Below are 56478 nucleotides of genomic sequence, written 5' to 3'. Positions count from 1 at the left end.
ATCGCGTTAAAGGGTGAAATGGTGCCGCAGAAGGGACTCGAACCCCCGACCCACGCATTACGAATGCGTTGCTCTACCATCTGAGCTACTGCGGCAACCGATCTGGCGGCCAAGGCTTTGCCCCTTACCTGTCGAACAGGGTCGGGACGCGGGCACAGGCCGCCCATATGCGGCGCCTCTTAGCACCATCGCCGGCGGGTGTGTAGCCCTAATTTGCGACTTTGCGCTCTTCCGGTCCCGGGGCCTCCTGGGCATCGGGCGCGGTGGAGGGAGGGGCGTCAGGCGGGGCCACGGCTTCCCCCTCGATATCGGCCGCGGGACGTGCGGCGGGCGCGCCCACGATGATCGGCAGCATTTCGGTCTGCGTGGCGCTGGGGCCGGCGCCCTCCGGCGGCTCGGACCAGTTCAGCGTGTCGAAACCGCCGCAATTCTCGCAGATCGGCACCCACTGCGCATAGATGTTGTGGCAACTGTCGCAGGTCCATTGCGGCCCCCTCGGCGCGGTGAGGGCCTTGGTCAGCCAGCCCCGGACGATCGCGTCCTCGGCACCTTCGCCACGCTCGATGGCGGCCATGATGGTCAGCACGCGCGCCGTCGGATGCGTTTCCACCAGCCGCCCGACAGCCCGGCGTGCGGCCGGGAAATCCTCGGCCGCGATGTTGAGCTCGGCAAGCAGCAGGCGGGTTTCCTCATGCTCCGGGCGCAGGGCGGTCAGGGTGGAGAACCGCTTGAGGCGCGCGGCCGGGGTCTCTTCCGGCTCGATCTCGGCGAAGGCCGCTGCCAGATCGGGATGGGGGCGCGCCTCCCATGCCTTGCGCAGGACGCGGGCGGCGTATTTCTTGTTGCCCTCGGCGATGAAGCTGCGGGCCGTCATCGTGGCGGCAGGGATCAGATCGGGGGAAAGCTTGTTGGCCGCAATCGCCGCCTCGCGCGCCTCGATGCTGTTGCCTTCGGCAAAGACCTCCCGCGCCTCTTGCAGGGCAAGGACCGCGTCGCGGCGGCGATAGACGTCCTTGGGCAGTGCACCGGCCTTTGCCTTGGCCCCCAGCGTTTCGCGGGCGCCCTTCCAGTCACCCTGTTCCGCCTGCAGCTTCAGCAGCAGGTCCTGCGTTTCCAGATGCCGGGGCTTGAGCGCAAAGGCCTTGCGGGCCAGTTGCAACGCGGTGGCAGTATCCCCTTGGGCCAGCCGCTGCTTGACGATCCCGCGAATGGCGACAAAGCGCGTCCGGTCGTCCTTGAGCAGGTTCTTGTAGGCCTCTTCGGCCCGGCGGCTGTCGCCGATCATCTCGGCGGCCTGCGCTGTCACAAGCTGCGTCAGCTCCGGCCTGCCCAAATAGCGTTCCGCCCGCTCGGCCTTGCGCAGCGCCGCGCGCCCCTCGCCGCCCGCCAGCGCGATCAGCCCGTCCGACAGGGCCTCAAAACCCTTCCGTTCCCGGCTGCGGTCGAAATAGCGCGACAGCGCCGTTTCATCCCCGTTCAGAAAGCGCAGCGTCGCCACCAGCAGCCCGACCAGGCGGAGCAGCACCCATAGCGCGAGCATCAGCAGCAGAGCGAGGATCACCGCCTGCAACGGGCCGAGCGTGATTTCGGTATTGGCAACGGCGATGCGCAACCCGTCCTGCGTTTCGGTCAGAACCGAGGCGCCATAGCCAAGCCCCGCGACCAGCGCGATGAAGAGCACGATTTTGACCAGAGACCAGAGCATGGCGACGTCCTCAGTTGTCGTTGATCGTGCGGGAAAGGTCGGCAAGGGCGCGCTCGGCGGCCAGCCGCCCCTCGGCCTGCGTCACCCAGCCGGCCATCGCATCGCGTCCGGCCGGTGGCAGGGTCTCGACCTCGGCCAGCGCCGCCGCGAGATCACCCGCGACAAGCGCGGCCTCGGCCCGCGAGAGGATCGCGTCGGGATCGTCGCCTTCCCGCGGGCTGAGGCTGCGCATTGCGACCTGTCCCCGCAGAAATCCCGCGAAACGGTCCAGGGGCGCGTCCCCCGCGGCCTCGGGCAGGGCCGCGGCAAGCGCGCCCCGGGCCGAGGAAACGAAGCTTTCGCGCAGGGCTGCAAGGGTCGGCACACCCTGCGCCGCGCTGGCCGCCAGCGGCTCGGGCAGCGCATCCGCGGGACCGATATCCCGAAGGGCGTCCTCATAGGCGGTGCCGGCATCGAACGCCGCCTGCACCCGCGCAAGGGCGGCGCGCCGCGCCGTCACCTCGGCAAGCCGGGCGGCCTCGGCCGCAGCCGCTTCCGCCTCGGCGCGGGCGGCCTCCTGCGCCTCCAGCGCGCTGTCATCGGTCTGAACTTCGGCGATCAGGGCGCGCAGGGCCGAAAGCTCTGCCTCAACTGCAGACAGATCGGCAGGCGCCGGATCGGGCCGCGTCTCAAGCTCGGACATGCGCTGTTCCAGCGCCGCGAACTGATCGAGCAAGGCCTGCTGCCCGTCCGCCAGCGGCGAAAGATCGACCGTCGCCTCCGGCGGCGCGGCAAGCTGCGCCTCCAAGGCGCCAAGCCGGTCAGCCTGTGCGTTGATCGCCGCAAGGATTGCATCGTCATCCGCACCCTGACCCTGCTGCAACAGGAAAAACGCAGCGGCAAAGCCCGCAGCGGCGCTGATCGCCCCGCCGAGGAGCAGCGGCAGGAACACGCCACCGCGTCGCCGCTCTTCCCGTGCGGGGGCAGGCGCAGGCGTCTCGGGTTTTTCCGGCACGGCTTCGGGTTCGGCGGGTTCCGAGAGATCGGGCGCGGGAATCTCCAGCGCCGGCGTCTCGGGCTCTGGAACCGGTGGGGCGGAAAGATCGGGCGGGGCGTCAGCCCCTGCTGGCATATCGGTGGAAACCGGCTCCGGGGCCGCATCGGGTTCATTCACGGAAGGCCGATCCGCCCGCGCGGTGCCGGCCACCTCCTGATCAGCCACGGCCGGATCGGTCGGCAAAGGTTCCGCGCCGGGCGTTTCCGGGATTTGGGGCGCTTCGGGGACGCTGGGCTCCCGCTCGGGGGTGTCTGCCTGTCCCGGCTCTGCCGCATTGGTCCCTGCCGCGCCGCCGCGCTTGCCCTTGCCGGAGCTTGCCACCCGCTGTCCTCCTGCTCACTTGTCCTGCCCATACTTAGCCCGGCTGGGCGCCCGTCTCAAGGCGCGCCCCCGGCGGAAAGCGCGCTTTGACAGGCCACGCGCATTGCAGCGGCATCTGGCGCCTCGGAAACGATCACCGGCCCGGGCCGCAGGCTGCGCCATTCCGCCGCCGTCGCCGCCGAGATCGCGACCGGCAGCAGCCGCGCCTGCACATCCCCCAGCTGCGCCGCCAGGAGCCCGGCCGAACGCGGCGAGAACAAGGGCACCACGACACGCCCCGGCTCGGCAAGCAGCCTCCGCGCCTCGGGCGTCAGGGGCTGGGCGATCTGGTCATAGACCACCCGTTCCGCCACATTCAGCCCGGCCGCCTGAAGCCTCGCCGCGACATCGCCCCGCGTGTGCGCGCCACGCAGATGCAGGAACGGCCCGTCGCCCGCCTCTTGCAGGATCAGCGCGACCAGGGACCCGGCGTCACCCCCGGCTGACCGCGCTTCATAACCTGCCGCGCGCGCGGCCGCAGCGGTGCGGTCGCCGACACACCAGGCGCGGCGCCCCGCGCCCGCCCCGGCAATCGCATTTTCCGAGGTAAAGATGATATCGGCAATATCCGGGGGCAAAGGCCCTGCCTCGCGCAGTTCCACCCGGATGACAGGCGATATCACGACACGCTCGCATTCGAGACCAGCGGCGAAACGGCGCGACTGGCATTCGGGTCTTGTGAGCAAGAGCGCGGAAGCGGCCATGGACCTGTCGGGATTGTCTGCCACGACCCGCAGTGTTACCTGCATGGCAATCGTATCGCAACCGGCAGCACATCGGGACCGCATGAAAGACAGCCTGACCGTTCTGGGCATTGAAAGCAGCTGTGACGACACGGCGGCTGCGGTCGTGCGCGCCCATGGGGAACGCGGCGCGATCCTGTCCTCGCTCGTCGCGGGGCAGGCCGACCTTCACGCGGCCTTCGGCGGCGTCGTTCCCGAAATCGCGGCGCGCGCCCATGTCGAAAAGATCGACAGCTGCGTCGAGGCGGCACTGGACAAGGCGGGGATGACGCTTGGCGCTATCGACGCGATCGGGGTCACGGCCGGGCCGGGTCTGATCGGCGGGGTCCTTGCGGGCGTGATGTGCGCCCGGGGCATCGCCGCGGCGACCGGGCTTCCGCTGATCGGGGTCAACCATCTGGCGGGCCACGCCCTGACGCCGCGCCTGACCCATGGGCTGGCCTTTCCCTATCTGATGCTGCTTGTGTCCGGTGGCCATTGCCAGTTCCTGATGGTCGAGGCCGCGGACCGCTTTCAACGGCTGGGCGGGACCATCGACGACGCCCCCGGCGAGGCGTTCGACAAGGTGGCCAAGCTGTTGGGCCTTCCGCAACCGGGCGGCCCCGCCGTCGAGGCCGAGGCACGCAGCGGCGATGCCTCCCGCTTCGGCTTTCCGCGCCCGCTGCTGGACCGGCCCGGCTGCGATCTTTCGTTTTCAGGGCTCAAGACTGCGGTGTTGCGGGCGCGCGACGCACTGGTCGAACAGCAGGGCGGGCTGACGCGGCAGGACCGCGCCGACCTTTGCGCCGGGTTCCAGGAGGCCGTGGCGGATGTGCTCGCGCAGAAATCGCGGCGCGCGCTCGACATCTACATGGCGCGGTCCCCCGCCAGCCCCGCCTTTGCGGTCGCAGGGGGAGTCGCCGCCAACCAGACCATCCGGGAACGACTGATCGAGGCAGCCGGTGGCGTCACCTTTGTTGCGCCGCCGCTATCGCTTTGCACCGACAACGCCGCCATGATCGCCTGGGCCGCCGCAGAACGGCTGACGGCGGGCGAGGCCCCCGCCCCCTTTGTCGCGCGCCCCAGATGGCCGCTGGACGAACGGAGCCCGGCGCTTCTTGGCTCGGGGCGCAAGGGGGCCAAGGCATGACCGGGGTCGCGGTGCTGGGGGCGGGCGCGTTCGGAACCGCGCTGGCGGTGGCGCTGTCCGGGCAAGGGCAGGTCACGCTTTGGGCGCGGGATCTGCGCGGGATGCGGGACAGCCGGGAAAACCCCCGTCTGCCCGGCGTTACACTGCCCGAGAACGTGATCCTGACCGACCGCTTGCAGGATATCGGGGCGCCGGTCGTCCTTCTTGCCGTGCCGATGCAGCAACTGTCGGGGTTCCTGCGCGGGGCGGCGCCGCAGCTTGACGGCCGCGCCCTGGTCGCCTGTGCCAAGGGCGTGGATCTGGCCAGTGGGCAAGGTGCATCTGCCCTGATCGAACAAGCCTGCCCCGCAGCGACCGCTGCTATTCTGACTGGCCCAAGTTTTGCAGCCGATATCGCGCGCGGCCTGCCCACGGCGCTGACGCTCGCCTGCGCGGATGGCGCAAGGGGCGAAAGTCTGCAGGAAGACCTCTCCACCCCTGTCCTGCGGCTTTACCGGACCACCGATGTCACCGGCGCCGAACTGGGGGGCGCGCTGAAGAACGTGATCGCCATCGCCGCCGGCATGTCCATCGGCGCGGGCTTTGGCGACAGCGCCCGCGCCGCCCTGATGACGCGCGGCTATGCCGAGATGGTGCGCCTTGCCGTGGCGCTGGGGGCGCGGGCCGAAACGCTTGCCGGACTCGCCGGGCTGGGCGATCTGGTCCTGACCTGCACCTCGGACCTTTCGCGCAATTTCCGCTTTGGGCGCAGCCTGGGGTCCGGGGGCCCGCCCGACGCCACCGCTACGGTCGAAGGCGTCGCCACGGCGCGCGCGGTTTCTGCACTTGCCGCGGCACGTTCTATTGACATGCCGGTCACGGCGATGGTTGCTGCCGTCATCGACCAGCGGCTGACCGTGCCCGATGCGATGGCCGCGCTGCTGTCCCGCCCGCTCAAGGAAGAATGACATGCCGCTCTTTGCCCTGATCTGCACCGACAAACCCGATCATCTGGAAACCCGCCTTGCCACGCGCGAGGCGCATCTCGCCTATATCGAGAAAACGGGCGTCGTCCGGCAGGCCGGACCCTTTCTGGATGCAGAGGGCGCGATGAACGGATCGCTTGTCGTGATCGAGGTGGACGACCTGAGCGCCGCGCAGGACTGGGCGGCGGGCGATCCCTATGCGCTGGCAGGCCTCTTTGCACAGGTGGACATCCGGCCCTGGAAAAAGGTGATCTGATGGCCTTTTGGCTCTTCAAGTCGGAACCCGACGCCTGGAGCTGGGACCAGCAGGTCGCCAGGGGCGCGGCGGGTGAGGAATGGTCGGGCGTGCGCAACTATCAGGCCCGCAACAACATGCGGGCAATGAAGCTGGGCGACCGGGGCTTTTTCTATCATTCGAACATCGGCAAGGAGATCGTGGGAATCGTCGAGGTCTGCGCTGAAAGCGCCCCCGACAGCACAACCGACGATCCGCGCTGGGACTGCGTGCATATCCGCGCCCTGTCGCCGTTGAAACGCCCCGTGACGCTGGAAGACTGCAAGGCGCATGCCGATCTTCAGGACATGGTGCTGGTCAAGACGTCACGCCTGTCGGTGCAGCCAGTGAGCGAGGCGGAATGGCGCATCATCTGCGAGCTGGGCGGCGTCACGCCCTGAACCGGCGGGGCAACCGCGGCGGCCGGGGTGGATCGCCCGCCGCCCATTTCGCAGTTCAAGGCCCGCCCTGCGCGGGCAGGCCCTGCCCGCCGTCAATAGCGGTAATGGTCGGACTTGTACGGCCCCTGGACCGGGACGCCGATGTAGTCGGCCTGATCCGGGCGCAGTTCGGTCAGCTTGACGCCGATCTTGGCCAGATGCAGGCGCGCCACCTTTTCGTCCAGATGCTTGGGCAGGATATAGACGCCCGGCCGATATTCGTCGCCCTTGGTCCAAAGCTCGATCTGCGCCAGAACCTGGTTGGTGAACGATGCCGACATCACGAAACTCGGATGCCCGGTCGCATTGCCGAGGTTCAGAAGCCGCCCCTCGGACAGAAGGATGATCCGCGCGCCCGAGGGCATCTCGATCATGTCCACCTGATCCTTGATGTTCGTCCATTTGTGGTTGCGCAGAGCGGCCACCTGAATTTCATTGTCGAAATGGCCGATATTCCCGACGATGGCCATGTCCTTCATCTCGCGCATATGCTCGATCCGGATCACGTCCTTGTTGCCGGTGGTCGTGATGAAGATGTCGGCGCTGGCCGCCACATCCTCCAGCGTCACGACCTCGTAACCGTCCATCGCCGCCTGGAGCGCGCAGATCGGGTCCACCTCGGTCACCTTGACACGGGCGCCCGCCCCGCGCAGCGAGGCCGCCGAGCCCTTGCCCACGTCGCCATAGCCGCAGACCACCGCGACCTTGCCCGCCATCATCGTGTCGGTCGCACGGCGGATGCCGTCCACCAGCGATTCCTTGCAGCCATATTTGTTGTCGAATTTCGACTTGGTGACGCTGTCGTTCACGTTGATCGCCGGGAAGGGCAGCAACCCCTTCTTGTGCAAGTCGTAAAGCCGGTGCACCCCGGTCGTCGTTTCCTCGGACACACCCCGGATCGCATCGCGCTGCGCGGTGAACCAGCCGGGCGATTCCGCCAGACGCTTGCGGATCTGGGCAAAGAGCGCCTCTTCCTCCTCGGATCCGGGCTTCTCGATCAGCGCGGTTTCCCCTGCCTCGACCCGCGCACCCATCAGGATGTAAAGCGTCGCATCCCCGCCATCGTCGAGGATCATGTTGGCCGTGCCTTCGCCGAACTGGAAGATCCGATCCGTATAGGCCCAGTATTCGGCAAGCGTTTCGCCCTTGATCGCAAAGACCGGCACGCCCGCCTGCGCAATCGCCGCGGCCGCATGGTCCTGCGTCGAAAAGATGTTGCAAGAGGCCCAGCGAACATCGGCGCCAAGTGCGACGAGCGTCTCGATCAGAACGCCGGTCTGGATCGTCATGTGAAGGCTGCCTGCGATCCGAGCGCCACGCAGCGGCTTGTCGGTTCCGAATTCGTCGCGCAGCGCCATGAGGCCCGGCATCTCGGTCTCGGCGATCGTCAGCTCCTTGCGGCCGTAATCCGCCAGCGCGATGTCCCTGATGATGTAGTCGGCCATGTCCGCTCCTTGACCTGCAATCGACGCCGGGTGATAGCATCCCCCTTGCCCAGCGGCAACAAAGGCTGTGACGGCAATCCGCCCGGGGCCCGACGGAGATAGTATGAGAATCCTTTCCGAAACGTTTCCGGCCCGGCACGATCGCGCCGTGATGCTGTGTTGCGACGACCGCTTCTTTCCCTTCGCGCTGTTCGTCGCCCGCCAGATCGCGCTTTTGCCCAAGTCGCAGGGGTTCGACATCTGCATCGTGACGCTCGACGATCTGGAAATGCCCGCCGCCTTTGCCGATCTGGGCATCCGTCTGTGCCGGGTGGATACCGAGGGGATCTTTGCCGAACAGGATATCGCCGGCCGCCGTGGGGAATACTGCTATCTTCGGCTGATCCTTCCGCCGCTGTTTCAGGGCGATTACCGCCGCATCACCTATATGGACTGCGACATGCTTGCCGAGTCGGGTGATTATGCCCGCCTGATGGAGATCGACCTGAAAGGCCATCCGGTCGCCGCGGTTCGCGATCAGAAGCAGTGGCGCAAGCTGAACGGCCTTATGCGCGAATTCCGCGTGATGGGCTGGGCGCCGGCACCTTACTTCAACTCCGGTTTTCTGGTGATCGACACCCAAAGCTATGTCGAGGCGGACGTGCTGCGGCGTTGCGTTGATTTCGGCGCCGAAAACGGTGCGCGCCTTCATGCGCACGACCAGTCCGTCCTGAACTGCGTCCTTTACAAGGACTGGGCCGAACTCAGCCCCGTCTGGAACTGGCAATGGCCCCTGCGTCGGCCCTATCTGGAACAGAGCGTCGGGCCGCATGTTGTCCACTTCATCTCTGACCAGAAGCCATGGAGCGATCGCAAGGGCGCATTGCCGGCGCGATACCACAAGATCTACCGGGACTTCATGGAGGCCTATTTTCCCGAAAGGGCGGGTTTCGACGTTGCCGAACCGCGTTATCTCAGCGATCCGGTCAAGGCGGCACTGCTGCATCTGAAGCACATTGCGACGAACTGGCAGTTGCGCCCCTACCTGAACCGCTTCCCAGACCCTTATCACGTCGTGACATGACCGGGGCTCCGCGTGCCTGGCAAAGGATGCTATCGGGGCGGCGGCTCGATCTGCTCGACCCCACGCCGGTGGATATCGAGATCGAGGACATCGCGCACGGGCTCGCCTTTGTCGCGCGCTGGAACGGGCAGACCCGGGGCGACTGGCCTTATTCCGTAGCCGAACACTCGCTGCTGGTCGAAGAGATCTTTGGGCGTGCCTGGCCCGCCTTGCCGGTCCGGTGGCGGTTGGCGGCGCTGCTGCATGACGCGCCGGAATATGTGATTGGCGACATGATCTCGCCGGTCAAGGCGGCCATAGGGCCCGGCTATGGCGATCTCGATGCGCGGCTGACCGGCGCGATCCATATCCGGTTCGGGCTTCCGGCGCAGTTGCCGGCCGAGATCAAGAAAAGGATCAAGCGCGCCGACCGTCTTTCGGCCTGGCTGGAGGCGGTGCAGCTTGCCGGGTTTTCCGTGGCCGAGGCCAACCGCTTTTTCGGCCGCCCCGACCCCGCGCTGACCGACGGCCTGACCCTGCATCTGCGCCCGCCCGCCGAGGTGCGCGCAGCCTATGTGGCGCGCCACCGGGCCTTGATCGGCGCCTGCTGATCAGCGCGGGCTGCGTTTGGCAAGGATGCGTTGCAAGGTGCGGCGATGCATGCTCAGGCGGCGGGCGGTCTCGCTCACGTTGCGGTCGCACATCTCGTAGACGCGCTGGATATGTTCCCAGCGCACCCGGTCGGCGGACATCGGGTTTTCGGGTGGGGAGGGCAGCGCATCCGCCCCTTTGGACAAGAGCGCGTTCATCACGTCATCCGCGTCGGCGGGCTTCGACAGGTAATCCGTCGCGCCGATCTTGACCGCCGCAACCGCCGTCGCGATCGCACCATAGCCGGTCAGAACGACGATCCGGCTGTCCGGACGCTTTTCCCGCAGCGCCTCGACCACGTCGAGCCCGTTGCCGTCCTCGAGCCGCAGGTCGACCACGGCATAGGCCGGGGGGCGTTCTGCCACCGCCGCCTTGCCAGCCGCGACCGATCCGGCCATTTCCGGCACGAAGCCCCGCTTTTCCATCGCCTTCGCGAGGCGACGCAGAAACGGCTCGTCATCATCGACGAGAAGGAGCGAGCGATCCGCGCCCAGCGCGGCGCCCTGATCATCGGACATCTTCTTCCCCCAAGATCGTTTCGCGAAGTTCTAGGGGCGCACGGCCCCCAGGTCAAATGCGCAAGGCCGCGTCAGCCTGCCGCGCGCAGGAAACAGGCGGTGGTGTCGGCCATTTCCTCGGCACTCGTCTCGCGCCGGAAGAACTCGACAAAGCCGTGTTCGGGCAGGACAAGATAGGTGAAGGTCGAATGATCGACCAGATAGAACCGGTCGCCCGGCTCGGCCTCATGCACGCGGAAATAGGCGCGATAGGCATCGGCCGCGGCCTTGACCTGTTCGCGGCTGCCGCCGAGCGCCCGCATCCGTTCATGGAAGAACCCGGCATATTCGCCCAGAACCTCGGGCGTGTCGCGGTCCGGGTCCACGGTCACGAAAACCGGCTGAACCTCATGGCCCTGATCCTCCAGCAGATCGACCGCCTCGGCGTTGCGCGCGGAATCGAGCGGGCAGACATCCGGGCAGAACGTGTAGCCGAAATAGAGCAGGGTCGGCTCGGTGATCACATCGGCATCGGTGACGGTCTGGCCCTGTTCATCGACCAGTTCGAACGGCCCGCCGATCGCCGCCGTCCCACCGGCCACATTGGTCGCGCGGCATTGGGCAAAGGCCTCTTCCGGGCTGCGCGTCAGAACGGCAAATCCCAGAGCACCGAGTACCGCCGCCACCGCTGCCGCTGCCAGACCTGCATAAAGCCTTGTCATGCGCTTCCCCCGCTCAGGCTTGAAACTGCGTGGCATTGATTCATCATCGCGCAGGCAGGGACAACCCCCTGTCCACCGGCTGCGACACCACGGCACGCAAAGGAAACGCCCCGCATGATCCCGCCCGCCCCCCGCCAGATCCTCGAAAGCCGCGGCCAGCGCGTGCGCCTGCGTACCCTGATCGTGTTGCGCTGGCTTGCGGTCGGCGGGCAGCTTGCGGCGCTGATCGCGGGCATGACGGTCTACGGGCTGGACATCGACATCGGTCTCAGCGTGGTGGCGGTCGCGGCATCGGTCGTCTTCAACCTGATCGCGATGTTCGTCTTTCCGCCGAACAAGCGCCTTTCGGAGAGCGAGGTCGCGCTCACGCTGCTCTTCGATCTCTCGCAGCTTTCCTTCCTGCTCTATCTCACCGGGGGGTTGCACAATCCCTTTGCGCTGCTGATCCTCGCGCCGGTGACGATCTCGGCGACCGCCCTGTCGCTGCGCAGCACGCTGCTGCTCGGCAGCGCCGCGATCGGCTTTGTCACGCTGCTCGGGTTTTTCTATGTCCCGCTTCACCTCGTCACCGGCGAGGTATTGCGCGTCCCCGCGATATTCGAGTTCGGCTCCTGGCTTGCGATCATCATCGGGGTCGTGTTCCTCGGCCTCTATGCCGGCCGCGTCTCGACCGAGATGCAGGCGATGGCCGACGCCCTTCTGGCCACGCAGATGGCGCTGGCGCGGGAACAGAAGCTGACCGATCTCACCGGCGTGGTTGCGGCCGCGGCGCATGAGCTTGGCACCCCGCTCGCCACCATCAAGCTGGTGAGTTCGGAACTGGTGGACGAACTCGACGACCCGGAACATCAGGCGGATGCGCAGCTGATCCGCGAACAGGCCGACCGCTGCCGCGATATCCTGCGCTCGATGGGCCGTGCGGGCAAGGACGACCGGCACATGCATCAGGTCCCCCTCTCGGCGCTGCTGCAAGAGGCCGCGGAACCCCATGCCCAGCGCGGCAAGCAGATCCATTTCGACTTTGCCGGCCTTCTTCATGACGGGCGCGAACCGCTGGTCCTGCGGCGTCCCGAAATGGTCCATGGCCTGCGCAACCTGATCCAGAACGCCGTGGATTTCGCGCGCGGCAACGTTTGGATCGACGCCGAATGCAACGGCCCCATGGTCCTTGTGCGGATCACCGATGACGGCGACGGTTTCCCGCCGCAATTGCTGGGCCGGATCGGCGACCCCTTTGTCCGGCGCCGCGGCAGCGAGCGCGATACCCTGCGCCCCGGGTATGAGGGGATGGGCCTTGGCCTTTTCATCGCCAAGACGCTGCTGGAACGGTCGGGGGCCGAACTTACCTTCGCCAACGGCAGCGATCCGTTTCTGGAAGTGGTCGAGCGACCGGAACGCGGCGGTGCGGTCGTCCATGTCGCCTGGCCGGCGGAGCGGATCGTACTCTCGGACCCCGGCGCGCTGGGCGAGAATGAACGTTTCTGATGTTCTGCCGGCGACCATGGATCGAGTGCAGTTAACGCGACATTAACCTCGACTGCGCCAGTCTCCCCTTACGCATCAGGGGCGAATCGCATGGTCAACGAAGTCTGGTCTTTTGTTCCGGCGCTTTTGGTCAGTGCGGGCCTGTTGGTGGCGCTGGCCTGGATGCTCTTTCGCCACAGCCTGTCGAACGAACCGGGTGGCGGCCTTTTCGACGCAGGGTCGGGCGATATCGTCTTTCTGTTCGAGGGGAAGCGGCTGGTCGATGCCACGGCCCGGGCGCGGGCGCTCCTCGCCGCCTCCGGCACCGAAGGCGGCGACTGGCCGGCCCTGCTGTCGTGGCTTTCGCAGTATTTCCCCGATGCCGCCGCCCTGCTTGCCCGGGCAGAGGAGACAGGGAGCGCCGCCGCTGTTTCCCAAGGCAGCCGCCAGCTGGAACTGGAGGCATGTCTGCAGGACGGCCTGACGCGCATCACCCTCCTTGAACCTGGGGTGGACGGTCAGGTCGTGACGCTCGACGCAGGCAGCTACCGCGCCACGCGGGATGAACTCGCCACCCTGCGCGCCACCGTCGAACATGCGCCGGTGCTGTCCTGGCGCGAAGGCCCCGACGGGGCCGTCATCTGGGCGAACCGGGCGTATCTCGATGCGGTGCTTGCCAACGGGTACGAACTCGGCTGGCCGCTGCCGGCGCTTTTCGACAAGTCCCGGCTGCGCGCGGAACCGCGGCGCCTGCAACCCAACGCGGCCAACGAGGCCCGCAAAAGCTGGTATGAATGTCAGGCCGTGCCCCTGCCGGACGGGCGGCTCTGTTTCGGCGTCCCCTCCGATGCGACCGTCCGCGCCGAGGGGCAGATGCAAAGCTTCATGCAGACGCTGGTCAAGACCTTTGCACATCTGCCCGTGGGGCTCGCGATCTTTGACCCGCAGCGGCGGCTGCATCTGTTCAACCCCGCCCTGACCGACCTGACCGGCCTCGAATTCGAGTTTCTGGCCGCCCGCCCGACACTTGCCGCCTTTCTCGACCAGTTGCGCGACCGCCGGATGCTGCCCGAGCCGCGGGACTATCGCAGCTGGCGCCAGCAGTTCACCGAACTCGAACACGGGCGCGACGGCCATTATGAGGAAACCTGGACGCTGCCCACGGGCCAGACCTATCGCGTTTCCGGCCGTCCCCATTCCGATGGCGCCGTCGCCCTGCTGGTCGAGGATATCACAGCCGAAATAACGCTTACGCGCCGGTTCCGCGCTGAACTTGAGACGGGTCAGGCCGTGCTCGACGCGATGGATGAGGCCGTGATCGTCTTTTCCGGCTCCGGCGTCGCCACGATGGCCAACCGCGCCTATGCCGCGCTTTGGGGCGTCGACCCGATGAGCGCGCTGAGCGAGATCACGCTTCAGGATTCTGTCCGACAGTGGCAGGCGACGGATCGCGGCACTGACTGGATGGCGCTTTCGGCCATGGCCTCGGCGCGCGAACCGGCAAGCCGGCGGATCGTCAGCGACCTTGGACAGATCGTCGTGCGGACAATCCCGCTGGCGGGCGGATCACTGATGATCGGGTTCCGCCGAGAGGCCACGCCAGCCCCGGTCACAGCGCCCGTCATACCGCCCGTGACAGGGCCCGTGACAGAGCAAGCCGTCTGAGCGAGCCCGCCAGACGCCCGCCGGGCACTGCCGCCGCAAAGCCGCTTGCGCATGGATGGCCGCGCGGTAAAAGTCGCCCGATGACGATGGGCGATATCAGTCTGACACTCGATCTGCCGGACGCCGAGGCCACGGACGCGGTCGCGCACCGGGTCGCGCCGGGCCTGCGCGCCGGTGACGTCCTGCTGCTGGAGGGCCCGGTCGGTGCCGGCAAGAGCCACTTTGCGCGCGCCCTGATCCGCGCGCGGCTCGGGGATGAGACCGAGGTCCCCTCGCCCACCTTCACGCTGGTCCAGACCTATCCGGGCACGCCGGACATCTGGCATACGGACCTTTATCGCCTGTCCCATCCCGATGAGGCACTTGAACTCGGTCTGGCCGAGGCCTTCGAGACCGCGATCTGTCTTGTGGAATGGCCGGAGCGGCTTGGGGCGCTTACGCCCGAACAGGCGATCCGGCTGCGGTTCGAACATGCGGGCGACGGGCGGCGTCTCTGTCTCTCCGGCCCTGCCGACCGCCTCTTGCACCTTTTCCCGGAGATCCCGACTTGACCAGCCGCGCCCAGCTCTCATCCCGGTTCATCGAGGCCGCCGGATGGGACGATGCCCGCCGCACGATCCTTGCCGGCGACGCCTCGCCCCGCCGCTATGACCGGCTGGAACGGACCGGGGACTCGGCGGTGCTGATGGATGCCGATCCGGCCACCGGCGAGGACGTGCGGCCCTTCATAGAAATCGCGAGGCATCTTTCGGCGCTCGGCCTCTCGGCCCCCCGCATCTTCGCGGCCGATACCGGGCATGGCTTCCTGCTGCTGGAGGATCTCGGCGACGATCTTTACGCAAGGCTCCTGCAACGCATCCCCGCGCTGGAGCCGGAGATCTATGCCGCCGCCGTGGATGTGCTTGCCGAATTGCAGCGCCATCCCGCGCCAGAGGGACTGGACGCATACGACGCCCCCGCAATGGCCGATCTAGCCGCGCTTGCACTCGACTGGTATCTGCCCGCCGCGACCGGGCAGAAAGTCGATCGGACCGGTTTCGTGGGGCTGACACAGGAGCTGCTGGCGCGCTGCGCCCCCGCCTACGACGGGCTCATCCTGCGGGATTACCACGCGGAGAACCTGCTGTGGCTGCCCGAACGACAGGGGCTGGCGCGGGTCGGCCTGCTGGATTTCCAGAACGCGATGCGCGGCCATCCCGCCTACGATCTCGTGTCGCTGACCGAAGATGCGCGCCGCGACGTGCCCCGACCGCTGGCGGAGGCGATGCAGGCCCGGATGGCAAAAGCCCTGGGCGCTGATCCCGAAAGCTTCGGCATCGCCTGCGCGGCGCTTGCGGCACAACGCAACCTGCGCATTCTGGGGGTCTTTGCCCGGCTCTGGCTGCGGGACGGAAAGCCGCAGTACATTCCGCTTCTGCCCCGGGTCTGGAACCATCTGATGCACGACCTGTCGCATCCCGAACTGGCATCGCTGCGCGAGGAGGTCATGCGCCTTCTGCCGCCCCCCGAGCCTGAGGTCCTGGAAAGGATACGCGCGTGCCGGACGCCGTGATGATCTTTGCGGCGGGCTTCGGGACCCGGATGGGGGACCTGACCCGCAGCCGGCCGAAGCCGCTGATCCCGGTGGCGGGCGTTCCGCTGATTGACCGGGCGCTTGAGATCGCGGCGGATATCCCGCGCCGCGTGGTCAACGCGCATTACCTGCACGACCAGATCACGACCCATCTGGCGGGCCGCGATGTCGCCCTCTCGGTCGAATGGCCCGAGATACTGGAGACCGGCGGCGGCCTGCGCCACGCGCTGCCACTGCTGCGGGCGGGGCCGGTCTTTACGCTCAACTCTGACGCGGTATGGCGCGGGCCGAACCCGCTTGACTGCCTTCGCGAAGCATGGCGGCCCGGGATGCAGGCGCTCTTGTTGCTGGTCCGGCCGGAAAACGCGCGGGGCTACACCCGTGGCGGTGATTTCGGGCTGAAGGGCGACGGCCGGCTGACACGCGGCGGGCCCTTCATCTATACCGGCGCGCAGATCATCCGCACCGAGGGGCTTTCGGAGATTCCGGACAAGGCGTTCTCGCTCAACCTCCTCTGGGACAGGATGGCGGGAGAGGGCGGGCTGTTCGGGCTCGCCTATGACGGGCTCTGGTGCGATGTGGGCCATCCGGAGGGCATCCATGAGGCCGAGCGGATGCTGCGATGACTGAAACCCCGAAGGCCCCCCGCCGCGACGGGCCGCTCTTTGCGCTGCCGCCCGGGGCCGATTTCCCCCGCGCGCTGGTCCGGGGCCTTTGCGCCCGCATGGCCGGCCGGCCGCCGGAAGACATGGCGCGGGTGGAGCTTTACCTCAACACCCGCCGGATGCAGCGCCGGGTGCGAGAACTTTTCGCGGCAGAAGGCGCGCGCCTTTTGCCCCGCATCCGGCTTGTGACCGATCTGGGGCGGGAGCTTGCGATGGCCGACCTGCCGCCCCCTGTTCCGCCGCTCCGACGGCGGCTGGAACTTGCCCGGCTCGTCTCGGCCCTGCTGGACCGGCAGCCCGATCTGGCGCCGCGCGCGGCGATCTACGATCTGGCGGACAGTCTTGCCACCCTGATGGACGAGATGCAGGGCGAAGGCGTCCCGCCCGAACGGATCGAGGCGCTGGATCTTGCCGATCATTCCCGACATTGGGAAAGAAGCCTCGCCTTCCTGCGCATCGTTGCCCGCTACTTCGGCCCCGAAGAGCCGCCCGATGCCGAGGCGCGTCAGCGGATGGTGGTCGAACGGCTGGCCGATCGCTGGGCAAAGGCGCCGCCCGATCATCCCGTCATCATCGCCGGCTCGACCGGATCGCGTGGAACGACGCTGCGCCTGATGCAGGCCGTGGCCGATCTGCCCCAGGGGATCATCGTGCTGCCCGGCTTTGATTTCGACATGCCGATGGCGGTCTGGGACAGCCTCGCCGATGCGCTGAGCGCCGAGGATCACCCCCAGTACCGGTTTTACCGGCTGATGCAGGTGCTGGGGCTTGGCCCCGCGGAGGTGCACCTTTGGGATGTGGCTCCGGCCCCCTCGGCGGCGCGGAACCGGCTCGTGTCGCTTGCCCTGCGCCCCGCGCCTGTCACGGACCAGTGGATGGTCGAGGGGCCGCAGCTTGCGGATATCGCCGCCGCGACCGCCGGCATGACGCTGGTCGAGGCGCCATCCCCCCGCGCCGAGGCGATGGCGATCGCACTGCGCCTGCGGCAGGCCGCGGCCCAGGGGCAGCGCGCGGCCCTGATCACCCCCGACCGGACGCTGACGCGGCAGGTGACCGCAGCCCTTGGCCGCTGGGGCATCGTGCCGGATGACAGCGCGGGCCGGCCGCTTGCGCTCTCGGCGCCGGGGCGGTTCCTGCGGCATGTGGCGGCGCTGTTCGGGGAACGCCTGACGGCCGAGACCTTGCTGACGCTGCTCAAACACCCGATCACCCATTCGGGTGCGGGGCGCGGCCCGCATCTGCTGTGGACGCGCGATCTGGAACTTCACCTGCGGCGCAAGGGTCCGGCCTTTCCCACCGGGGCGGCGATCCTCGACTGGGCGTCCGCGCGGGGCGATGACGATCTGATCCGCTGGGCAGGCTGGCTTGCGGCCCTGCTGGAGGGGCTCGAGACCATCGGCGAGCGCCCCTTGTCGGATCACGTCGCACAACACCTGCATCTCGCCGAGGCCCTGGCCGGGGGGCCAGAAGGCGGGACAGGCGAGCTTTGGCTGAAAGAGGCGGGCCAGACCGCCCGTCGCGTGGTCGACGACCTTCTTCGTGAGGCCCCGTGGGGCGGCATCTTTGCGACGGTGGATTACCGCGATCTCTTTGCCGCCGTCCTTCAGGGGGCCGAGGTGCGCGAAAGCCCGCAGGTCCATCCCGGCATCATGATCCTCGGCACGCTGGAGGCCCGGGTCCAGAGCGCGGATCTGGTGATCCTTGGCGGGTTGAACGACGGGGTCTGGCCCCCGGCGCCGACGCCCGACCCATGGCTGAACCGGCAGATGCGGCACGATGCCGGGCTTTTGCTGCCGGAACGGCGCATCGGCCTTTCGGCCCATGACTTCCAGCAATCGGTCGCCGCGCCCGAGGTGATCCTGACCCGCGCGATCCGCGATTCCGAGGCCGAGACGGTGCCGTCCCGCTGGCTCAACCGGTTGACGAACCTGATGGGCGGCCTGCGGGGCGAGGGCGCCACGGCCCTTGCCGCGATGCGGGCACGGGGGGGCGCGCTGCTGCGCCTGTCCTCCGCATGGGAAGGAGATTATCAGCCCGTTCCCCCGGCCCCGCGCCCCGCGCCGCGCCCCCCCGTTGCCGCCCGCCCAAGGGAACTGGCGGTGACGGCGATTTCGAAACTGATCCGCGATCCTTACGCGGTCTATGCGCGCTATGTCCTGCGGCTCCAACCGTTGCCACCCCTCCGCCCCGGCCCGGACGCGCTGTTGCGCGGATCGGTCCTGCACCGCGTCTTTGAAGAGTTCGTGCAGCGGGGCAAGGGCGACAGGGCGCAGTTGATGACCTTGGCGCAAGAGGTTCTGACGCGCGACGTTCCCTGGCCCGCGGCAAGGCGCCTGTGGCTTGCGCGGCTGGACCGGGTCGCGGACTGGTTTCTGGCGCAAGAGGCCGCGCGGCCCGGCCAGCCCGTCCTGATCGAGGAACGGGGCGGCCTGACCCTTGACCGCTTCGGGTTCCGCCTGACCGCCAAACCCGACCGGATCGACGAACTTCCCGACGGCAGCCTGCACATCATGGATTACAAAAGCGGTACGCCGCCCACGCAAAAACAGCAGGAGTTGTTCGACAAGCAGCTGTTGCTCGAGGCGATGATGGCCGAGCGCGGGGCGTTCCGGAACCTTGGCCCCCGGCCGGTGCAGGCGATCAGCTATATCGGCATTGGATCCGCCCCCAGGGAAGAACGCACCGACATCACCGAAGCCATGAACATCGAGACGTGGGAGGAGCTGCATCGCCTGATCGGGGCCTATACCGAGCCGCAGCAGGGCTATGCCTCTCGTCGGGCGGTGTTCGAGGAAAGATTTCCGGGCGATTACGACCACCTTGCCCGCTATGGCGAGTGGGAGATGACCGATGCCCCCTGGCCCGAGGATGTGGGATGATCCGTGACGACGCGAGCCTGCGGCAGGTTCAGGCCGCCGATCCGGGCGGGTCGACCTGGCTGTCGGCCAATGCGGGGTCGGGCAAGACGCGCGTTCTGACGGACAGGGTTGCGCGGCTTTTGCTGCGCGGGGTTCAGCCGCAGCGCATCCTCTGCCTCACCTATACCAAGGCCGCGGCAAGCGAGATGCAGAACCGCCTGTTCCGCCGCCTGGGCGAATGGGCGATGCTGGACGACCTGGCCCTGCGCGCGGCCCTTACGGAACTCGGCGCGGGCGAGGGGATCGACCAGAACCCGGATCAGGAGATGCTGCGCCAGGCGCGGCGGCTCTTTGCCCGCGCGATCGAGACGCCGGGCGGCCTCAAGATCCAGACGATCCATTCGTTTTGCGCATCCCTGCTGCGCCGCTTTCCGCTGGAGGCCGGCGTCACGCCGCAATTCACCGAGATGGACGACCGCGCCGCCGCCCTGCTGCGCGCCGAGATCGTCGAGGATCTGGCCGATCGCGCGCCGGAAACCATTGACGCAATCGCCTCATGGTTCACGGGCAAGGATCTTTCCGCCCTGACCGCCGAAATTGCCGGCCGCCGCGACGCGCTGGCCCATCCGCTGGATGCGGGGGCGGCGCGGGCGCTTTTCGACCTTCCGCCCGACTACGACCATGACCGTCTTGAGGCCGAGGTGTTTCTGGGCAATGAGGCCACGCTGCTGGGGCAACTTGTTCAGGCGCTGCGGGCCGGCGGCCCGAACGACAGCAAGGACGCGGGCCGTCTGGCCTCGGTACTCGACGCGCCGCCGCTCGCGCAGCTTCCGGTGTTCGAAAACGTGTTCCTGTTCGGCGCCAAGGCTGCCCAGCCCTTTTGCGCAAAGATCGGCAAGTTCCCGACCAAGGCCACCCGAGAGGCGCTTGGCCCCGCCATGGACCGGATCGAGGATTTCATGCGCCGGGTCGAGACCGCGCGCCCGCGCCGCATCGCGCTCCATGCCGCAGGAAAGACCCATGCGCTGCACCGCTTTGCCGCGGCCTTCCTGCCGGAATATGCCGCGCGCAAGGCCCGGCGGGGGTGGCTCGACTTCGACGACCTGATCCTGCGGGCCGTCGCGCTGCTGACCGATCCTTCCGTTGCGCAATGGGTGCTGTTCCGGCTGGATGGTGGCGTCGATCATATCCTCGTGGATGAGGCGCAGGACACGAGCCCGACCCAGTGGCAGGTGATCGAGCTTCTGGCGCAGGAATTCACCGCAGGCCAGGGCGCGCGCGGCGACGGCCGGACGATCTTTGTGGTGGGCGACAAGAAACAGTCGATCTATTCGTTCCAGGGGGCCGATCTGCGTGCCTTCGACCGGATGCGCGGCCATTTCGGCGCGCGCCTTGCGGCGGTCGATGTGCCGCTTTCGGCGCTGACGCTCGAACATTCGTTCCGGTCCTCGCCGGCAGTTCTGCGGCTGGTGGACATGACCCTTGGACCCCGGGCCGACAGCGGGCTGGGCGGTGAGGTCAACCACATCCCCTTCTGGCCCGACATGCCCGGTCGCGTCGATCTGTGGCCCGTCGTCCCCGCCGCCGACAAGCCGGAGGACAGCGACTGGTTCGATCCGGTCGATATCCTGCCGGCCGAACATCACTATGCCCGGCTTGCGCGTCAGATCGCCCGCGAAATCCGCCGCCTGATCGACGCCGGCACCCGCATTCCCGCCCATGGCGGAACGCGTCCGATGACCGAGGGCGACGTGCTGATCCTTGTGCAGCGGCGCTCGGAACTCTTTCACCAGATCATCCGCGCCTGCAAGGCCGAGGGGCTGGCGATTGCGGGGGCCGACCGGCTCAAGCTGGGCGGAGAGCTTGCGGTGCGCGATCTTTCCGCGCTTCTGGCCTTTCTCTCCACCTCCGAGGATGAACTGTCGCTGGCCGCCGCGCTGCGCTCGCCGCTCTTTGGCTGGACCGAGGCGCAGCTTTACGATCTGGCACAGGGGCGCAAGGGATGGCTGTGGGAGGCACTGCGCCAGCGCGCGGCCGAGTTTCCGGACACGATGGCGATCCTGACCGACCTGCGGGACCAGTCCGACTTTCTGCGGCCCTACGACCTCCTGGAACGGGTGCTGACCCGCCATGACGGCCGCCGCCGCCTTCTGGCCCGTCTGGGGCCCGAGGCCGAGGACGGGATCGACGCGCTTTTGTCGCAGGCGCTGGCCTATGAACGGATGGATGTGCCCAGCCTGACCGGTTTTCTCACCTGGCTCGCGACCGAAGAGGTCGAGATCAAGCGCCAGATGGACAGTGCCGGAAACCGCATCCGGGTGATGACCGTGCACGGCGCCAAGGGGCTGGAGGCCCCGGTCGTTATCCTGCCCGACACAGCCGAGCGTCGCCCGCGGCAAGGGGGTGAGCTTTTGTCGCTGGCGGATGGCGCGATCGCCTGGCGCGTCGCGGCCGATGCCTGTCCACCGGCCCTTGCCGAGGCGCGCGAACGGCAGCGTATGGCCGAGGCGGAGGAAAACCTGCGCCTGCTTTATGTCGCCATGACGCGGGCGCAAAGCTGGCTCATCGTCTGCGCCGCGGGCGAGGTCAAGGAAGGCGGCGATTGCTGGTACGCGACCATCGCCGCCGGCATGGGCGCTGCGGGCGCCGCGACGCTGCCGATGCCCGATCCGGCGGATGGTTTCATGCGCAGGCTGGCCCATGGCGACTGGCCGGCCGGGGCCGAGGCGCGCACGGCCCCGCAGGACAGCGCCGCCGCCCTGCCCGACTGGCTGCGCGCGCCGCTGCCCGCCTTGGCCGAGCCACCGGGGCCGATATCCCCGTCCGACCTCGGGGGCGCCAAGGCGCTGGCCGGCATCGCGGGCAGCAGCGAGGAAGAGGCAAAGCGCCGGGGCCGTCAGCTGCACCTGCTGCTCGAACATCTGCCGCTTCATGCGCCGGCCCGCTGGCCCGACCTTGCGCGAGAGTTGCTGGCAGCCGGCGAGGACGGCGTGGCCGAGGCCGAAATCGCACCCCTTCTGGCCGAGGCGCAGGCCGTTCTTGCCAATCCGGAGCTTTCGTTCCTGCGCGGCGCCGGCGCCCTGGCCGAGGTGGACATCACCGCCGAGATCGAGGGGCGGCGCATGTTGGGCACCATCGACTGCCTGATCGTCGAGCCGCATCGCGTGCTTGCGGTCGATTACAAATCCAATGCAACCGTGCCGCAGGCCGCAGCGGACGTGCCCGAAGGCATCCTGCGCCAGATGGGGGCCTATGCTGCTGCTCTGGAACAGATTTATCCGGACCGGAGGGTGGAAACCGCGATCCTGTGGACGCGGACGGCGCGGCTGATGCCCCTGGAACCCGATCAGGTTGCGGCAGCCTTCTCACGGGCCACCACATCTTGACGCCCCGCTGCGGCGTTCTTAGGTTCACGGGCAACCGCCGCTACCCCCCGAAAAGGAGATCACCATGGCTACCGTCGCCGTAACCGACGCCACCTTCGATGCCGAAGTCCGGCAATCCGACATTCCCGTCGTCGTGGACTTCTGGGCAGAGTGGTGCGGTCCGTGCAAACAGATCGGTCCCGCGCTTGAGGAACTGTCGGAAGAATATGCCGGCCGCGTCAAGATCGTGAAGGTCAACGTGGACGAGAACCCGAACGCTCCGGCCCAGATGGGCGTGCGGGGTATTCCGGCGCTCTTCCTCTTCCGCGATGGCGAGGTCGTGTCGAACAAGGTGGGCGCTGCACCCAAGGCCGCGCTGGCAAGCTGGATCGCCCAGTCGGTCTGATCCGGCGTTTCCAACGCACGGAAAAGGGGCGCGCTGCGCCCCTTTTTCATGCCCGCCGCTTGGCATGCCCTCAGGCGCGGCCGACCGACTGGCGCTGTTCCCCCAGCCCCTCGATCCCGAGCGTCACGACCTCTCCGCCACGCAGGAAACGGGGCGGGGTCCGGCCCATGCCCACGCCGGGGGGCGTGCCGGTGGTGATCACGTCGCCGGGCTGGAGGCTCATGAACTGGCTGACATAGGACACGATGGTTGGCAGGTCGAAGATCATCGTGGCGGTGCTGCCGTCCTGCATCCGCTCGCCATCCACCTCCAGCCACAGGCGCAGCGCGCGGGGATCGGCGATTTCATCCCGCGTCACGAGCCATGGGCCGATCGGCCCGAACGTGTCGCAGCCCTTGCCCTTGTCCCAGGTGCCGCCCCGCTCGTTCTGGAATTCGCGCTCGGACAGGTCATGGACGACGCAGTAGCCGGCGATGTGGTCCATCGCATCCGCCGCCTCGATATAGACGCCCGCCTTGCCGATGACGATGCCCAGCTCCACCTCCCAGTCGGTCTTGGCTGACCCGCGGGGGATCAGGATCTGGTCGTTGGGGCCGCAGATCGCGCTGGTGGCCTTCATGAAGATTACGGGTTCGGTCGGTATCGGCATCCCCGCCTCGGCCGCATGATCGGCATAGTTCAACCCGATGCAGATGAACTTGCCCACCGCGCCCACGCAGGGGCCGATCCGCCCCTCGGGCAGGACGGGCAGCTTTTCGGGGTCGAGTGCTGCGATCCGCACAAGCGCCGCGTCGGAAAGCGCCTCGCCCGCGATATCGGCGACATGCCCCACCAGACTGCGGTAACGGCCATCCGGGCCGAGCAGCGCGGGCACCTCTGCCCCCGGGGCGCCGATACGTGCCAGTTTCATATGGTCTCCTTTCTCGAATAATCACCCTGCACTATTCGCTGGCGCGGGCAAGAAACTCCATCAGCGCGGCCCGGTCGCCCGCGTCGGTGATCCGCTGATCCGGCATCCGGCTGCCGGGCGTATAGGCGTCCGGGCCATGTTCGAACAGTTCGGACACGGTTTCCGGCGTCCAGACGATGTCCATCCCGCGCAGGGCCGGCGAGAACTCATAACCCGGCAGCGTCGCGATCCGGCGCCCGAAGATGCGGTGCAGCGTCGGACCGGCGCGGTTGCCGTCATCGGGACCAAGACTGTGACAGACCGCGCAGGCGCGCCAGACCTCTGCCCCGCGGCTGCCATCGGCGGTCAGTTGTGCAACGCGCGGATCATCGGGGGCCGCGACGGACAGCGGATCGCCGGTTGTGGCATCCCAGCGCCGGACGATCCCGTCCCCACCGCCGGTAAACAGTTCCCCGCCCGCCAACGCGAGCGACCAGACCGGCCCCTGCCCCGGCGCGATGGACAGGGGCGGGTCCTGGCCCTCGGCGTCCAGCACCCAGACCGTACCCTCGATCGCCGCGACGGCCAGCCGCCCTTCGGCGGCCGCGACCGCGATCAGGGGGCGATCTGCAAGAAAACGTTCGCGCAGCACGCCGTCCAGCGGCGACACGAGGCGCAGCGCCCCGTCGGCAAAGACCACCGCCGCGACATCGCCCGCCATTGCCAGATCGTTCGGCTGGGCCGGCAGGCCGATACTCGCCGCAGGCGCGCCGCCATCCCAGACCACAAGACGCAGATCGGCACCGACCGAGACAAGACGCCCGTCCGGCAGCCGGGCAAGCCCGGTCACCTGCCCGTCATGCCCCCCTTGCTGACGCGGCGCATCGTCCCCGTCCATTACGAAAATCCGACCGTCCCATCCGGCCGAGGCGACACTTTCCGCCGCCACCGAAAGCGCCGCCACCGGCGCCTCATGCAGCGTCTCGACCCGTTCCGGCGCGCCGTCGGCGCCCCAGACCACCACACGCCCGTCCTGCCCGCCCGAGACAAGACGACCGTCCGGCAGAAAGGCAACGGCGGTGACGTTCCCTTCGTGCAGGCGCAGGGCGCGGCGTGCGGTCCCGGACCCGATGTCCCACAGCAACACCCGCGTGTCGAAACTGCCCGAAAGCGCCTTTCCCCCCTCTACGACCAGCGCCGAAACCGGGCCGCCGTGCCCGCGCAGATCCTGCGCAAAGGCGGCCGTTCCCGTCCCGCCGGGCAACACCACGGACACGGCCACAAGCAGCAGTGCGGTGAAGGCCATGCGCATCCCTTGATCCCCCTTTTGACGCGATACCCTAGGCCGCCGACCCTTGGCTGGCAACAGCGCCGCTCTGGACTTTGCCCATCCGACCGGTGCAGGTTGGGGGCCACAAAAGGACCGCCCATGCCAAGCTTGACCGACACCGATTACCTGATCGGGCCCGACCCGACGAACCCGCGCCTGACCCGCGCGCTGGTCGGGCATGACCAGTCGGGCGCCGAGGTCGATCTGAACGTGGTCGAGGAACGGCCGCTGACGATCTTTCTCAATTCCCAGGAAATCGTCACGGCGATGACCATCGGGGACTATCCCGAATATCTCGCGCTCGGGTTCCTGCGGAACCAGGGGATGCTTGGCCCCGACGAAACCGTGACGGGCGTCGATTACGACGAGGAACTGGAAACCGTGGTCGTCCGCACCGCCAGCCAGACGACCTATGAGGAAAAGCTGCGCAAGAAGACCCGGACCTCGGGCTGTGCGGTAGGCACTGTTTTTGGCGACATGATGGAGGGGCTGGAGGGCGTCGTTCTGCCTCAGGCGCCCGTGCGGACCTCATGGCTTTACGAACTGGCGCACCGGATCAACCGCACGCCGAGCCTCTATCTGGAGGCAGGGGCGATCCACGGGACGGTGCTGTGCAAGGGGCCGCGCCCGCTGATCTACATGGAGGATGTCGGCCGCCATAACGCCGTCGACAAGATCGCGGGCTGGATGCTGTCCGAAAAGATCGAGGCTGCCGACAAGATCCTTTACACGACCGGACGGCTTACATCGGAGATGGTGATCAAGACTGCGATGATGGGCATTCCCGTGCTCGCCAGCCGGTCGGGTTTTACCGCCTGGGGGGTGGAGATCGCGCGGCAGCTTGGCCTGACGCTGATCGGACGGATGCGGGGGCGGCGCTTTGTCTGCCTGTCCGGAGAGGCGCGCCTGATCCGCGATGCCGATCCGCTGGCAATCCCCGAGGATGAGGCCCGCAACCGTCGCAAGGGGGCGTCGGATGACTGAGCTGCCCCATATCGCAGGCGTGATCCTTGCTGGCGGGCGCGCAACCCGCATGGGGGGCGGGGACAAGGGGCTGCGCGCCCTGGGCGACCGGCGCCTGATCGACCATGTGATAGACCGTCTGGCCCCCCAGGTCGCGCGCGTGGCGCTTAACGCGAACGGCGATCCGGTGCGGTTTGCCGATCTGGGCCTGCCGGTTCTGGCGGACAGCCTGCCCGACCATCCGGGGCCCTTGGCGGGCGTGCTTGCCGGGCTCGACTGGGCGGCGGCCGCGGGCTATGCGGCCATCGTCACCGCCGCAGCGGACACACCCTTTTTCCCTAGGGACCTCGTTGCACGGCTGACAGCGGCGGCTGGCCCCTCGGGCCTCGCGCTCGCGGCCACACCGGATGAGACGGGGCGGCTGCGCCGGCATCCGACCTTCGGTCTCTGGCCCACCGCGCTGCGCGACGATCTGCGGGCCGCGCTGGCGGACGGGCTGCGCAAGATCGTTCTCTGGACCGATCGGCACGGCGCGGGAACGGCGTGTTTTCCGGTCGGTCCGCACGATCCCTTCTTCAACGTGAACACGCCCGAGGATATGGCGCTGGCGGAGCAGATTCTGCGAAAGACTTTGCGGGACGGGATATGAAGCTTTACGGTATCGTGGGCTGGAAGAACACCGGCAAGACCGGCCTTGTCGAGCGTCTGGTGACAGAGATCGTCGGGCGCGGCCTTACGGTCTCGACGATCAAGCACGCCCATCACAACGTCGATATCGACCAGCCGGGGCGGGACAGCTACCGCCACCGGGCCGCGGGCGCGCAAGAGGTCCTGCTGGCGTCGGGGCGGCGATGGGCGCTGATGCACGAATTGCGCGATGCGCCCGAACCGCCCCTTGCTGCGCTGCTGTCGCGGCTGTCGCCGGTCGATCTGGTGCTGGTCGAGGGCTACAAACGCGACGATCACCCGAAGGTCGAGGCGCATCGTGCCGCCGCCGCACGCGATCTGCTGGCCGCAACCGATCCGACGGTGCGCGCCGTGGCAAGCGACAGCGCGCTGTCCGGACTCTCGGTTCCGCTCTTCGATCTCGACGACACGGGCGCGATCGCCGACTTCATCCTGCGCGAGGTGGGGCTGTGAGGTTCGATCGCATCGCGGTAATCGACTGGTCAGCGGCGTCGGTTCCGTCGCCCGCCCGTCCGTCGCCCGATGCGATATGGCTCGCCGTTGCCGCCGGCGATCAGGTCGAGACCACCTATTTCCGCACCCGCGCGAGCGCTGTCGAGGCGCTGCAAACGCTGGCGCGCGAAAGCCTGTCCAAAGGCGAGAGGCTGTTGATCGGTGCCGATTTTCCGTTCGGATATCCGCGCGGCCTTGCGGCGGCGCTGACCGGTCGCCCCTCGGCGCTGGCCCTGTGGGACTGGATCGCCGCGCGCATCAACGACGATCCCGACAACCGCAACAACCGGTTCGAGCTTGCCGCCACCATCAACCAGGGCTTTCCCGGCATGGGCCCCTTCTGGGGGCGTCCCGCGGCGCTGGACCTGCCCGCCTTGCCGGAACGCGGGACCGAGCGTCACGGGCACGGGCTGCCGGAACGCCGGCTGGTCGAACAGCGGGTGCCCCGGGCGCAAAGCTGCTGGAAGCTGTACACGACCGGCTCCGTGGGGTCACAGGCGATCCTGGGCATCGCGGCGCTCCAAAAGCTGCGCCGGAGCTTCGGGACGCAGCTTTCCGTCTGGCCGTTCGAGCCGCTGGCGCAGATCGTTCTGGCCGAGGTCTACCCCTCGCTCCTGGCCGGGGCTGTCACGGATGAGATCGCCCGGACCGGCGCCATCAGGGATGAGGCCCAGGTGCGGCTTCTGGCGCGCGCGCTCATGGCGCTCGGTCCCGATATAGGCGCGGTTTTCTCGCCTGATGCCTCGGCCGAGATCCTGAGCGAGGAAGGCTGGATTCTCGGCGTCGGCGCCGAGGCGCAGTTGAAAGCCGCGACGACGCCCCGCCTCGCACCGCCGCGTCTGCGCAACGACTGTTTCGCTCTGCCGGCCGGTGTGAACTGGACCCCGGTGGATGAGGCGCTCGCCCTGCTGCGCGCCCGTCTGGAACCGGTCGTAGAAACGGAAACCGTGGATCTGGCGCGGGCCGACAGCCGGGTTCTGGCGCGGGACGCGGTGGCCCGGCGCTCCAACCCTCCGGCGCCGAATTCTGCGGTGGACGGGTATGGCTTTGCCCACGATGCGACCGGCGAGGGGCCGCAGCTTTTGCCGCTTGTGCCCGGGCGGGCGGCGGCCGGGGTGCCGTTTCAGGGAGCGGTAACGCCCGGCCACGCCCTGCGCATCCTGACCGGCGCGATCCTGCCCCAAGGCGTCGATACCGTGGTGCTGGAGGAAGACTGTTCCACCGACGGACAGCGCATCGCCTTTGAAGGACCCGTCCGCAAGGGCGCGAACACCCGCCGTGCGGGCGAGGATCTGAGCGCCGGCGACCGCGCCCTGCCCGCCGGACACGTGCTGCGCGCGCCGGATCTTGCGCTGCTCGCCGCGACAGGCCTCGGAACCCTGGACGTCTTTCGCCGGCTGCGCGTCGGCGTCTTGTCGACGGGGGATGAGATCGAGCCGGATCTTTCGACCGATCTGACCAAGCCCGGGCGCATCCATGACGCCAACCGGCCGATGCTTCTGGCGCTTGCGGCGCGCTGGGGCTACACGCCGGTCGATCTGGGGCATGTCGGGGATGACCGGCGCGCCCTTGCGGAACGACTGGATGAGGGCGCGCAGCAGGCGGATGTGATCCTGACCTCCGGCGGCGCGTCGGCGGGGGATGAAGACCACGTATCGGCCCTGCTGCGCGAGGCGGGGACGCTCCAAAGCTGGCGGATCGCCATCAAGCCGGGGCGCCCGCTGGCCCTTGCGCTGTGGCAGGGCGTCCCGGTCTTCGGCTTGCCCGGCAATCCGGTCGCGGCCTTCGTCTGTACGCTGATCTTCGGGCGACCGGCGCTGTCGATGCTGTCAGGCGCTGGCTGGACCGCGCCGATGGGGTTCGACGTACCCGCAGCCTTTGAAAAACGCAAAAAAGCCGGGCGGCGGGAGTATCTGCGCGCAAGGTTGACGCCCGAGGGTCAGGCAGAGGTCTTCCGCTCCGAAGGATCGGGGCGGATCAGCGGCCTCAGCTGGGCGGAAGGTCTGGTCGAACTGGACGACGGCGCCCGGCATGTAAAGCCGGGCGACTTGGTGCGTTTTCTGCCCTATGGCAGTTTCGGGCTCTGAGTTCAGAACTGCACGAGATTGCCGCCCGGCGAATTCGGGCGCGCGCCTTCGGTCGTGAACGCCTCCGGGCTGGTCATCTGAAAGCGGTTGTCGAGCACATAGGCAGCACCGGCAGCCACAGCTACAGCGACCACGATAGCGGCGATGAATGCTTTCATTTTGGACCCCTCCTTGATGGGTGTATTGTAGCGGATTTCCGCCGATCAGACTATCAAATTCAAATATCGAGCGCGTCGGAAAGCTTGCGGGCCAGCCCGGTATAGACCTGTCCCAGCACCCCGTCGGGCGAGAGGGCCGTGACCGGGCGGCCGCGATCCGACGCCTCCCGCAACTCCATTGTCAGGGGGACCGCGCCCAGATAGGGAACGCCGAGCCGGGCAGCCTCGGCCTCGGCGCCGCCACTGCCGAAGATGTCGTGCCGCGCGCCGCAATCGGTGCAGATGAAATGCGCCATGTTCTCCACAAGGCCCAGAACCGGCACATCGACCTTGCGGAACATCGCGATGCCGCGCCGCGCGTCGATCAGCGCAAGATCCTGAGGCGTGGAAACGATCACCGCACCGGCAAGCGTGGTGCCCTGCGCGATGGCAAGCTGCGCGTCGCCCGTCCCCGGGGGCATGTCGATCAGCAGCACATCGAGCCGCCCCCAATCCACATCGGCCAGCATCTGGGTGATCGCCGACATGACCATCGGCCCGCGCCAGATCATCGCGGTCTCATCATCGACCAAAAGGCCGATCGACATGACCTTGAGGCCGAACGCCTCCATCGGGATCAGCCGCCGGTCGGGGCCCACCTGCGGACGACCGACCAGCCCCAGAAGCGTCGGCAGCGAGGGACCATAGATATCGGCATCCAGTATCCCGACCCGTAACCCGAGCGCCCGCAGCCCAAGCGCAAGGTTGACGCTGGTGGTGGATTTGCCGACGCCGCCCTTGCCCGAGGCGACGGCGACGACCTTTCCCACCTCTGGCAGGACCTTGGCGGGCGCGGCGCGCAACCGCGGCGCTTCTTGCGCCGGCGCCTCGCGCGCTGCGGTCAGCACGGTCGCCTCGCGCGCTGCGGTCAGCACGACGGACGCCTTGACGACGCCCGGCAGGGCGGCAATCCGGCGCTCTGCCTCGGCGCGAAGACCGGAAAGCGCGGGCGCCTCTGCGGGGTTGATGCGCAGCGTGACCGTCACCTGCCCATCCCGCGCCACCAGTGCCTCGATGCGCCCCGCCGATACGGGATCGGTGCCATCCGGCAGCCGCAGCCCCGACAGCACCTCGTGGACGGCTGCATCGATTTCCGGAGTTTCGCTCACTCGGGCCTACCTGTCATGCGAAGGCCCGGCACCACGTGCCGGGCCTTTTCCGTGGGCAATGGCGTCACTCGGCAGGGGTCGCCGAGGGCGGGGCCGCGCGATTCTTGGCCTCCATCTCTTCCACCCAGAGCGAATGGTGCTCTTTCGCCCAGTTTTCATCGACCTCACCTTTGCCCATGGCGTCAAAGGCGCCCTCCATCCCGACAGAGCCGATATAGATATGGGCGATGATGACAGCCGACAGCAGCGCCGCGACCACACCATGGATCACCTGATAAAGCTGCCAGTCGGCGGCCGCGCCGGCTTCCACCGGAAAGAGCAGCATGATCCCGGTGAAGGACAGTGCCGCACCCCCGATGACAACTGCCCAGAAGATCATCTTTTGGCCAAAGTTGAACTTCTTGGCCGGCGGATGTGCCCCCTTCTTGAGGATGCCGCCGCCCTGTTTGATCCATTGCATGTCGATCTTGTTGGGAATGTTATGCGCGACCCAGAACAGGAACACCAGCACCAGCGCGACCATGAAGGGCCAGGCAAGGTAGTTATGCGCGAGCTTGCCCCAGGCGGTCATCGTGCCGAACGCGCCGTCCCCGATGATCGGGCGCAGCACGGCGCGCCCCACCACGAGGTTGAGCCCGGTCAGCGCCAGAATGATGAAGCTTGCCGCAAGGAGCCAGTGCGAAAACCGCTCGATTGCGCTGAAGCGCGGGATCATGCGGCCCGACAGACCCGCCTCGACGCGGATACGCCCGCGAATGAGGTAAAAGAGCGCCAGCGCCACGACCGAGCCGATCACCGCCACCGCAAAGAGCAGCGTGATCGTGTCGCGATGCAGATTTGCCCAACCCGGATTGCCGGGCTTGATGAGATCGGCCGCCCGCTGGTCGGGGATCGAGACACGGCCATGCACCGTCTGCCCGCTTTGCAGCGCGTCGAGCAGCGCATCCTCATGGACCGAATTGGCCGTCGGGTTGATCTGCTGCGCGCTCGCCCCCGGCACCCCGAGGCCGAGCAGCACCATGATGGCGAAGGCGGCGATTGCCGAGAGGAAGGATACGGGTTTCATTGTCGTCCCCTTACACTGCAACGGTTTCGCCATAGGCGGTGCGCCAACCCCAGGCGCCCGACCCATAGCCACGGGTCACGACCCGTTCACGATAGATATCTGCGATGATGTCGCCATCCCCCGCCAGAAGCGCCTTGGTCGAGCACATCTCGGCGCAAAGAGGCAGCTTGCCTTCGGCCAGCCGGTTCGTGCCATAGCGGACATATTCTGCCTCGGTCATGTCGGCCTCGGGGCCGCCCGAGCAATAGGTGCATTTGTCCATCTTGCCGCGCGTGCCGAAGTTGCCGACCCGCGGATATTGCGGCGCGCCGAAGGGGCAGGCGTAGAAGCAATAGCCGCAGCCGATGCAGGTGTCCTTGGAGTGCAGAACGACGCCGTCGTCGGTGGTGTAGAAGCACGAGACCGGGCAGACGCTTGCGCAGGGCGCGTCGGTGCAGTGCATGCAGGCCATGGAAACCGACCGCTCACCCGGAAGACCGTCATTGATCGTGACAACGCGGCGGCGGTTGATGCCCCATGGCACCTCATGCTCGTTCTTGCAGGCAGTGACGCAGGCGTTGCACTCGATGCAGCGGTCCGCGTCGCAAAGGAATTTCATACGTGCCATTCTTGATATCCTCCCTTACGCGGCCGCGATCTGGCAAAGCGTGACCTTGCCTTCATGCATCCCGGTCACCGGGTCATAGCCATAGGTCGTGATGACGTTTACCGATTCCCCAAGGACATAGGGGTCGGTGCCCTGCGGATACTTGTCCCGCTGATCCTCACCCTGGAACCATCCGGCAAAGTGGAAGGGCATGAAGGCCACCCCGGGCGCCACGCGTTCGGTCACAAGCGCCTTGACCCGGGCGCGGCTTTCGCCTTCGGGGCCGGTCACCCAGACCCAACCGCCATCAGCAATACCCCGCGCGCCGGCGTCCGCGGGATTGATCTCCACGAACATGTCCTGCTGAAGCTCGGCGAGCCACGGGTTCGACCGGGTTTCCTCGCCGCCGCCCTCATACTCGACCAGACGGCCAGAGGTGAGCACGATCGGGAAGGCCTCGTTCACGCGACGGTCGACCATCGACTGCTGGATGCTGCGCCCGATATTCGGAACGCGGAACTGGCGGCCGTCCTCGCGGGTCGGATAATCCGCCACAAGGTCGGGACGCGGCGTGTAGATCGGCTCCCGGTGGACCGGGATCGGGTCGGGCAGGTTCCAGGCGATCGCCCGGGCCTTGCCGTTTCCGAAGGGCACGCAGCCATGCTCGATCGCCACGCGCTGGATACCGCCCGAAAGGTCGGTCGACCAGCTGACCGTATCGATCCGTTCCGGATCGCCGCCGCCGATACGCTCGATCACCGCCAGTTCCTCGGACGTGAGATCGGCGTCCCAACCAAGCCGCCGCAGGAGCGCCATGGTGAATTCGGGATAGCCATCCTCGATCTCGGAGCCGACCGGCCAGCTTCCTTCGGCCAGAAGGGTTGCGCCCTCATGCTCAAGCCCGAAGCGCGGACGGAAGGCACCGCCGCCATCCCGGACCGGAATGTTCGGGTTATAAAGGATATGCGTACCCGGATGGCGGAATTCGGGCGTACCCCAGCAGGGCCAGGGCAGACCGTAGTAATCGCCGCCGATCTCGGGCTCATCCGCCGGGGCGCGCAGCGTCACCAGGTCGAACTTGTCCTGATTGCGCATATGTGCCTTCAGACGCTCCGGGCTTTGGCCCGTGTAGCCGGTGGACCAGCCGCCGCGGTTGATTTCGCGCAGGATCGACTCCGGCGTCGGTTCAGGGCCGAACTTGCCCTCGACCATCTCGTACTGCTTGAACATCGCATCCGCAAAGCCAAGCTTTTGCGAGAGCCTGTAAATCACGGAATAGTCGTTCGACGCCTCGAAGATCGGCTCGACGACCTTTTCTCCCCATTGCACCGACCGGTTCGACGCGGTCCGGCTGCCCGAACATTCGAACTGCGTGCCGATCGGCAGCAGATAGGTGTTGTCCGCCCGGTCATGCAGGGCGGCAAAGGTGGTCGGGTGCGGATCGGCGACAACCAGCAGGTCAAGCGCGTTCATACCCCGTTGGGCGTCCTGCATCCGCGGCACGGTGTTGCCGCCGTGGCCGAAGATCACCATTGCCTTGATGTTGTCGCGCTGATCGACCTCTTCTGCATCAAGAAGGGTCGCGTCGAACCAGCGGGTCGACGGGATGCCCGGCGTCTGCATGTTCTGTTCCGGCGTCCGCGGATCGCGCCCGCCCTTTGCCGGCACCGCGTCGAACCGCCCGACGAAATAGTCGTAGGGCACATCCCAGACGCGCGACCAGTGGCGCCACGCCCCCTCAACCAGGCCGTAGTAGCAAGGCAGGTTGGTGATATCGAGACCGAAATCCGTGGCGCCCTGAACGTTGCAGTGGCCACGGAAGATGTTGGCGCCCGAACCTTCGAACCCGACGTTGCCGGTAGCCAGCAACAGGTTGCAATAGGCGCGGACGTTGGCGGTGCCGACCGTGTGCTGCGTCCCGCCCATGCACCAGATGAAGGTCGAGGGTTTCTGCGTCGCAAAGGTTTCGGCCACGCGGCGCAGCTGATCGCCCGGGATGCCGGTCACACGCTCGACCTCCTCGGGGTTCCAGCGCGCGACCTCGGCCCGGACCTGATCCATCCCGTAGACGCGCTGGGACAGGAATTCCTGATCTTCCCAGCCGTTTTCAAAGATGTGCCACATGATACCCCAGATGATGGCGATATCGGTGCCGGGGCGCATCCGGATGTAGTCGGTCGCATGGGCGGCAGTGCGGGTGAACCGGGGATCGATGACGATCACGTTCGCCCGCTGGGTTTCCTTGCCCGCAAGAATGTGCTGCATCGAGACGGGGTGTGCCTCGGCCGCGTTCGAGCCCATGAAGATCACGGTCTTGGAGTTGCGGATGTCGTTGTAGCTGTTGGTCATGGCGCCGTAGCCCCATGTGTTGGCAACCCCCGACACGGTGGTCGAGTGGCAGATGCGCGCCTGATGGTCGACGTTGTTCGTCCCCCAGAAGGCCGCGAACTTGCGGAAGAGATAGGCGCCCTCGTTCGAGAATTTGGCCGAGCCGAGCAGGTAGACGGAGTCGGCGCCGTTGTTCTGCCGGATATCCAGCATCTTGTCGCCGATTTCCGCGATCGCCTGTTCCCAGGTGATCCGCTGCCATTCGCCGGCGACCTTCTTCATCGGGTATTTCAGGCGGCGGTCGCCATGGACGATCTCGCGGACCGAGGCGCCCTTGGCGCAATGGGTGCCGCGGTTGATCGGGCTGTTCCAGCTGGGCTCCTGTCCCACCCAGACGCCGTTCTGCACCTCGGCGGTGACAGTGCAACCGACCGAGCAGTGGGTGCAGATGTTCTTGCGGATTTCTGTCTCGATCGCGGGATTGACGAAACCGGCCTCGGCCCGGCGGACCATGCCGGCGCCCAGTGCACCCACGGTCGCGATGCCGCCCACGGCAAGCCCGGAAGCGCGCAGGAAGGACCGACGGTCGATGGCCTTCGCCGCAAGCCCGGTCGCCACGGATGCGAGCCGGCCGCGCGTTGCCTCAGCGGTTCTGCGTTTGACGAGCATCGGTCATTCCTCCGGCTTGTAGTAACGGTTGGTGCGATAGAAGGCCTGAACATGCTCCGTCTCGCGATAGCGGGCGCGGGTCCGCTCATCCCCGGTTTCCTCGGCGAAAACCGGGCGTGCCCCGCCTGCGGTGAGCGCTGCGGCCGAGGCCGCCCCTGCTGCGGCCCCGAAGAAGCCACGCCGTCCGATCCGGTTCTGACTGCCTTTTTCCGACATGTTCGCCTCCCTTTCAGGCGGGGCACCGCGCCCCTTGTCCGTTTTGGTCATCTTTGAATTCCAACTGGTCCGTGACGCCGCGCCTATGGCGCAAGTGCAAAGGCGCGGCGCTCTATCTCTATGAAAAGACGCCCGATTCCGGCGACGGGGGCGTAGAAATCCGTACTGGGCGCTGCGGCCAGGTCGTCAAAGAACTGGCCCGCCCAAGGCGCGAGGTGACGCGTGAAAAACACCTGATCGTCAAGGCCGCGGGCGCCGAATTCGCCCGTCGCAAGCCCGGCCATCACCTCGCACAGAAAGGCGATGTTATCCTCGGGCTCATGCCGTCCTGGCGCGCGTTCCAGCCCCAGCAGGCGCAGATCGCCCCGCAGATCGGCCAAGGGACGTTCGTTCAGGAACCCCGTCAGATAGAACGACGCATAGGGCAGCAACTCGCCGCGCCCCACGCCGATGAAAAGCTCGAAGAATTCCCGCTCGACACGCTTGGGATCAGCTGTCGCGGCCTTTTCGGCCAATGCTGCATAGGCCTGACCGAGCGGCGTCCCGGCATCGGGGTCGAGGCGGCGCAGATCATCCAGAATCGCGGCGTCCGGGGCCTGCGACAGAAGCCGCGCAATAAAGCCGTATTGCTGCGCACGCAGCAGATCATCCTGAGATACGGCTTGCCCGGCCTGCGCCCGGCTGGCGGATGTCATTGTCGGCGGCCCTTCCTGACTGGCTGGGCGGTTCGTGCCGCCCTGGCTGGTTTGTTCCCAAGATTATCGCATATCACGGCATGCACAAAGAGAAATACATAATTCTGCCGCAAAACCTTGCGAAATCATGAATGCTCTCCGGATTTCTAGGCGGGCGTCGCGCGACCATGGCGGCGGGGCGGAGTGTCCTTTGGCTCCGGTTCAGGCGCCGCGGCAGGGGAATTGATCGGCTCTTCGGGCGTTTCTGCAACCTCGGCGGCCGGTGCAGGGGGGATCTCGCCGGTCTCAGGTCGTCCCGTCGCCACTGCCTCCGGCTCTGTCACGGCTTCCTTGCCGAGGAACCGGTCGACCATGCGCGCCACGCTTTCCTGCGAAAGGGGGCCGCCATGACCCGGAACGCCGCCGGGCGTGTTCCAGTCCCAGGCGTAATCGCGCGCGACGTCCTGATGCGTGCTGATGACCGGGTCGAGCGCCCACATCCGCCGCAGGGCGGCATTGCGCAACGCCGCGGGAACCCCCCTTTGCAGGAACATGCGGATATCGCTTTCGACGCCCAGCGTCTCGATATCGGGCAGCGATGCGACCAGCGCCTCCTGCTCTGCCTCGGTCAGGGGCTCGGCGGCGGGTACTTCCCCGGGCACCTCCGGCGCCGTCGCCGGCGGCTCCTCCGGCCCGGGCTGGCTGGCGGCCCGTTTGCGGCGCGACCAGCGGTCGAGGAAGTTGTCGCTCATTTCGGCCCCCATTTCTGATCGGGGCGTAGGATGCGGGGCGCACGTGGGTCCTGATCCGGGGTGGCGGGGCTGCGGCGTCGCTTTTCGAACGGCAGCTCCACATGATGGAGGGTCGTGAAATCGGCAAGCGCGGCTTTCAGCGCCGCCGGCATCTCGACCGTCGCGACCAGAAGGCCGGGATCGCCGGCCAGCCCTTCGCCCTCATAGGGATCGACGGTCAGCAGATGAACGGCCACGCGGGACGCGTCCCGCGCAAGGCGCAGCGCCACCCAGACCGAGGGGCGCGTCGTCTGAAGGTTGTCCAGATAATGCGAGGTGTCGCCTGAATGCAGCAGCAGGTCATGCGCGCCCAGATACCAGTCCTCGATACTCGCCTCATGGCGCAGGCAGGTCCGGGCCTCGATGCCGGGCGCCGGCATCAGCAAGGCAAAGGGCTGCAACATCCGTTCCCCCCAGCGCGTCGCGGGCGGGCGTGACCGGGCGACGAGCCCGAGCTTATGAACTTCGGTCGGCATCGGATCAGTCTAATGCAGCGCCCGGCCTTCGGCCAGAGGCAGCCCCATCACAAGATTCTGCGGCTTCATGCGCAGGCTCATGCCCTCATCCAAGCCAAGGATAAGCCAGACCGGATGCCCCTGAACCGACGGAAGCACCCACCCGTTATCCTCGAATTCAAGCGTGAAGAGCCCGACGATCGTGCCCTCAGGCGTCGTGCCGTGCCAGAGAGCGTTGCCGATGGCGGTCCCCGTCTGGTCGAGACCGACGAACCAGCGCAGATCGACGCCCTCGGCGGTCACCTTCGGGGAAACGCGGACCGCCTCGCCCAGCAGATGGCGCACAAAGGCCGCCATGGCATCCGCCAGACCCTGCCGCGCCCTGGGATCGCCGCCGAAGTTCAGGACCATCGTATGGGCGTCGGACCTGCTCCAATAGGTCCAGGCATTGGCATCGGTCAGCACGTCCAGCCCCTCGACGCCACCCGACAGCATCGCGGTCAGCGGGGACTGATGCCGCTCTGCCTCCATCTCGGACACCAGTTCCTCATCGGCCAGCATCAATGCGCCGTCCCGCACATGCCCCCGCTGCGCGCGGAACATGAGTTCGGCGGCCCGCAGCGTGTGGACATCCTCGCACCCCTGCAAGGCATTCCGAAGGATCAGTTGCACAAGCTGGTCGTAAAAGACGACCGGCATCCGCCGCCCTTCCCGCACCAGCGCAAGATAGGCGGCCTCAACCGTTCCGGCCATGACCAGCGTATCGCGCAATCCCGCAAGAAAGCGCCAGTTTTCCTGCGCGTCACGGTCGGCAAGCGCGGCGATGGCGGTTTCCGGAACAGGCGCGCGCGGGTCCTGCCGCAACCGCGCATAAAGCGCGCGCTCGGCGGCGCAGGCATCGTCGGGCGGGATGATCTCGGGGCGGGCCAGCCAGGCGAGCAGCAATTCGTCGGTGACGATCATCCGTCCCGCCTCGTCCAGCCGGGTCAGGTGATGGCCGCTTGCGACCCAGAACTCCCTCATTCCTTACCTCGCAGATCAAGAAGGTCGATGCCGGGATCGTCCTCATCCGTCTCGATGATGTGGAAGGCCCGGTCATGGCCGCGCAGATAGCCCGCCGAAAATGCGGTTTCGTCTCGGGGCCGGATGGTGCGGAACTGTTCGCGGATATCATCCCCCTCTCGCGCGCGATGGAGCGCGATCAGCGTCCCCTGCGGATGGCCGCGGCAGATATCCTCGGCAAAGGCGATCTCTTCCTCGGCGGCGGGGCGGGCGGTCGCGATGTCCGGGGCGCCAAGCTTTGCCACGAACTGCGCCGCCAGCGCCTCGACCACGGCGGCACGTTCCTCGGGTCGGGCGGGGGTCACGGTCACAAGGGTGGAATGGCCAAAGCTCTCGACCCCCAGAAACCCGCTGCGGAACGCGATCTGTTCCTTGCGGTTCAGGTTCCCGGCGGGGCGGCCATGATAGAGAAAGGTCCCCGGCACCGCCCATTCGCCCGGTGCTGCCGCCGGGGCAAAGATCACCGTGTCCGAGGGATCGAGCTGGATGGTCCGGGGCAAGAGGATCACAGACGCGGCCCGTCCCGCTCGGCATCGCGCCAGCGGCAGGCGGCAAGCCCTTCGGCAAGGCGGATGCGGCGCTCGGCCCCGCCCGGCGTCCGTTCGACCAGATCGCCGTCTTCCAGCACGCGCGTCCCGCTGAGCATCGGCGGGTCGATCCGCGCCAGATAACGTTCTGCGACGGCGGCAAAGCCCTGATGCTTCCACCGGTCGAAATAGAGCATGAGGTAAGAGGCAAAGGTCTCCATGATCGCCTCGGGGCCGTCGAACTCCTCCTCTTTCAGCGAGGTGCTGTCGGGAAAGACACCAGGATCGGCCAGATGATCCCGATCCGCGATGAGTTCGGCGGAAAACACGAGCCAGTCGGGGACCTGATCCTCGGCGCAGCCCTGCGGCACCGACAGCCGCCCCCCGCCAAGGCGCGCCTTGTCGTAGCGGATGCCGTCGGGATAATCGAAACGGACCGAACGTTCCGGCGCGCAATGGGCCGCAAGCGCGTCGCCAAGCGCCCCCATTCCGGCAAAGACGGCAAGACGGGCGGTGGCCAGCGGGACCTCCGGTTCCAGAACCACGGCGACCGACCAGACGCCCCCGGCACAGCGGTAAACAAAGCTTCCGGCACCTTCGACGGGCGCAAGGCGCAGCGCCTCTTGCAGCGCGTTGCCATCGGCCGCTACCTGCGTGAACGGCGGCGGAAGAACCAGAGGGCTGGTCTGGACGGTCGGCATGGGTGACATTCGCCTCCTGCGGGGTTACATAGCGCCTAACGCACCTTGCCCGTCTCCGGCAAGGGCAAGCAGACCGCCAGCACAGGATGCCAGCCATGCCCGCCACTCCGCGCCTTATTCTGACCTGTTCGTGCGAAGGGACGATGCCGCTGGACGAACGGGCCCTGGAACGCGCCGGCTGCGGGAGGATCGCGGAAGGCGCGACACAGCTTTGCCGCGCCCAGCTCGACCGCTTTCGCGGTGCATTGGCCGAAGGCGTGCCGGTCACGGTCGCCTGCACGCAGGAACAGCCGCTGTTCGAGGAAGTCGCCGAAGAACATGGCGTGACCGATATCCTCTTTGCCAATATCCGCGAAACCGGCGGCTGGTCGGCAGATGCCCGCGCCGCCGGGCCCAAGATGGCCGCCCTGATCGCCGCCGCCGCCGAAGAGGCGAACCCGTATGAGATCACCTCGATGGAAAGCGCGGGCGTTGCGCTGATCCTCGGGGCCGGGGATGAGGCCGTTGCGGCGGCGGCCACCCTTGCCGACAGTCTGGACGTGACGGTGCTGATCGTGCCGGGGGCAACGGTCACGCCGCCGCGCCGCACGGTGTTCCCCGTGTTGCAGGGGCAGATCCGCAAGGCGCAGGGCGTCTTGGGCGCATTTGAACTGACGGTCGATGCCTATGCGGCGCCCGCCCCTTCATCCCGGCAGACGCTGGTGTTCGAGGGCGCGCGGAACGGTGCGGTGTCGCGCTGCGATCTGGTGATCGACCTGACCGGCGGTCGCCCGCTGTTCCCTGCGGATGATCTGCGTCCTGGTTATTTCCGGGCCGATCCCCGCGACCCGGTGGCCGTGGCCGAAACGCTGCGGCAGGCCGCCGGCATGGTCGGCACGTTTGACAAGCCGCGCTTCATCAGCTTTGCGCCGCAGCTTTGCGCCCATTCGCGCAACAAGACGACGGGCTGTACCCGCTGCCTCGACCTCTGTCCGACGGGGGCGATCACACCCGCGGGCGACACCGTGGCGATAGACCCGAACATCTGTGCGGGCTGCGGCCAATGCGCCGCCGCCTGCCCGACCGGGGCGGCAAGCTACGCCCTGCCGGACGTCGAAAGCCTTGCGCGCCGCCTGCGGACGCTGCTGCGGACCTGGTATCAGGCCGGCGGCACGGTCGCGCCGGTCGTGCTGTTGCATGACGATGCCCATGGAACCCCGTTGATCGACGCCTCGGCCCGGTTCGGGCGGGGCCTGCCCGCGCATGTCATTCCGGTGCTGGTGAACGAGGTGACGCAGATCGGCCCGGAAATCATGGCCGCGGCGCTTGCCTATGGCGCCGGGGTCGTCCGCATCCTGACGCCGCACCGCCCGCGCCACGACATCGGCGGGCTGGAGGCGACGCTCGACCTGATGGCCACGACCGGCAGCGCCATGGGTCATGGGGCGGGCACAATCGCGCTTGTTCAGGCCGATGATCCCGATGCGATGGAGGCCGCGCTCTGGCCCCCTGCCCCGGCGGCACGGGACAAACGGTCGTCCTTCCTTGCGCCCGGCGCCAAGCGCAGCCTGCTCACCACCGCGTTCGAAGAGATGAACCAGACCGCGCCCTCGCCCGCGCGGCAGATCCCGCTGGAGGCCGGCGCGCCCTTTGGCGCCGTGGTGCTGGATACGGCGGCCTGCACGCTTTGCCTGTCCTGCGTGGGGGTCTGCCCGACCGGCGCGCTGGCCGACAACCCGAACCAGCCGATGCTGCGCTTTACCGAAAGCGCCTGCGTGCAATGCGGGCTTTGCGCCGCGACCTGCCCGGAAACCGCCATCACCCTGGAACCGCGGATCGACTTTGACGCATGGAACCAGCCGCGCCGCATCCTGAAAGAGGAAGAGCCGTTCTGCTGCACATCCTGCGGCAAGGCCTTTGGTACGCGATCGAGCATCGAACGGGTGCAGGCAAAGCTGTCGGACCACTGGATGTTCGCCGGCCCGGCCGGCGAGGCGCGGCTGCGCGTCCTGACCATGTGCGACGACTGCCGCGTGCAATCGGTGGTGAATGACGGTTTCGACCCGCACGAAGGCGCCCCGCGTCCGCGGGTGCGCACAAGCGACGACTACCGCAACTAGCCTTTCTTGCGGATCAGGAAGACGAGCGTTTCGCCCTCTTCTGCGGTTTCCAGCAGGGTGTGCCCCGCCTCGGCGCAGTAATGCGGCACATCCACATGCGCCGCCGGGTCCGTCGCCAGAAGGCGCAGCACCCCGCCCGGGGGCAGGGATGAAATGCGTTTGCGCGCCTTGAGCACCGGCAGCGGGCATAAAAGCCCGATCGCGTCGAGTTCCGCATCCCATGTCATGGCGGCACCATATGTCCGCGGGCCCCGCTTGTCCACCGGCGCTGGCTTTCTGCCGGTTGTGCAGCGCCGCACAGGAAGCGCGCGGGCAAAAGGCATTGCCGTGGACGTCACTGCGGCCCATCTCTGGCACACCACACCAGGAGAACCCAATCATGTCCCATCACGTCCCTGGACTTCACCACGTCACCGCGATCACCGGCGAGGTGCAACCGAATGTCGATTTCTATGTCGGACCGTTGCGGCAAAGGCTGGTCAAGAAGACCGTGAACTTCGATGACCCCGGCACCTATCACCTTTATTATGGAAATGCCGAAGGTGCGCCGGGAACAATCCTGACGTTTTTCCCGTTCGCAGGCGCCCGGCAAGGGCGGGCCGGCCATGGCATGACCGAAAGCTTTGCCTATGCCGTACCTGAAACCTCGCTCGACGGTTGGGCAGAACGCCTGCGCGGCGCCGGCGTCACGCTGCTGCCAGAGGAACAGAGGTTCGGCGACCGCGTCCTGCCGCTGCGCGACCCGGATGGCCAGAAACTGGAACTTGTCGGCACCGCTGGCCTTTCGGGCGATGCGGATGACGGGTTTCATTCGGTCACGCTGTGGCTGCGTGACCCGGGCCCGACCGCACGGATACTGACGACCGTTTTCGGGTATGAAGAGGCAGGGCACGAATCCGCTGCGGGGCAAGAGCGTCTGCGCCTTGTCGCCAAGGGCGGTGGTCGCGCCTCGGTCGTGGATCTGCTGCGCGTCGATGACGCCCCCCGCGCGCAGCCCGGCGCCGGAACCATCCACCACGTCGCCTTCCGCGCGCTGGACGATGCGATGCAGAATGATCTGAGAGAGGCGCTGTCGGTTGCAGGGATGCAGGTGACACCGCAGATCGACCGGCAGTATTTCAATGCCATTTACTTCCGCGAACCGGGCGGCATCCTGTTCGAGGTCGCCACCGACCCGCCGGGTTTTGCGGTGGATGAGGCACCAGAGGCCTTGGGCCGGTCGCTGAAGCTGCCGCCGCAATACGAAGGCATCCGCGCCCGGATCGAGGCTAGTTTGCCGCCCCTGCGGGTGCCGGAATGACGATTCGCCGGGGGGGTATGCCTGCCGAAACGGCGCGTCTCGGCCTTGTGCTTTTGCACGGCCGGGGCGGGAGTGCAGCGGATATGCTGGGGCTGCCAGCGCAGGCCGGGCTGCAGGATCTGGCCCTCGTCGCCCCCGAGGCGGCGGGGAACTCCTGGTGGCCGGTCAGCTTCCTCGCGCCTCATGATGCCCTCGCGCCATGGCTGGACAGGGCGCTGGCCGACGTTGACGCCGCGATCGGCACATTGGAAGCGGCGGGCCTGACGCGTGATCGCATCGCGCTGGCGGGATTCAGTCAGGGCGCCTGTCTGGCGCTGGAATACGCGGCACGGCACGGCGGCCTGCATTCGGTCTTCGGCTTTTCGGGCGGGCTGGTCGGGACGGGCGATGCCGGAGGGGGGGCTGAACCCGCGCTCTACGGCTATGGCGAGAAACGGTTCGACTATGCCGGTCGCGCCGACGGCATGCCCGTCTGGATCAGTTGCCACGCGCGTGACCCCCACATTCCACTGTCGCGCGTGGAACGCAGTGCCGAGACGTTCCGAGCGATCGGCGCCGAACCCGAAACGCGGATCTGGCCCGGTGCCGGTCATGGCCTTGGGCGCGAGGACCTCAGCGCGATGGCGCGGCTTCTGGGTCCGGGTTCCGCGAACGCCACCAGTTGAACGCCACGATCCCCAGCAACAGGGCCGCGCCAGCGACCTCGACCGCGAACATCGGGTAAAAGACCCCGATGGTCGCGGGCACGACCAGGACACGTGAAATCAGATCCATCCGGGTGAAAAGCCACCCCTCGAGCGCCGCCGCAAAACAGACCAGCGCAAGGATGGCGACCGCACCTGTCCAGATTACATAGGGCAGCGGCCCGCCCATGATGATTTCCGGATTGAACACCATGAAGGCCGGGATGAGGTAGAGGCCCTTGGCAAATTTCCAGGCCTGAACGCTCGTCTCCATCGGCTTGGCGCCAGCGATGGCCGCGCCGGCAAAGCCCGCCAGCGCGACCGGAGGTGTGACATTACTGTCCTGACTGTACCAGAAGACGACCAGGTGCGCGATCAGCAGCGGAATACCGAACTCGGATGACAGCGCCGGGCCGACAAGCACGATCAGCACGATATAGGCCGCCGTGACAGGCAGGCCGAGCCCCAGCACAAGGCTTGCCAGCAGGACGAGGATCAGCGCAAGAACGATGTTGCCGCCCGAAAAGGCGACCATCATGGACGAGAACTTGAGCCCCAGCCCGGTCAGCCCCACCACGCCGACGATTATTCCCGCAACCGCACAGGCGATGGAAACCGCGACGGCGTTCCGCGCCCCAAGCGCGAGCGCCTCAAAGAACAATGCTATGCCGCGGCTCACTGCCTCAGTCACGCGCGCGGCAGTAAGCGGACGTCCACGGCGGGGATCGAGAAAGACCATCTCGAACCCGGCGCGCAACAGCGTGACCGCGATCACCGACATGATCGCCCAGAAGCCCACCCGCATCGGCGAGACATTGTTCACGAGCAGCCAGACCAGAACCACCAGCGGCACGATGAACTGCCAGCCGGCCGCAAGCACCTGGCGTACGACCGGAAGTTCGGCGGCGGACATTCCCTTCATCCCCGCCTTCATCGCCACCAGATGGACAAAAAGATAGACGGTCCCGAGATAAAGCACCGCCGGAAAGATCGAGACCATGACGATGTCAATGTAAGGCGTCCGGGTGAATTCCGAGATGAGAAAGGCCCCTGCCCCCATCAGCGGCGGCGTTATCTGCCCGCCCGTCGAAGCCGCCGCCTCGATCCCGCCGGCCTGCGCAGGGCGATAGCCGAGACGCTTCATCAGCGGGATGGTAAAGGCCCCCGTCGTCACCACATTCGCGATGGCTGAGCCCGAGATCGAGCCCATCCCGGCCGAGGCGAGCACGGCTGCCTTGGCAGGACCACCGGCCTTGCGCCCCGTGGCGGCATAGGCAAGATCGATGAAGAAGCGGCCCGCCCCAGTCACCTCCAGAAAGGCGCCAAAGAGGACGAAGACAAAGATGTAGGTCGCGGCGACCCCCAGCGGCAGGCCGAAGATGCCCTCTTGTCCGAGGTAGAGCTGCCCGACCAGCCGGTCGATGCTGTTGCCGCGATGCGAAAGGATGCCGGGCATCCATTCCCCCAGCCAGGGAAGCGCCCCGCGCGGGCCAGCGAGCGCGTAGAGAATGGCAACGGCCCCGATTATGGTCATGCCAAGACCAATGGCGCGGCGGCTCGCCTCCAGTACCGCGACGGTGGTCACGATCCCCATGAAGATGTCGAGCTGGGACCAGAAGCCGGCGCGGGCGATGATCGCGTCCAGATTGATGACCAGATAGGCGCCGCTCGCGACAGCCGCGACCAGAAATACCGCGTCGATCAACCAGCCGATCACGCCCCGCTTTCGCCGGGGGCCGAAGACAGGGAACATGAGGAAGGCGAGCGCCATGATGAAGGCAAGATGGATGGACCGCTGGTAGAAGAGCCCGAGCGGACGCACACCGGCAGAATAAAGCTGAAAGAGCGAAAGAGCGATGCCGACCATCGCAATTGCGATAATCACAGGTCGCGGCTGAAAGACGGGCTCGGTCCGCAATTCCTCGGGAACATGGGTCTGCATGCCTGCGATGCCCGGTTTCAGATCAGCCATGGACCCCTCACTCTTCAGGATGCCAGCGCAACTCGATCCGCTGACCGCTAAACTGCTCTGACAGCGGGATCACCTGATCGCCGCTGCGTAATTCGTGCCCCACGGTCGGGCCGCCAACCCGGAGCCTGAGCCGGTTTCCCGGCAGTGGCTCGTCAATGCCGTCGATCCAGTAACCGCCCGGCACGTCGCGCAATACACCACGCCCGGGAATATGTCCAAGCCCGGCCGCCGCATCATGCAGGAAAGAGCGCGTCAGAAAAAGCTGACCGTCCCTTCCGACAAAGCAGTCGGCAACCGCCCCCCCGGTGACGGAATGCGACCAGTGCAGGCACCATTCGCCGTCAATATGCCATCTGATCGACGGCTGGTCCGCCACATGTATCTCAAGCGCATTCGCCAGCGCAGGGGCGCTGGCGAAAACGAGTAGGCCGAAAATGGCAGACCAGACCGGCACTCTGGACACCGGATACTGCACCGTTCACGGCATCAGGTGCTCCGGCACCTCGGCCCCGATTTCCTGGTAATAGCGGATCGCGCCGGGATGCAGCGGCACCGGCGTCGAGGACAAGGAGAATTCGACGGTCGTGTCATTGGCCGCCGGGTGGATCGCGATCAACTCGTCGACACGTTCGAACAGCACGCGCGTGATTTCGTAGGCGAGCTCTTCCTCCATGTCCTCATGCACGACCAGAACGTTGGGAATGGCGATCGTCTGCACGTCCTCGGTCATGCCGTCATACGTGCCCGCGGCAAGCGTGTAGGCGGAAAAGACCGGCTCAAGCTCTACCGCGGCGGCGATTTCCTCATCGCTGATCGGGATGATCCGGATGGACCGGGTCGCGGCAAGGTTCATGATGCTGCTGGTCGGGGGTCCGACGCTCCAGAAGCCGGCGACGATATCGCCGTCGCGCAGCGCATCCGCGGTCTCGTTGAAATTCAGCCGCTCGGCGGTGAAGTCGTCATAGGTGATGCCGTTCGCCTCCAGAAGCGCCTGGGCATTCACCTCGGTCCCCGAGCCCGGCGCGCCGACCGACACGCGCTGCCCGCGCAGATCCGCAAGACTGTTGATCGGGCTGTCGGCCAGCACCACAAGCTGCACCGCGTTCGGATAGATCGAGGCGAGCGCCCGCGTCTCTGGCATCGGACGTTCGGCAAAGGGATCGGTGCCGTTATAGGCCGCATAAGCCGTATCGGCGAGCACGGTAGCGATGTCGCTGTCACCGCGCGAGATCAGCGCCATGTTCTCGACCGATGCGCCCGTGACCTCGGCCGAGGCGGTGTGACCCTCGACATGGCGATTGATAAGTTCGGCCAGACCGCCGCCATAGGGGTAATAGACGCCGCCCGTCCCGCCCGTGGCGATCGAAAGTTCATAGGCGGATGCGGTGCTTGCAAGGCTCATTGCGGCGACAAGCGCCAGCCCGGTTCTTTTCATCTTTTCCTCCCGTTTGATGATCGGCACGCCCTTGGGGTGCAGGTCCCATGCGCCATTGACCGCGAAAAGAGCGGTGCTTGTCAACCGCTTCCGGCCAATCGGGCGGCTCTTTGTCCGATTGCGCCTTTTCCGGCTGCGCATTCCGTGGTGTTCTCGGCCGGTTCGCGCGCTCAGGGGGGATCAGGTGCCACAGAACTTTCGCCAGTCCGAAATTCTCACGCTCGCCAGGGATCGCGGCAAGGTTGTGGTCGAGGAACTGGCCGACCATTTCGGCGTGACGCTGCAAACCATTCGCCGCGACCTGACTGAACTGGCCGAGGCCGGCAAGCTGACCCGCGTCTATGGCGGCGCGATCCTGAGTTCGGGCGTGGTGAATATCGGCTACGAACAACGGCGCGATCTGCACAGCGCGGAAAAAGAGCGGATCGGCCGGCTTTGTGCAAGCCATATTCCCGATAACGCATCGCTGTTCCTGAATATCGGAACCACGACCGAGGCCGTCGCCCGCGCCCTGCTTTCACATGACAACCTGATGGTCGTTACGAACAACCTGAACGTCGCCAATATCATGGCGCAGAACCCCTCGGCCGAAGTGGTGGTCGCGGGCGGTGTTTTGCGGCGCACCGATGCGGCGCTGGTCGGCGACATGACGATGGAGGTCGTGCGCCAGTTCAAGGTCGATTTCGCGGTGATCGGAAGCTCGGCGCTGGACGAAGACGGCGATCTTCTGGATTTCGATGTCCGCGAGGTGCGCGTCAGTCAGGCGATCCTTGCGCAGGCACGGCGCCGGTTTCTGGTGGCGGACCGGTCCAAGTTTCACCGGAGCGCGCCGGTCCGAATTGCCTCCCTTGCCGAGGTCGATATTTTCTTTACCGATGCACCACCTCCCGTTTCCGTAAAGGATAAATGTGCGGACTGGGAGACGGAGATCAGCATCGCACCTTAGATCAATATCGGAAAAGCGAAAACGGAGCGGCAGATTGTATCTTCCGTATATATCGGGCTTTTGCCATTGCTCAGGCCGTCCCACTCTTTTATGACCGCACAAGGGTAAGAGATTTTAGGGGAGTATAAGATGTCCGTTGATCTGCAGTCCTTATCGCTCAAGGAACTGAAGCAACTTCAGAAGGATGTTGCCACAGCCATTCAGACATTCGAGGAACGGCAAAAACAGGAAACGCTTCAGGAACTGGAAGCCATTGCGAAAAAACGGGGTTTCAGCCTGTCGGAACTGACCGCAGCCATCGGAAAACGGCGCAAGCCCGTTGCCCCGAAATATGCGCATCCCGATAATCCGGAGCTCACCTGGACCGGGCGCGGACGCCAGCCCCGCTGGGTGTCCGAGGCGCTGGCCGGCGGCCGCAAGCTGGATGAATTCCTGATCGCAAGCTGATCGCGGGACGGAGCCGCAGCTACGGCTGCACGCCGGCCGCAGGGAGGGAACCATCGCGGGCCGCTTGCATTTTGACCATGCCGGCTTCTTCGGCATGGCTCGATTTTCATGTGGAGCGGCCGTGAAAAAGCTCAAGAACAAGCGATGGTTCCAGGTCCTGAATGGCATGTGGACCGCGGTTAATGAACGCCATGTCGGACTGATCGCATCCGGCGTCGCGTTCTGGGCCGTGTTTTCGCTTTTTCCCGGAATTGCAGCACTCATATCGCTTTTCGGGTTTCTCGCAGATCCGGGTGCAATCGAGCAGCAACTGGATCTCTTGCAGGAATTCCTGCCGGATGATGCCTACCGCCTGATTTACAGCCAGGTGCAGGCGCTTTCGCGCGCGAATGAAAACACGCTCGGGTGGACGACTGCGATTTCCATGGGCGCCGCGCTCTGGACCTCCCGGCTCGGGATTGCCGCACTGATGCGGGGCCTGAACGCGGTGGCGGGCACCGATATACGCGCCGGGGTGATGGAAATCGTCGTGGCGCTTTTCCTGACGCTGATCCTGCTTTTCGTCGCCCTTGTCACGATCGGATCGCTTGTCATCGTGCCGATCATTCTGGCTTTCGTGCCAATGGGGCCGGTCGCGGGGCTTTTTCTCAGCGTGCTGCGCTGGATAATCGCGGTGGCGGCGATCATGTTCGGGATCGGCTTGCTCTATCGCTATGGCCCCAACAGCAGGGGCAACCGGGCGCCCTGGCTTTCACCCGGGCTTGTGCTCGCGGTCATCCTCTGGGCCTTCGCCTCGGTCGGTTTTTCGGCCTACCTGTCGAACTTCACGAATTACAATGAGATTTACGGATCGATCGGCGCGGTGATTGTCCTGCTCATGTGGTTCTATATCAGCGCCTATGCCATCCTTCTGGGATATTCGCTGAACACCGAGCTTGGCCATACAGCGGGCGAACCAGCGGCAGAGGAAGAGCCCGGCGGCCGCGCGGTTGATGCGCTGCGCCGGGCACCCCAATGACCGCGTCAGTAATCCCGTTCGTAATAGATGCCCAAACCGGTTTCCCCTTCGTTGTCCAGCCGGCCGCGCACCGTGACGGAACGGGTGACATCGAGGTTCAGGTTGATCTCGGACGTGCCCCCTGCGCCCACGGTGACATCGGTATAGATATTCTCGGACAGGTAGCGCCCGAGGCGGACGCCGGTTTCCCCACTCTCGTCGGTGGTGATGTCGAGATCGTCGAGACCGAAGCTATCGCGCAGCCGGCCCACGACGCCCTCGCCCCCACGCCCCGCCAGCGTCGCGACCGCATTGGCAAGCTGCGCCGCCTGCAACGGCGACAGGTTGGTCAGCCCGCGCCCGAATAGCAGCCGGGCCAGGACCTCTTCTTCCGGCAGGTCCGGGTTGGAGGTGAAGGTGATATCAGGCTCGTTCGCCTCACCCTCGATCACGATGCTCGCCGTCACCCCATCCGCAACGGTCGAGGCAACAAGCCGGATATAAGGGGTGAACCGGCCTTGCAGCCGGGCCAGCCCCTCATCCAGCGTGAACCGCTGCCCCAGGATATCCAGCCGGCCACGGATCAATGAGAACTGGCCGATCGGGATGATATCCTGCGTCGTCCCCCCAAGGTTGATCGAGCCGCCCAGTTCGGCATCCAGCCCGCGCCCGCGGATGAAGATCTGGTTCGGCGCATTGACCGTGACGTTGAGGGCAAAGCCACCTCCGCCGGCCCCATTGCCGTTTCCGTTCCCTTCGTCCAGCAGTCCGGCGCGGCTGCGCGTGGCGCGTACCGCCGCGGGTTCATTCACATGCAGCATCGGGTCCGGGATATAGCCACTGCCACTGCCGCCGGTCGACGGGATCTGCAGGTTCGTTTCGCCCAGTTGCAGGGTGCCGGCAATGGTGCCACCCCCGGCAAGCGGCCCGCTGATGCGCAGCGATCCGTCCACCGTCGTATCGTAAAGATCCGGATCGGTGATGCGCGCGTTCCGCAGTGTCAGGTTCAGGTCGGACGAAAACGGCGCGCTGAGCGAGACCGGCCCCGACAGAACCACCTGCCCACCGGCCGGAATGACCGCGCTTGCCTGAAGATTGACGTTTCCGCCACCGAGATTCGCCTGCAACGTTCCCTGTTCCAGCGCCAGCCCCAAGGCCGGGTCGACGATCCGCAGCCCCTGTGCCGTGACACTGCCGGCCAGCGACGACAGCGCCGGCGGCCCGTTGACCCGCAGGTTGAAGTTGAGCGGCCCCGTCACCGTGCGCGGCTGGATGAAGATATTGGCCAGCGCCGCCTGCGCCGATCCATTGATGCCCAGATCGACCGCCGAGAAATCGCTCGCCGCCGTCCCGTTGATCCGCGCGTTGATCCCGCCCGGACCCTGCGCCGTCAGGTCGACCGCATAATTGCCGTTCTGCGTGACGGCGCCGTTGATGGTCAGCGGCCCCGGAAAATCCGGCACGAGCAGGGCAAGGTTCGCGAGACGCGCGGCAATCGTGACACGGCGGCTCGACCCTTCGGCGTCGCCCGACGCAGTGACGTTGATCTGCGGATTTTCAAGCACAAGGTTGCGCAGCGTCAGCGCGCCGCCATCCTCGGTCGCGTCCAGTTCGAGCCGGGTCTGTCCCCGCAGCAAGGCATTGGCCTGCGCCTGACCGACGGCAAGGTTCGTCCCCGTGCCCGTCAGCTGCACCGTGCGCGCCGTCCCGGATTCCGTCAGACGCCCCTCGACCGCCAGCGATCCGCCGAAACCCTGACCCAGCACGGAAAGATCGGTAAAGGTTACATCGGCATCAAGCGCGCTGGCCCCGCTTTGCAGGACGCCCTCGATGCGCGCGGCCAGTGACGCGGCAGACAACTCCAGCAGATTGATCGCGATTGTTTCCCCATCCCGAACCGCCGAGAGGAGAATGTTGCTCTCACCGGCCAGAAGCGCATCGGCCTGCGGCTGACCGATGGCAAGGCCGTTTCCGGTCCCGGTCAGTTGCACCGTCTGCGCCCCGGCCGGGTCGATCCCCAACCGCACATTCGCCGCCGCACGGCCCCGATAAGGATCGCCCAGCACCGCGAGGTCGGCAAAGTCCAGATCGGCAAGAAACTCACCGCCCGCGCTCGTGATCCGGCCAGAGGCCTGGGCCGAGAGGGTGCGCGCGATGGCCTCCAGGCTGCGAAGCTCGAGCCCCGTCTCGTCGCGCCGTGCAGAGGCGCTTATGCGGCTTTCGCCCGCCAGAAGGTTGTCGAGTTCGGGCTGATCAAAGGTCAGGTCCTGACCGAGAACAGCCATCTCTACGTCGAATTCGCGCGACAGGGGCGAAAACGCCCCGGTCAGATCCACCCGCGCCGCCCCCGAAAGCGGACGGTCCGCAAGATCCGAGAGTCGGGAAATGTCCTGCGCCTCGGCCTGCACGACGCCGGACAGGCGCAGCGCGGCGTCAAGCCCCTCGACCACCGCGTTGCCGCTGATGCCGTAATCCGCCCCCTCAAGCGTGAACCGCGGAAGCTGCAACGGATCGCCATCCTGCCACCGGAACTCGGCCTCACCCCCGATATCGGGGCCAAGCGCGGCGCTCAGGGCGGGATCTCGCGGGTCGATCCCGACCGCGGCATAGGCGATGGTGCCCGCAACCTGCCGCCCGGCCTCTGCGGTCGCCCGCGCGATGGTTCCCTGCCCCGTCACGCGAAGCTGGTCAAAGGCGATGCTGTTCCTTTCCAGTCCGGAGACCTGCAGTCGCATCTGCCAGCCGTCATCCGCCACATCGTCAAGGGCGAGAACAAGGTCGACGGCGCGCACCTCGGTCCGCGGGCTGATCGGCAGCAACACACTGTCGCCATCGACAGAACTGATGCGGCCCGTGATGTCGATCCGCTCCGGCAGGCCGTCCGCCCCGATGGCAAGATCGCCACGCAGGATCAGGGATTGCGCCGACAGGTCGAGATCCGACAGAACCACCCGCCCGTCCGGTTCCCGCGCGCCGTCGATCCGCAGCGCGATCTGCGGGCCAAAGAAGTCCTGATATTCGGGGGCGAACAAGGGCGCGATATCGCCGCCGACATCGGCCGTAAAGCGCCGGGTCACGGCACCGTCCGCATCCGCTTCGGCCACAAGAATGACGCGACCACCGATCCGTTCGATTCCGTCGGTTACAAGCCGGATATCTGCACCGAAGTCATCAAGCGTGCCATCGCCATCCACCACGAGTTCCAGAGCCGGCGCATCCGGAAGGCCAAGAAGGCGCGAGATGATACCCCCCTGCTCCTCTGTCAGTTCGAGCCCGAGGCGGAGCGCCTGTGTCTCGTTCACGTAGTGCCCGTCGATGATGAACCGCGCGGCCTGCCCGTCAATGCGCTGGATGTCGAGTGTCGCCTGCCCCTCGCCGCCCACGAGCTGCACCGATCCCGCGACCGAGACATCGACCTCTTCGCCAAAAACGGGCGTGCCCAGATGAAGCCGCGGCACATTGAGCTGGCCAATCCGCACCGACACGGGAAGTTCCGGCAGCGCAAAGGGCCGTGCCTCGGGTGCGATGACGGCATCGGGATCGGTCGTCGTGCCTGGACGGCGCAGCACTTCGATTTCGGTCGCGGCCAGTTCGTCGATTTCGATGCGCCCGCGCAGGACGGCAAGGCGGTTCCAGTCCAGCACGGCCTCGCGGATGACAAGCCATGGCCCCTCATCGTCGGAAACCACAATTTCCTGCACTGTCGCCCGCGACGACAGCGCGCCCTGAAAGCCGCTGATCGACACGTTCCGGTTCTGCCCGGACAGCGCGTTTTCAAGAAACCGCGTCACGAAATTGCCGTCGTTTTCCTGCGCCAGGGCGAGCGTGGGCAGGAAGCACAGAAGAAAGACGAGATAACGCATCAGAAAGCCTGCCCGATACCGATATAAACCTGAACCCCGTCGCCGGTGTCGCCCTGGACAGGGGCCGCCACGTCAAGACGGATCGGGCCGATGCCCGTGTCATAGCGCAGGCCAAGCCCCGCGCCCGCGTGCCAGTCGCCGTCGCCAAAGCTGTCGGCCCCGATGAACCCCGCATCCGCAAACCCGACCAGCCCGATATTGCGCCAGACGCGGGCGCGCAATTCGCCCGAGGCGCCAAGGAAACTGCGCCCGCCCGTGCGGATGGTCACGGGCGTGCCACCCGTCCGGGCGCCGGTATAGGTGCTGTCGAGCCCGAGCGACTGATAGGGCTGGCCGCGCACCGTCCCGCCACCGCCGGAGTAGAACAGGAAATCCCTTGGCGTCTCGAACACGCCCGCGCCGATCACCGATCCGCCCTGCAGGCGCCCTGCCACCACAAAACGGTCATCCTCGCCAAAGCCACGATAGGCACGCGCGTCGAACCGCAGCCGCGCGCCGTTCCCGGCCGCATCCGAGAGCCCGGCAAAGGGGGTTGCCGCGGCCTCCAGATAGGTGCCGCCCGTGGGGTTGAGCGTGCTGTTCCGGTCATCCCAGACACCCCGGACCGGCAGCGCGACGGTCGAAAGGTTGATCGGCCCGATCTCGTCCTCGGCCCGTTCCCAGCGCAGGTCTATCGCGATCTCGCCGGTGATCCGGTCGGTAAAGAAATGCGACAGGCCGGTGCTGATGAAGGCGCGGTCGGCGGAGTAATCGCGCTCATTCACCCGCTCGACGCCGGTAAAGACGAAGACCGAGGTGTCGGGCGTAAAGGTCGCGGGTCGGTCCAGCCGCGCCGTCAGCCGATAGTCGCGCCCGCCGACATCGGCACCGATGCCGCCGAGCCCTGCATCGAGCCGCAGCCGCTCGGCCCCGCCCAGGAGGTTACGGTGAAGCCAGTAGGCATTGAGCGACGCGCCCTCGTTCGACGCGATCTCGGCGCCGAAGCCGAGGCGCCGGGGCAATTCCTCGACAACGGCAAGCGACATGTCGAGTACGTCCCCGTCGCGCAGCTGTTCCGCCTCGGTCAGGACCACCGACCGGAACACCGCCGTCCGGCGCAGGCGGTCGGCGGAACGGTTGATCGCCTGCGGGCTGAAAACCTCTCCGGTCGGAAAGCCTGCGATGGCTGCGATCCGTTCGGGCCGCATCCGGCGTTCGCCGCTGATCAGAAGGTTTCCGAACCGTACGCGCGGACCGGGATTTACGGCGATCTGTGCATCCAGAAGCGCCGCCTCATGGTCCGCCACGATCCGCTGGCCGGCTGGCGCGGCCTTGGCATGGCCCACCTCGCGCCAGCCATCCACCGCCGCCGTCGCGGCCTGTCGGATCAGGTTGCTTTCGGCGCGGGCGCCCGGCGCGAAACCCTCGGGCAATTCGGTATCGGGGGCGACCGGCGCAACCTCGGCGCGGGAAAAGCGGAATTGCGGACCGGAGTTCACGATCATGTCGATGGTGCCGATCGTCGACGGCACCGCAAGCGGAGCGATGGAGGCCGCCTCTCGCCCGTCCACGAGGATCTGGATCACGGCGGAATAGCGTCCCTCGCCGTAAAGAACGCCAATCAGCCTGCCATAGTCCGACTGCGCCGCCGCCAGAAGCTCGGTCGGCGATGTCACGCCCGCCTCTTGCCGTTCGAGCAAAAGGGACGCCCCCCGAAGCTGGTCCTGAATATTGTCGCTTACGCCGGGGGCAGAAAACCGCACTTCCTGCGCAAAGGCCGGCTGCGCCGTGACCAAAGCCATTGTCAGCGCCGCGCGCAGCCCCCGAAATCCGCCTGTCACCGCCCGTCTCTCCCCGTGGTTGCCCCCCGAGTCTCGCATGTGGACTCTGCGGCATCAACACTGCCAACGCCCCGGTTGCCGCAGGAGTTCCCGCGCGGCGACATCCCGCCCATGTGAAATGGAACCGCAAGACCGATGATCCGGGCGCATCTTTGGGCTATAGCCCATCGCATCGGCAGCAGAGGGAGATCGGAGAATGCGCTTATGGCTTGTCATGTCCGCCCGGGTCCTGCTGGCCGTCGCGATGTTGGCGGGACTTTCGCAGCCCGCGCTGGCGACCCGCGAATACATCCTGCCGACGCTTTTTGACGTCGAAGGGGTCCGCGCCGACGACGTGCTGAACATCCGCGCGGAACCCTCTGCCACCGCCGGGATCATCGGCACGCTCTCCGCCGACACGCGCGATATCGAGGTGGTGGAATTCGATGCGACCGGTCGCTGGGCCCGGATCAACCGGGATGAGCGGACAGGATGGGTCGCGGCACGCTACCTCGCCTATCAGGTCGGCATATGGGAGGACGGCGGCCTTCCGCCCTCGCTTGTCTGTCACGGCACGGAACCGTTCTGGGCGCTGCGGCCCGCTGCAGAAGAGATCACGCTTTCGCGCCCCGACCATGACGAAATGCGACTCCCTTTGCGGCGTGTTTTGTCATCCCCGGTCTTTCGCGATCCGCGCCGGGTCTTTGCCGCCGGCACCGGGCCGGGGGCGAATGTTACCGTCTTCATGACGCCAAAGCTCTGCTCGGACGGCATGTCGGACCGGCTGTTCGGGCTCGAGGCAACGGTGATGCTGGAAACCGAAATCGGTGCCGAGCTTCTTCTGGGCTGCTGCAGCATTGCGCCGTAAAAGGCGGTGTTTCACCCTTTCTCCTGCCACCAGAACGCCAGCCACACATGCCTCGGCACGGCCAGTATCTTCTCCCATGCGGAATGCGCAAATGTGCGATTATCGGGATTGGGAGATTATTTTCGCCTGGGCCCTAGACGACTGGTCTATTCGACACTATATCCCGGTCCATGAAAGATGATCGACATAACACTGGCGTCAGGGAACACATCCTTGCAACCGCGCAGGCCATCAT

The 56478-nt window shown here is 66.7% G+C and carries 51 protein-coding genes and 1 tRNA gene; 25 read left to right on the top strand and 27 right to left on the bottom strand.

Annotated features, from left to right (window positions below; all coding sequences use genetic code 11):
• Positions 1-19 precede the first annotated feature (19 nt).
• The 4 genes from ACFSGJ_RS18790 to ACFSGJ_RS18775 all read right to left on the bottom strand — a co-directional run bounded on the left by ACFSGJ_RS18790 (position 20) and on the right by ACFSGJ_RS18775 (position 3850).
• A tRNA-Thr gene (locus ACFSGJ_RS18790) sits at positions 20-95 on the bottom strand.
• 113 nt (positions 96-208) lie between these two features.
• Positions 209-1705: a heme biosynthesis protein HemY gene (locus ACFSGJ_RS18785; RefSeq protein WP_390265457.1), complete on the bottom strand. Its 1497-nt coding sequence runs from the start codon at positions 1703-1705 to the stop codon at positions 209-211.
• A gap of 10 nt (positions 1706-1715) precedes the next feature.
• Positions 1716-3062, bottom strand: coding sequence for a COG4223 family protein (locus ACFSGJ_RS18780; RefSeq protein WP_390265455.1), 1347 nt, complete (start codon positions 3060-3062; stop codon positions 1716-1718).
• A 56-nt stretch (positions 3063-3118) separates the two neighbouring features.
• Positions 3119-3850 carry a uroporphyrinogen-III synthase gene (locus ACFSGJ_RS18775; protein ID WP_390265453.1) on the bottom strand — a complete coding sequence of 244 codons (732 nt, stop codon included), beginning with the start codon at positions 3848-3850 and terminating at the stop codon, positions 3119-3121.
• A 37-nt stretch (positions 3851-3887) separates the two neighbouring features.
• Between ACFSGJ_RS18775 and tsaD the strand changes: the two genes are divergently transcribed.
• From tsaD to ACFSGJ_RS18755, 4 genes are read left to right on the top strand one after another with little or no spacing between them, the layout of a single operon-like run.
• On the top strand, positions 3888-4973 hold the full coding sequence (tsaD, locus tag ACFSGJ_RS18770; RefSeq protein WP_390265451.1) for a tRNA (adenosine(37)-N6)-threonylcarbamoyltransferase complex transferase subunit TsaD: 1086 nt from the start codon (positions 3888-3890) through the stop codon (positions 4971-4973).
• Positions 4970-5920 (top strand): NAD(P)H-dependent glycerol-3-phosphate dehydrogenase, encoded by a 951-nt coding sequence (locus ACFSGJ_RS18765; RefSeq protein ID WP_390265449.1) that lies wholly within the window; start codon positions 4970-4972, stop codon positions 5918-5920. Before tsaD ends, ACFSGJ_RS18765 begins: the two co-directional genes overlap by 4 nt.
• A gap of 1 nt (position 5921) precedes the next feature.
• Positions 5922-6194, top strand: coding sequence for a YciI family protein (locus tag ACFSGJ_RS18760; RefSeq protein WP_390265447.1), 273 nt, complete (start codon positions 5922-5924; stop codon positions 6192-6194).
• A complete protein-coding gene (locus ACFSGJ_RS18755; protein WP_390265445.1) occupies positions 6194-6613 on the top strand; it encodes an EVE domain-containing protein in 420 nt (139 codons plus the stop codon). The genes ACFSGJ_RS18760 and ACFSGJ_RS18755 overlap by 1 nt, the downstream gene beginning before the upstream one ends.
• Before the next feature lie 92 nt (positions 6614-6705).
• On the opposite strand, the gene ahcY is transcribed toward ACFSGJ_RS18755, so the two are convergent.
• A complete protein-coding gene (ahcY, locus tag ACFSGJ_RS18750; protein ID WP_390265443.1) occupies positions 6706-8097 on the bottom strand; it encodes an adenosylhomocysteinase in 1392 nt (463 codons plus the stop codon).
• A 103-nt stretch (positions 8098-8200) separates the two neighbouring features.
• Here ahcY and ACFSGJ_RS18745 point away from each other — a divergent pair, with 103 nt between their 5' ends.
• Both ACFSGJ_RS18745 and ACFSGJ_RS18740 read left to right on the top strand, forming a co-directional pair.
• On the top strand, positions 8201-9160 hold the full coding sequence (locus tag ACFSGJ_RS18745; protein ID WP_390265441.1) for a glycosyltransferase family 8 protein: 960 nt from the start codon (positions 8201-8203) through the stop codon (positions 9158-9160).
• Positions 9157-9750 carry an HD domain-containing protein gene (locus ACFSGJ_RS18740; RefSeq protein WP_390265439.1) on the top strand — a complete coding sequence of 198 codons (594 nt, stop codon included), beginning with the start codon at positions 9157-9159 and terminating at the stop codon, positions 9748-9750. Before ACFSGJ_RS18745 ends, ACFSGJ_RS18740 begins: the two co-directional genes overlap by 4 nt.
• On the opposite strand, the gene ACFSGJ_RS18735 is transcribed toward ACFSGJ_RS18740, so the two are convergent.
• Positions 9751-10308 carry an ActR/PrrA/RegA family redox response regulator transcription factor gene (locus ACFSGJ_RS18735; protein WP_390265437.1) on the bottom strand — a complete coding sequence of 186 codons (558 nt, stop codon included), beginning with the start codon at positions 10306-10308 and terminating at the stop codon, positions 9751-9753.
• Positions 10309-10379: 71 nt separating this feature from the next.
• Entirely contained in the window at positions 10380-11009 is a 630-nt protein-coding gene (locus tag ACFSGJ_RS18730; RefSeq protein WP_390265435.1) for an SCO family protein, read from the bottom strand.
• Positions 11010-11123: 114 nt separating this feature from the next.
• Here ACFSGJ_RS18730 and regB point away from each other — a divergent pair, with 114 nt between their 5' ends.
• From regB to trxA, 8 genes are all read left to right on the top strand, one after another.
• Positions 11124-12494 (top strand): sensor histidine kinase RegB, encoded by a 1371-nt coding sequence (gene regB / locus ACFSGJ_RS18725; RefSeq protein ID WP_390265433.1) that lies wholly within the window; start codon positions 11124-11126, stop codon positions 12492-12494.
• A 90-nt stretch (positions 12495-12584) separates the two neighbouring features.
• Entirely contained in the window at positions 12585-14138 is a 1554-nt protein-coding gene (locus ACFSGJ_RS18720) for a PAS-domain containing protein (RefSeq protein WP_390265431.1), read from the top strand.
• A gap of 86 nt (positions 14139-14224) precedes the next feature.
• The gene (tsaE, locus tag ACFSGJ_RS18715; protein WP_390265500.1) at positions 14225-14689 is read left to right on the top strand and encodes a tRNA (adenosine(37)-N6)-threonylcarbamoyltransferase complex ATPase subunit type 1 TsaE; all 465 of its coding nucleotides are present in this window, start codon (positions 14225-14227) and stop codon (positions 14687-14689) included.
• A complete protein-coding gene (locus ACFSGJ_RS18710; RefSeq protein WP_390265429.1) occupies positions 14686-15690 on the top strand; it encodes an aminoglycoside phosphotransferase family protein in 1005 nt (334 codons plus the stop codon). The genes tsaE and ACFSGJ_RS18710 overlap by 4 nt, the downstream gene beginning before the upstream one ends.
• Complete coding sequence (locus ACFSGJ_RS18705; protein WP_390265426.1) at positions 15675-16337, top strand: nucleotidyltransferase family protein; 663 nt, start codon at positions 15675-15677, stop codon at positions 16335-16337. The genes ACFSGJ_RS18710 and ACFSGJ_RS18705 overlap by 16 nt, the downstream gene beginning before the upstream one ends.
• A complete protein-coding gene (addB, locus tag ACFSGJ_RS18700) occupies positions 16334-19255 on the top strand; it encodes a double-strand break repair protein AddB (RefSeq protein ID WP_390265423.1) in 2922 nt (973 codons plus the stop codon). Before ACFSGJ_RS18705 ends, addB begins: the two co-directional genes overlap by 4 nt.
• Entirely contained in the window at positions 19252-22620 is a 3369-nt protein-coding gene (gene addA / locus ACFSGJ_RS18695; protein WP_390265421.1) for a double-strand break repair helicase AddA, read from the top strand. The genes addB and addA overlap by 4 nt, the downstream gene beginning before the upstream one ends.
• A 64-nt stretch (positions 22621-22684) precedes the next feature.
• On the top strand, positions 22685-23005 hold the full coding sequence (trxA, locus tag ACFSGJ_RS18690) for a thioredoxin (RefSeq protein WP_390265418.1): 321 nt from the start codon (positions 22685-22687) through the stop codon (positions 23003-23005).
• A gap of 70 nt (positions 23006-23075) precedes the next feature.
• Here trxA and ACFSGJ_RS18685 read toward each other — a convergent pair whose 3' ends face one another.
• Together ACFSGJ_RS18685 and ACFSGJ_RS18680 are read right to left on the bottom strand one after the other, a co-directional pair.
• Positions 23076-23915: a fumarylacetoacetate hydrolase family protein gene (locus ACFSGJ_RS18685; RefSeq protein ID WP_390265415.1), complete on the bottom strand. Its 840-nt coding sequence runs from the start codon at positions 23913-23915 to the stop codon at positions 23076-23078.
• Between the two features lie 31 nt (positions 23916-23946).
• The gene (locus ACFSGJ_RS18680; protein WP_390265412.1) at positions 23947-25200 is read right to left on the bottom strand and encodes a c-type cytochrome; all 1254 of its coding nucleotides are present in this window, start codon (positions 25198-25200) and stop codon (positions 23947-23949) included.
• 123 nt (positions 25201-25323) lie between these two features.
• Here ACFSGJ_RS18680 and ACFSGJ_RS18675 point away from each other — a divergent pair, with 123 nt between their 5' ends.
• From ACFSGJ_RS18675 to ACFSGJ_RS18660, 4 genes are read left to right on the top strand one after another with little or no spacing between them, the layout of a single operon-like run.
• Positions 25324-26208, top strand: coding sequence for a formate dehydrogenase accessory sulfurtransferase FdhD (locus ACFSGJ_RS18675; RefSeq protein WP_390265409.1), 885 nt, complete (start codon positions 25324-25326; stop codon positions 26206-26208).
• Entirely contained in the window at positions 26201-26836 is a 636-nt protein-coding gene (gene mobA, locus ACFSGJ_RS18670; protein ID WP_390265406.1) for a molybdenum cofactor guanylyltransferase MobA, read from the top strand. The genes ACFSGJ_RS18675 and mobA overlap by 8 nt, the downstream gene beginning before the upstream one ends.
• A complete protein-coding gene (gene mobB / locus ACFSGJ_RS18665) occupies positions 26833-27327 on the top strand; it encodes a molybdopterin-guanine dinucleotide biosynthesis protein B (protein ID WP_390265404.1) in 495 nt (164 codons plus the stop codon). Before mobA ends, mobB begins: the two co-directional genes overlap by 4 nt.
• Positions 27324-29453, top strand: a complete 2130-nt coding sequence (locus ACFSGJ_RS18660; protein WP_390265401.1) for a molybdopterin-binding protein — start codon at positions 27324-27326, stop codon at positions 29451-29453. The genes mobB and ACFSGJ_RS18660 overlap by 4 nt, the downstream gene beginning before the upstream one ends.
• Before the next feature lie 2 nt (positions 29454-29455).
• On the opposite strand, the gene ACFSGJ_RS18655 is transcribed toward ACFSGJ_RS18660, so the two are convergent.
• The 12 genes from ACFSGJ_RS18655 to ACFSGJ_RS18600 form a co-directional block, all read right to left on the bottom strand.
• Complete coding sequence (locus tag ACFSGJ_RS18655; RefSeq protein WP_390265398.1) at positions 29456-29611, bottom strand: hypothetical protein; 156 nt, start codon at positions 29609-29611, stop codon at positions 29456-29458.
• Between the two features lie 59 nt (positions 29612-29670).
• Positions 29671-30759 (bottom strand): Mrp/NBP35 family ATP-binding protein, encoded by a 1089-nt coding sequence (locus tag ACFSGJ_RS18650; RefSeq protein WP_390265395.1) that lies wholly within the window; start codon positions 30757-30759, stop codon positions 29671-29673.
• 64 nt (positions 30760-30823) lie between these two features.
• Positions 30824-31825 (bottom strand): formate dehydrogenase subunit gamma, encoded by a 1002-nt coding sequence (locus ACFSGJ_RS18645; protein ID WP_390265392.1) that lies wholly within the window; start codon positions 31823-31825, stop codon positions 30824-30826.
• Between the two features lie 10 nt (positions 31826-31835).
• Complete coding sequence (gene fdh3B / locus ACFSGJ_RS18640; protein WP_390265389.1) at positions 31836-32432, bottom strand: formate dehydrogenase FDH3 subunit beta; 597 nt, start codon at positions 32430-32432, stop codon at positions 31836-31838.
• 15 nt (positions 32433-32447) lie between these two features.
• A complete protein-coding gene (locus ACFSGJ_RS18635) occupies positions 32448-35408 on the bottom strand; it encodes a formate dehydrogenase subunit alpha (RefSeq protein ID WP_390265386.1) in 2961 nt (986 codons plus the stop codon).
• Between the two features lie 3 nt (positions 35409-35411).
• Positions 35412-35675 carry a hypothetical protein gene (locus ACFSGJ_RS18630; protein WP_390265384.1) on the bottom strand — a complete coding sequence of 88 codons (264 nt, stop codon included), beginning with the start codon at positions 35673-35675 and terminating at the stop codon, positions 35412-35414.
• Positions 35676-35707: 32 nt separating this feature from the next.
• The gene (locus ACFSGJ_RS18625; RefSeq protein ID WP_390265382.1) at positions 35708-36319 is read right to left on the bottom strand and encodes a TorD/DmsD family molecular chaperone; all 612 of its coding nucleotides are present in this window, start codon (positions 36317-36319) and stop codon (positions 35708-35710) included.
• 146 nt (positions 36320-36465) lie between these two features.
• Entirely contained in the window at positions 36466-37050 is a 585-nt protein-coding gene (locus ACFSGJ_RS18620) for a DUF3306 domain-containing protein (RefSeq protein WP_390265379.1), read from the bottom strand.
• Positions 37047-37565, bottom strand: coding sequence for a DUF3305 domain-containing protein (locus ACFSGJ_RS18615; protein ID WP_390265376.1), 519 nt, complete (start codon positions 37563-37565; stop codon positions 37047-37049). The genes ACFSGJ_RS18620 and ACFSGJ_RS18615 overlap by 4 nt, the downstream gene beginning before the upstream one ends.
• Before the next feature lie 9 nt (positions 37566-37574).
• Positions 37575-38567 (bottom strand): DUF6352 family protein, encoded by a 993-nt coding sequence (locus ACFSGJ_RS18610; RefSeq protein WP_390265373.1) that lies wholly within the window; start codon positions 38565-38567, stop codon positions 37575-37577.
• The gene (locus ACFSGJ_RS18605; RefSeq protein ID WP_390265370.1) at positions 38564-39115 is read right to left on the bottom strand and encodes a DUF6505 family protein; all 552 of its coding nucleotides are present in this window, start codon (positions 39113-39115) and stop codon (positions 38564-38566) included. The genes ACFSGJ_RS18610 and ACFSGJ_RS18605 overlap by 4 nt, the downstream gene beginning before the upstream one ends.
• Positions 39112-39843 (bottom strand): biotin/lipoate--protein ligase family protein, encoded by a 732-nt coding sequence (locus ACFSGJ_RS18600; protein WP_390265367.1) that lies wholly within the window; start codon positions 39841-39843, stop codon positions 39112-39114. The genes ACFSGJ_RS18605 and ACFSGJ_RS18600 overlap by 4 nt, the downstream gene beginning before the upstream one ends.
• An 86-nt stretch (positions 39844-39929) precedes the next feature.
• Between ACFSGJ_RS18600 and ACFSGJ_RS18595 the strand changes: the two genes are divergently transcribed.
• Positions 39930-41933: a 4Fe-4S dicluster domain-containing protein gene (locus ACFSGJ_RS18595; protein ID WP_390265364.1), complete on the top strand. Its 2004-nt coding sequence runs from the start codon at positions 39930-39932 to the stop codon at positions 41931-41933.
• On the opposite strand, the gene ACFSGJ_RS18590 is transcribed toward ACFSGJ_RS18595, so the two are convergent.
• A complete protein-coding gene (locus ACFSGJ_RS18590) occupies positions 41930-42160 on the bottom strand; it encodes a sulfurtransferase TusA family protein (RefSeq protein ID WP_390265361.1) in 231 nt (76 codons plus the stop codon). The two genes, ACFSGJ_RS18595 and ACFSGJ_RS18590, sit on opposite strands and share 4 nt — an antisense overlap.
• A 152-nt stretch (positions 42161-42312) precedes the next feature.
• Between ACFSGJ_RS18590 and ACFSGJ_RS18585 the strand changes: the two genes are divergently transcribed.
• Entirely contained in the window at positions 42313-43233 is a 921-nt protein-coding gene (locus ACFSGJ_RS18585) for a ring-cleaving dioxygenase (protein ID WP_390265358.1), read from the top strand.
• A complete protein-coding gene (locus ACFSGJ_RS18580; protein ID WP_390265355.1) occupies positions 43230-43898 on the top strand; it encodes an alpha/beta hydrolase in 669 nt (222 codons plus the stop codon). Before ACFSGJ_RS18585 ends, ACFSGJ_RS18580 begins: the two co-directional genes overlap by 4 nt.
• Here ACFSGJ_RS18580 and ACFSGJ_RS18575 read toward each other — a convergent pair.
• The 3 genes from ACFSGJ_RS18575 to ACFSGJ_RS18565 form a co-directional block, all read right to left on the bottom strand.
• Entirely contained in the window at positions 43846-45888 is a 2043-nt protein-coding gene (locus ACFSGJ_RS18575; RefSeq protein WP_390265352.1) for a TRAP transporter permease, read from the bottom strand. The two genes, ACFSGJ_RS18580 and ACFSGJ_RS18575, sit on opposite strands and share 53 nt — an antisense overlap.
• A gap of 7 nt (positions 45889-45895) precedes the next feature.
• The gene (locus tag ACFSGJ_RS18570) at positions 45896-46264 is read right to left on the bottom strand and encodes a DUF1850 domain-containing protein (protein ID WP_390265349.1); all 369 of its coding nucleotides are present in this window, start codon (positions 46262-46264) and stop codon (positions 45896-45898) included.
• Between the two features lie 102 nt (positions 46265-46366).
• Complete coding sequence (locus ACFSGJ_RS18565) at positions 46367-47323, bottom strand: TAXI family TRAP transporter solute-binding subunit (RefSeq protein ID WP_390265346.1); 957 nt, start codon at positions 47321-47323, stop codon at positions 46367-46369.
• 184 nt (positions 47324-47507) lie between these two features.
• Here ACFSGJ_RS18565 and ACFSGJ_RS18560 point away from each other — a divergent pair, with 184 nt between their 5' ends.
• From ACFSGJ_RS18560 to ACFSGJ_RS18550, 3 genes are all read left to right on the top strand, one after another.
• Positions 47508-48269, top strand: coding sequence for a DeoR/GlpR family DNA-binding transcription regulator (locus ACFSGJ_RS18560; protein WP_390265343.1), 762 nt, complete (start codon positions 47508-47510; stop codon positions 48267-48269).
• A 129-nt stretch (positions 48270-48398) separates the two neighbouring features.
• Complete coding sequence (locus ACFSGJ_RS18555; RefSeq protein WP_390265340.1) at positions 48399-48716, top strand: H-NS histone family protein; 318 nt, start codon at positions 48399-48401, stop codon at positions 48714-48716.
• A 121-nt stretch (positions 48717-48837) separates the two neighbouring features.
• Positions 48838-49734 (top strand): YihY/virulence factor BrkB family protein, encoded by an 897-nt coding sequence (locus ACFSGJ_RS18550; protein WP_390265337.1) that lies wholly within the window; start codon positions 48838-48840, stop codon positions 49732-49734.
• Between the two features lie 5 nt (positions 49735-49739).
• Here the strand turns inward: ACFSGJ_RS18550 and ACFSGJ_RS18545 are convergent, their stop codons facing one another.
• Together ACFSGJ_RS18545 and ACFSGJ_RS18540 are read right to left on the bottom strand one after the other, a co-directional pair.
• Positions 49740-53576, bottom strand: a complete 3837-nt coding sequence (locus tag ACFSGJ_RS18545) for a translocation/assembly module TamB domain-containing protein (protein ID WP_390265335.1) — start codon at positions 53574-53576, stop codon at positions 49740-49742.
• Positions 53576-55396 carry an autotransporter assembly complex protein TamA gene (locus ACFSGJ_RS18540; RefSeq protein WP_390265332.1) on the bottom strand — a complete coding sequence of 607 codons (1821 nt, stop codon included), beginning with the start codon at positions 55394-55396 and terminating at the stop codon, positions 53576-53578. The genes ACFSGJ_RS18545 and ACFSGJ_RS18540 overlap by 1 nt, the downstream gene beginning before the upstream one ends.
• A 196-nt stretch (positions 55397-55592) precedes the next feature.
• On the opposite strand from ACFSGJ_RS18540, the gene ACFSGJ_RS18535 reads away from it, so the two are divergent.
• The gene (locus tag ACFSGJ_RS18535; RefSeq protein WP_390265329.1) at positions 55593-56243 is read left to right on the top strand and encodes a COG3650 family protein; all 651 of its coding nucleotides are present in this window, start codon (positions 55593-55595) and stop codon (positions 56241-56243) included.
• The last annotated feature ends 235 nt before the right edge of the window (positions 56244-56478 follow it).

It is taken from the genome of Halodurantibacterium flavum, from assembly GCF_042681825.1.
Lineage (GTDB): Bacteria > Pseudomonadota > Alphaproteobacteria > Rhodobacterales > Rhodobacteraceae > Halodurantibacterium > Halodurantibacterium flavum.
This window is presented reverse-complemented; position numbering and strand designations above follow the sequence as displayed.

Bases quoted from the DNA above. Each gene is read 5' to 3' on its own strand.
- ACFSGJ_RS18680 (WP_390265412.1), bottom strand. From the start codon at position 25,200: ATGGCCTTCACCGCACTGCTGCTTGTGGCCGTGTCCGTGGTGTTGCCC.
- ACFSGJ_RS18775 (WP_390265453.1), bottom strand. From the start codon at position 3,850: ATGCAGGTAACACTGCGGGTCGTGGCAGACAATCCCGACAGGTCCATG.
- mobA (WP_390265406.1), top strand. From the start codon at position 26,201: ATGACTGAGCTGCCCCATATCGCAGGCGTGATCCTTGCTGGCGGGCGC.
- ACFSGJ_RS18740 (WP_390265439.1), top strand. From the start codon at position 9,157: ATGACCGGGGCTCCGCGTGCCTGGCAAAGGATGCTATCGGGGCGGCGG.
- ACFSGJ_RS18765 (WP_390265449.1), top strand. From the start codon at position 4,970: ATGACCGGGGTCGCGGTGCTGGGGGCGGGCGCGTTCGGAACCGCGCTG.
- ACFSGJ_RS18755 (WP_390265445.1), top strand. From the start codon at position 6,194: ATGGCCTTTTGGCTCTTCAAGTCGGAACCCGACGCCTGGAGCTGGGAC.
- mobB (WP_390265404.1), top strand. From the start codon at position 26,833: ATGAAGCTTTACGGTATCGTGGGCTGGAAGAACACCGGCAAGACCGGC.
- ACFSGJ_RS18595 (WP_390265364.1), top strand. From the start codon at position 39,930: ATGCCCGCCACTCCGCGCCTTATTCTGACCTGTTCGTGCGAAGGGACG.
- ACFSGJ_RS18580 (WP_390265355.1), top strand. From the start codon at position 43,230: ATGACGATTCGCCGGGGGGGTATGCCTGCCGAAACGGCGCGTCTCGGC.
- ACFSGJ_RS18575 (WP_390265352.1), bottom strand. From the start codon at position 45,888: ATGGCTGATCTGAAACCGGGCATCGCAGGCATGCAGACCCATGTTCCC.
- ACFSGJ_RS18635 (WP_390265386.1), bottom strand. From the start codon at position 35,408: ATGCTCGTCAAACGCAGAACCGCTGAGGCAACGCGCGGCCGGCTCGCA.
- ahcY (WP_390265443.1), bottom strand. From the start codon at position 8,097: ATGGCCGACTACATCATCAGGGACATCGCGCTGGCGGATTACGGCCGC.
- tsaE (WP_390265500.1), top strand. From the start codon at position 14,225: ATGGGCGATATCAGTCTGACACTCGATCTGCCGGACGCCGAGGCCACG.
- ACFSGJ_RS18555 (WP_390265340.1), top strand. From the start codon at position 48,399: ATGTCCGTTGATCTGCAGTCCTTATCGCTCAAGGAACTGAAGCAACTT.
- ACFSGJ_RS18645 (WP_390265392.1), bottom strand. From the start codon at position 31,825: ATGAAACCCGTATCCTTCCTCTCGGCAATCGCCGCCTTCGCCATCATG.
- ACFSGJ_RS18585 (WP_390265358.1), top strand. From the start codon at position 42,313: ATGTCCCATCACGTCCCTGGACTTCACCACGTCACCGCGATCACCGGC.
- ACFSGJ_RS18730 (WP_390265435.1), bottom strand. From the start codon at position 11,009: ATGACAAGGCTTTATGCAGGTCTGGCAGCGGCAGCGGTGGCGGCGGTA.
- ACFSGJ_RS18590 (WP_390265361.1), bottom strand. From the start codon at position 42,160: ATGACATGGGATGCGGAACTCGACGCGATCGGGCTTTTATGCCCGCTG.
- tsaD (WP_390265451.1), top strand. From the start codon at position 3,888: ATGAAAGACAGCCTGACCGTTCTGGGCATTGAAAGCAGCTGTGACGAC.
- trxA (WP_390265418.1), top strand. From the start codon at position 22,685: ATGGCTACCGTCGCCGTAACCGACGCCACCTTCGATGCCGAAGTCCGG.
- ACFSGJ_RS18565 (WP_390265346.1), bottom strand. From the start codon at position 47,323: ATGAAAAGAACCGGGCTGGCGCTTGTCGCCGCAATGAGCCTTGCAAGC.
- ACFSGJ_RS18685 (WP_390265415.1), bottom strand. From the start codon at position 23,915: ATGAAACTGGCACGTATCGGCGCCCCGGGGGCAGAGGTGCCCGCGCTG.
- ACFSGJ_RS18600 (WP_390265367.1), bottom strand. From the start codon at position 39,843: ATGTCACCCATGCCGACCGTCCAGACCAGCCCTCTGGTTCTTCCGCCG.
- ACFSGJ_RS18760 (WP_390265447.1), top strand. From the start codon at position 5,922: ATGCCGCTCTTTGCCCTGATCTGCACCGACAAACCCGATCATCTGGAA.
- ACFSGJ_RS18535 (WP_390265329.1), top strand. From the start codon at position 55,593: ATGCGCTTATGGCTTGTCATGTCCGCCCGGGTCCTGCTGGCCGTCGCG.
- fdh3B (WP_390265389.1), bottom strand. From the start codon at position 32,432: ATGGCACGTATGAAATTCCTTTGCGACGCGGACCGCTGCATCGAGTGC.
- ACFSGJ_RS18620 (WP_390265379.1), bottom strand. From the start codon at position 37,050: ATGAGCGACAACTTCCTCGACCGCTGGTCGCGCCGCAAACGGGCCGCC.
- ACFSGJ_RS18615 (WP_390265376.1), bottom strand. From the start codon at position 37,565: ATGCCGACCGAAGTTCATAAGCTCGGGCTCGTCGCCCGGTCACGCCCG.
- ACFSGJ_RS18785 (WP_390265457.1), bottom strand. From the start codon at position 1,705: ATGCTCTGGTCTCTGGTCAAAATCGTGCTCTTCATCGCGCTGGTCGCG.
- ACFSGJ_RS18675 (WP_390265409.1), top strand. From the start codon at position 25,324: ATGCCAAGCTTGACCGACACCGATTACCTGATCGGGCCCGACCCGACG.
- regB (WP_390265433.1), top strand. From the start codon at position 11,124: ATGATCCCGCCCGCCCCCCGCCAGATCCTCGAAAGCCGCGGCCAGCGC.
- ACFSGJ_RS18720 (WP_390265431.1), top strand. From the start codon at position 12,585: ATGGTCAACGAAGTCTGGTCTTTTGTTCCGGCGCTTTTGGTCAGTGCG.
- addA (WP_390265421.1), top strand. From the start codon at position 19,252: ATGATCCGTGACGACGCGAGCCTGCGGCAGGTTCAGGCCGCCGATCCG.
- addB (WP_390265423.1), top strand. From the start codon at position 16,334: ATGACTGAAACCCCGAAGGCCCCCCGCCGCGACGGGCCGCTCTTTGCG.
- ACFSGJ_RS18610 (WP_390265373.1), bottom strand. From the start codon at position 38,567: ATGAGGGAGTTCTGGGTCGCAAGCGGCCATCACCTGACCCGGCTGGAC.
- ACFSGJ_RS18545 (WP_390265335.1), bottom strand. From the start codon at position 53,576: ATGCGTTATCTCGTCTTTCTTCTGTGCTTCCTGCCCACGCTCGCCCTG.
- ACFSGJ_RS18625 (WP_390265382.1), bottom strand. From the start codon at position 36,319: ATGACATCCGCCAGCCGGGCGCAGGCCGGGCAAGCCGTATCTCAGGAT.
- ACFSGJ_RS18745 (WP_390265441.1), top strand. From the start codon at position 8,201: ATGAGAATCCTTTCCGAAACGTTTCCGGCCCGGCACGATCGCGCCGTG.
- ACFSGJ_RS18630 (WP_390265384.1), bottom strand. From the start codon at position 35,675: ATGACCAAAACGGACAAGGGGCGCGGTGCCCCGCCTGAAAGGGAGGCG.
- ACFSGJ_RS18655 (WP_390265398.1), bottom strand. From the start codon at position 29,611: ATGAAAGCATTCATCGCCGCTATCGTGGTCGCTGTAGCTGTGGCTGCC.
- ACFSGJ_RS18735 (WP_390265437.1), bottom strand. From the start codon at position 10,308: ATGTCCGATGATCAGGGCGCCGCGCTGGGCGCGGATCGCTCGCTCCTT.